Source organism: Paenibacillus soyae (assembly GCF_024623455.1).
Lineage (GTDB): Bacteria > Bacillota > Bacilli > Paenibacillales > Paenibacillaceae > Pristimantibacillus > Pristimantibacillus soyae.
Map to the genome: position 1 here is coordinate 1 of NZ_JANIPJ010000032.1, position 57,671 is coordinate 57,671.

General features: G+C 49.3%; 35 protein-coding genes and 5 tRNA genes (1 of these 40 running past the window's edge). 6 read left to right on the forward strand and 34 right to left on the reverse strand.

Annotated elements, in window-relative coordinates; all coding sequences use genetic code 11:
* Positions 1-740: 740 nt before the first annotated feature.
* From NQZ67_RS27860 to NQZ67_RS27875, 4 genes are all read left to right on the forward strand, one after another.
* Positions 741-1,409, forward strand: coding sequence for a hypothetical protein (locus NQZ67_RS27860; RefSeq protein WP_257452449.1), 669 nt, complete (start codon positions 741-743; stop codon positions 1,407-1,409).
* A 501-nt stretch (positions 1,410-1,910) separates the two neighbouring features.
* Entirely contained in the window at positions 1,911-2,432 is a 522-nt protein-coding gene (locus tag NQZ67_RS27865) for a hypothetical protein (protein ID WP_257452451.1), read from the forward strand.
* Positions 2,429-3,823 (forward strand): hypothetical protein, encoded by a 1,395-nt coding sequence (locus tag NQZ67_RS27870; RefSeq protein WP_257452453.1) that lies wholly within the window; start codon positions 2,429-2,431, stop codon positions 3,821-3,823. Before NQZ67_RS27865 ends, NQZ67_RS27870 begins: the two co-directional genes overlap by 4 nt.
* A gap of 46 nt (positions 3,824-3,869) precedes the next feature.
* On the forward strand, positions 3,870-4,283 hold the full coding sequence (locus tag NQZ67_RS27875) for a hypothetical protein (protein ID WP_257452455.1): 414 nt from the start codon (positions 3,870-3,872) through the stop codon (positions 4,281-4,283).
* 104 nt (positions 4,284-4,387) lie between these two features.
* Here the strand turns inward: NQZ67_RS27875 and NQZ67_RS27880 are convergent, their stop codons facing one another.
* The 12 genes from NQZ67_RS27880 to NQZ67_RS27935 form a co-directional block, all read right to left on the reverse strand.
* Positions 4,388-7,141 (reverse strand): DEAD/DEAH box helicase, encoded by a 2,754-nt coding sequence (locus NQZ67_RS27880; protein ID WP_257452457.1) that lies wholly within the window; start codon positions 7,139-7,141, stop codon positions 4,388-4,390.
* 7 nt (positions 7,142-7,148) lie between these two features.
* Entirely contained in the window at positions 7,149-8,405 is a 1,257-nt protein-coding gene (locus tag NQZ67_RS27885) for a hypothetical protein (RefSeq protein WP_257452459.1), read from the reverse strand.
* On the reverse strand, positions 8,395-9,174 hold the full coding sequence (locus tag NQZ67_RS27890; RefSeq protein WP_257452461.1) for an OmpA family protein: 780 nt from the start codon (positions 9,172-9,174) through the stop codon (positions 8,395-8,397). Before NQZ67_RS27890 ends, NQZ67_RS27885 begins: the two co-directional genes overlap by 11 nt.
* A gap of 17 nt (positions 9,175-9,191) precedes the next feature.
* Positions 9,192-11,063 (reverse strand): hypothetical protein, encoded by a 1,872-nt coding sequence (locus tag NQZ67_RS27895; protein WP_257452463.1) that lies wholly within the window; start codon positions 11,061-11,063, stop codon positions 9,192-9,194.
* Positions 11,064-11,235: 172 nt separating this feature from the next.
* Positions 11,236-14,373 carry a type I restriction endonuclease subunit R gene (locus NQZ67_RS27900; protein WP_257452465.1) on the reverse strand — a complete coding sequence of 1,046 codons (3,138 nt, stop codon included), beginning with the start codon at positions 14,371-14,373 and terminating at the stop codon, positions 11,236-11,238.
* 18 nt (positions 14,374-14,391) lie between these two features.
* Positions 14,392-15,603, reverse strand: coding sequence for a restriction endonuclease subunit S (locus tag NQZ67_RS27905; protein ID WP_257452467.1), 1,212 nt, complete (start codon positions 15,601-15,603; stop codon positions 14,392-14,394).
* The gene (locus tag NQZ67_RS27910; protein WP_257452468.1) at positions 15,593-17,116 is read right to left on the reverse strand and encodes a class I SAM-dependent DNA methyltransferase; all 1,524 of its coding nucleotides are present in this window, start codon (positions 17,114-17,116) and stop codon (positions 15,593-15,595) included. The genes NQZ67_RS27905 and NQZ67_RS27910 overlap by 11 nt, the downstream gene beginning before the upstream one ends.
* Before the next feature lie 14 nt (positions 17,117-17,130).
* Entirely contained in the window at positions 17,131-18,558 is a 1,428-nt protein-coding gene (locus tag NQZ67_RS27915) for a restriction endonuclease subunit S (protein ID WP_257452471.1), read from the reverse strand.
* Between the two features lie 207 nt (positions 18,559-18,765).
* The gene (locus tag NQZ67_RS27920) at positions 18,766-22,020 is read right to left on the reverse strand and encodes a DEAD/DEAH box helicase (RefSeq protein ID WP_257452473.1); all 3,255 of its coding nucleotides are present in this window, start codon (positions 22,018-22,020) and stop codon (positions 18,766-18,768) included.
* Between the two features lie 4 nt (positions 22,021-22,024).
* A complete protein-coding gene (locus NQZ67_RS27925; protein ID WP_257452475.1) occupies positions 22,025-23,161 on the reverse strand; it encodes a sigma-70 family RNA polymerase sigma factor in 1,137 nt (378 codons plus the stop codon).
* 163 nt (positions 23,162-23,324) lie between these two features.
* Positions 23,325-27,629, reverse strand: coding sequence for a DUF4145 domain-containing protein (locus NQZ67_RS27930; RefSeq protein ID WP_257452478.1), 4,305 nt, complete (start codon positions 27,627-27,629; stop codon positions 23,325-23,327).
* Between the two features lie 212 nt (positions 27,630-27,841).
* Positions 27,842-29,524, reverse strand: a complete 1,683-nt coding sequence (locus NQZ67_RS27935; RefSeq protein WP_257452480.1) for a DUF262 domain-containing protein — start codon at positions 29,522-29,524, stop codon at positions 27,842-27,844.
* A gap of 705 nt (positions 29,525-30,229) precedes the next feature.
* On the opposite strand from NQZ67_RS27935, the gene NQZ67_RS27940 reads away from it, so the two are divergent.
* Positions 30,230-30,952, forward strand: a complete 723-nt coding sequence (locus tag NQZ67_RS27940; RefSeq protein WP_257452483.1) for a hypothetical protein — start codon at positions 30,230-30,232, stop codon at positions 30,950-30,952.
* A 141-nt stretch (positions 30,953-31,093) separates the two neighbouring features.
* On the opposite strand, the gene glmS is transcribed toward NQZ67_RS27940, so the two are convergent.
* The 14 genes from glmS to NQZ67_RS28010 form a co-directional block, all read right to left on the reverse strand.
* On the reverse strand, positions 31,094-32,926 hold the full coding sequence (gene glmS, locus NQZ67_RS27945; protein WP_257452485.1) for a glutamine--fructose-6-phosphate transaminase (isomerizing): 1,833 nt from the start codon (positions 32,924-32,926) through the stop codon (positions 31,094-31,096).
* 753 nt (positions 32,927-33,679) lie between these two features.
* Positions 33,680-35,023: a phosphoglucosamine mutase gene (gene glmM / locus NQZ67_RS27950; protein ID WP_257452487.1), complete on the reverse strand. Its 1,344-nt coding sequence runs from the start codon at positions 35,021-35,023 to the stop codon at positions 33,680-33,682.
* Positions 35,024-35,084: 61 nt separating this feature from the next.
* Positions 35,085-36,551, reverse strand: a complete 1,467-nt coding sequence (locus NQZ67_RS27955) for a CdaR family protein (RefSeq protein ID WP_257452489.1) — start codon at positions 36,549-36,551, stop codon at positions 35,085-35,087.
* A 1-nt stretch (position 36,552) separates the two neighbouring features.
* Positions 36,553-37,380 (reverse strand): diadenylate cyclase CdaA, encoded by an 828-nt coding sequence (gene cdaA, locus NQZ67_RS27960; protein WP_257452491.1) that lies wholly within the window; start codon positions 37,378-37,380, stop codon positions 36,553-36,555.
* A 174-nt stretch (positions 37,381-37,554) separates the two neighbouring features.
* Positions 37,555-38,196: a zf-HC2 domain-containing protein gene (locus NQZ67_RS27965; protein WP_257452492.1), complete on the reverse strand. Its 642-nt coding sequence runs from the start codon at positions 38,194-38,196 to the stop codon at positions 37,555-37,557.
* A 226-nt stretch (positions 38,197-38,422) separates the two neighbouring features.
* On the reverse strand, positions 38,423-38,989 hold the full coding sequence (gene sigW / locus NQZ67_RS27970) for an RNA polymerase sigma factor SigW (RefSeq protein ID WP_257452493.1): 567 nt from the start codon (positions 38,987-38,989) through the stop codon (positions 38,423-38,425).
* Positions 38,990-39,411: 422 nt separating this feature from the next.
* The gene (locus NQZ67_RS27975) at positions 39,412-40,461 is read right to left on the reverse strand and encodes a S1C family serine protease (protein WP_257452494.1); all 1,050 of its coding nucleotides are present in this window, start codon (positions 40,459-40,461) and stop codon (positions 39,412-39,414) included.
* A 163-nt stretch (positions 40,462-40,624) separates the two neighbouring features.
* The gene (ppc, locus tag NQZ67_RS27980; RefSeq protein WP_257452495.1) at positions 40,625-43,435 is read right to left on the reverse strand and encodes a phosphoenolpyruvate carboxylase; all 2,811 of its coding nucleotides are present in this window, start codon (positions 43,433-43,435) and stop codon (positions 40,625-40,627) included.
* Positions 43,436-43,706: 271 nt separating this feature from the next.
* Positions 43,707-43,780, reverse strand: a tRNA-Gly gene (locus tag NQZ67_RS27985).
* A 13-nt stretch (positions 43,781-43,793) separates the two neighbouring features.
* Positions 43,794-43,870, reverse strand: a tRNA-Pro gene (locus NQZ67_RS27990).
* Positions 43,871-43,899: 29 nt separating this feature from the next.
* Positions 43,900-43,976, reverse strand: a tRNA-Arg gene (locus NQZ67_RS27995).
* A gap of 8 nt (positions 43,977-43,984) precedes the next feature.
* Positions 43,985-44,059: transfer RNA gene (locus NQZ67_RS28000), tRNA-Gly, on the reverse strand.
* A gap of 548 nt (positions 44,060-44,607) precedes the next feature.
* Entirely contained in the window at positions 44,608-45,471 is an 864-nt protein-coding gene (locus NQZ67_RS28005; protein ID WP_257452502.1) for an ABC transporter ATP-binding protein, read from the reverse strand.
* 261 nt (positions 45,472-45,732) lie between these two features.
* Complete coding sequence (locus NQZ67_RS28010) at positions 45,733-48,228, reverse strand: phosphodiester glycosidase family protein (protein WP_257452512.1); 2,496 nt, start codon at positions 48,226-48,228, stop codon at positions 45,733-45,735.
* Between the two features lie 155 nt (positions 48,229-48,383).
* Here NQZ67_RS28010 and NQZ67_RS28015 point away from each other — a divergent pair, with 155 nt between their 5' ends.
* Entirely contained in the window at positions 48,384-48,779 is a 396-nt protein-coding gene (locus tag NQZ67_RS28015) for a DUF2203 domain-containing protein (protein ID WP_257452504.1), read from the forward strand.
* A gap of 68 nt (positions 48,780-48,847) precedes the next feature.
* Here the strand turns inward: NQZ67_RS28015 and NQZ67_RS28020 are convergent.
* From NQZ67_RS28020 to chvE, 8 genes are all read right to left on the reverse strand, one after another.
* Positions 48,848-48,930 (reverse strand) — tRNA-Leu (locus NQZ67_RS28020).
* 116 nt (positions 48,931-49,046) lie between these two features.
* On the reverse strand, positions 49,047-50,387 hold the full coding sequence (locus tag NQZ67_RS28025; protein ID WP_257452506.1) for a hemolysin family protein: 1,341 nt from the start codon (positions 50,385-50,387) through the stop codon (positions 49,047-49,049).
* Between the two features lie 144 nt (positions 50,388-50,531).
* Positions 50,532-51,728: a response regulator gene (locus tag NQZ67_RS28030; RefSeq protein WP_257452507.1), complete on the reverse strand. Its 1,197-nt coding sequence runs from the start codon at positions 51,726-51,728 to the stop codon at positions 50,532-50,534.
* Positions 51,725-53,584 carry a cache domain-containing sensor histidine kinase gene (locus NQZ67_RS28035; RefSeq protein ID WP_257452508.1) on the reverse strand — a complete coding sequence of 620 codons (1,860 nt, stop codon included), beginning with the start codon at positions 53,582-53,584 and terminating at the stop codon, positions 51,725-51,727. Before NQZ67_RS28035 ends, NQZ67_RS28030 begins: the two co-directional genes overlap by 4 nt.
* A gap of 36 nt (positions 53,585-53,620) precedes the next feature.
* Complete coding sequence (locus NQZ67_RS28040) at positions 53,621-54,631, reverse strand: substrate-binding domain-containing protein (protein WP_257452509.1); 1,011 nt, start codon at positions 54,629-54,631, stop codon at positions 53,621-53,623.
* A 103-nt stretch (positions 54,632-54,734) separates the two neighbouring features.
* Positions 54,735-55,898 (reverse strand): multiple monosaccharide ABC transporter permease, encoded by a 1,164-nt coding sequence (gene mmsB, locus NQZ67_RS28045; RefSeq protein WP_257452510.1) that lies wholly within the window; start codon positions 55,896-55,898, stop codon positions 54,735-54,737.
* Entirely contained in the window at positions 55,895-57,439 is a 1,545-nt protein-coding gene (mmsA, locus tag NQZ67_RS28050; RefSeq protein ID WP_257452514.1) for a multiple monosaccharide ABC transporter ATP-binding protein, read from the reverse strand. The genes mmsB and mmsA overlap by 4 nt, the downstream gene beginning before the upstream one ends.
* 101 nt (positions 57,440-57,540) lie before the next feature.
* On the reverse strand, positions 57,541-57,671 hold the 3' portion of the coding sequence (gene chvE / locus NQZ67_RS28055) for a multiple monosaccharide ABC transporter substrate-binding protein (RefSeq protein ID WP_306813109.1). The gene runs 973 nt beyond the window's last position; only the last 131 of its 1,104 coding nucleotides appear in the window; its start codon lies off the right edge, out of view — the gene reads right to left on this strand; the stop codon is at positions 57,541-57,543.

The following is a 57,671-nucleotide window of genomic DNA, read 5'->3' on the forward strand; positions in this document are numbered from 1 at the left end:
TTTCCTAATCATCCGCACTCACCTGCTTTTCGTTATGACTCAATTATACAGAAAAAAAGGTACAGCCTCTTCAATTTAATTGAATGACTGTACCTTTTTCTATGAGATGGACTTTTTCAGTGGCCTCGCATTTAAGTGGCTTCTTTTTATTGCTTTTTTGAAAAAGGTATCAATTTTCTTTTAGAAAGCATTACATCTTTGTATATAATTGGAAGCAATTGGAAACCAAAAGTGCGATTCCAATTTGGATTACAGAGACGACCATTGAATCGGAGTTCCTCACCCTACGGCGATGAATATCATTCTCTATAAATTATCGTTTCTATTCAGTAAAAACCGAATGGCAATTATTATTCTAGTAATTTTGTCCATTTTAGGCCATACCGTCCCTTATACCTATAGAGGGAGATTAAGCAGTTCATGAAAGGAGCTGAGCAGATGTACGACACATCATAGCGTAAATAATAAATTGATGCACTTCGATTAAGAAAAACTTTTTTCAAACAATTTTGTCCATTTTGGACCCTTTCGTCCCTTATACCTATAGAGGGGGATCAAGCTACCCTAAGAAAGGAGTTGAGCACATGTATGACACATCATAGCGGGAATAAAAAATCGACGCACATGGTCCAGATGCACGTCGATTAACTCAAGCCCTTCAAGACATTGGGTTACTGCTAGTATAGCATGTAACCCTTGCAACAACCTATCTTAAAAAATTTAAAAAGGGGTTTTATTCTATGTTTAATTCTTTTATTAGCAGACAAGATACAGTCGTAACTATTAATGGTACTTCCCGTGTAAGCGGAGGCGAAACTGGTGACATCGTCAACATCGATACTGTCACTACTCTGACCCAACCGCCAGGACAAGCCCTTACACTGGTTCTTCCGGCCATTACAAACGATCCGCAGCGTGCTTATATCCGAACGCTGGACGAGCTGGACAATAAAGCCGTATTCCAATCGCCAATCTCCACCGCTCTCCTCGATGCTGACATGGATGATGCGCAGCGTACAGCTCTTGAGGCTGCCATCGCTGCCAATGAAGCACAATGGGAGCAGATCCAAGTGATGGCATCCAGCATCCAAGTTACGAAAATCGACCTTGGCGCGAACGACCAGGAGTTGAAGTTTTTCCTTCATAAGACGCTGCAGCCAGACGAAAGCGGCATCTACACGATTAGTTTCATTGCACCATTCAGCAACCTTACACCAGCGAATGGCTTTGAAATGTCGCTTGTAATTATCTTGCCGCATGGCGCTCGACCTGTCGGGGATCCGGAAGTCTCGAATCCAACAGGTGGACCACTTCCAGAACTTCGTAGCAGTGGTGATCGGGTCGGCCGTCACATCTTCGAATACTATATGCGCCAGGATCCAATCTTCACCGTGCGCTATACGTACTAATAGCACGGTAAAGGAGAAGTGATATACACAACATTAATTTCCTACCAGCTCATATCTAGCACCTACTGAAATTGTGTTACAGGGGACATATCCATGTCCCCCCTTTTCCTCATTTTCTCTGAGAGTCACTCCACGGTGTATCAAATTGAAGATTATTGTCCTCATGGTTTACACACAAAAAGGCTATTATGTTGGTGTGAATGAAAAGCGTACATTTCGAAATAGCTATGATTACCCGTTTGGCTCCCTCGCTGTTTACATAGTTTGATTTTACTATATAGAGGGTTTTCCCTCCGCAACCCCCTTACTTTTTAGCTACTCAACATTAGTAGAGAGAACAGGCCCATTTGCCTACAAATAAGACTTCTATAATTTCTTTTTAAAGTCTCGCCTCCATTCCGAGAACAAAAATGGTACAATGTTCCTATGTTTTCAGAATGCGAGATAAAAGAGTTTACTTTTGATCGCAACCACCTTACCAATGAAAGAGGCGGAACAAAAATGGCGAAACTACTGTATAAAAATGCGGAAGCATTAATTCCAGTGCAAAAGATCGTGTTAGAAGCCGGCGCGGCGGTTAACGATAAAGCACGGACGATTAGAACGAGTGACATTCCCGATGTACTAGGCGCCGTGGCAGGCATTGGCGTTGGCGGAGCAGCGGGCCTAGGCTTATTGTCGATTTTGGGCGTATCTGGATTAAGCGCAGCAGGGATCACCTCCGGACTTGCGGCCGCCGGTGCGATTGTCGGGGGCGGTATGGTAGCAGGAATTGGAGTGTTGGCGGCACCTGCTGTTATATTAGGGGTAGGCGGATACGCCCTGCTTGCCTCGGGCAAGAAAAAAAAGCTCGCTCAAGCCAAAGAAGCTCTCCTCCAAGAAGCTATCAGGAAACATGATGCAATCATCCGTCAACTAAAGAATGAGCTTAATGCCAGTGAAGAGCGAATTACGTATTTGAACACTCTGAACTTGCTATTGCAAGGAGCAATTAAAGATCTAAAGGCAGACCTTGCGCTATGAGCGCGGATTACAATAGAATCATCACAAGTAAGGATCAGCAACATCTTAATGTGTTGAGAAACCAGGCACAGACTCTAAAAAACATACAATCTGATCTCGATAGTGTTCGTCACAAGACGGAACAGTCGATCAGCGATTCCGAAGCTCTATTGCAAAGTCTTGGTATTGCAATTCCTACAACCGCAAACAGACAACCTCATAAAAAGCCTCCAGTTGCAACTAATCTACAGGTCCGAGATTGGGAGGATATTCTCTCTGATGCTGAGCTTGGTACTAGTGACAACGCAGTATTTCTGGATATTCTAAATGTGGAGGAAATTCAAACGGTTGAACGCAAAATTAGTGGGCTACGTGCAGAATTTCTAAACGTCCATCGATTAGACAAGCTCGACTGGGCTATATGTGGTGTAGCGGGGATACTTGCGGCTATCATCGACGTTTTCCTTGTCAAAATGCCGAAGCACCCGGGCTTTCTAGGAGGAAAGGGTAGCCAGGGAGGTGCATTGTCTAATTTCGTCAGGGAGAAAATCCAGGCCGGCTTGACCCCCGATCAGATCAAACAATTAGAGAGAGACAATTGGGCTCCATTCGATGCTTCGCATTCCGGTAGTTTGGGTGAGAAGGTTGCAGGACTGGGTGCGCGTACCCATCGGTATCAATCGTTAGGCCATGACCCCATTTTGGGCTTTATAGTCGGCACGATGGATATTCTGAAAGGACAGTTCACTGCTGTGGACAAGTATGGAAAAATAATTGTACAAAACATTGATACCACGGGTAAGGATACGGTAGGCATGAATATATTTGAAGCACTAGCCCGGGTCTTCGGGCACATGAAATCAGATGTCGCCACCTCAGCCGGACTTCCGGTACCATTAATGCCCCTCTTTCAGTTCATGCAATTTGGGCGGATTGGAGAGCAGGAATACACCATAGGCGAAATGTCGCGCATCATGTATCGCCAAGGCTATAATTTCACACACTTTCTGTCCATGTCCATTCCTGTCATTATGATCGAGGTGATCGTCAGGCTTTGCTATTTTGCCAAAAGGATGTATGAGGGTCACGGCTTCCTAGAATCCATTCCGTTCAGTACCAATCCGAGCAAAAATCCGAAATTACAGACGATGCTATTCTCTGCACATCTCATCGCAACTTCTGTCAACGCGGGCAAAGTAGCGGTAACAAAAAATCCACTGGCTATCAATTACCCGCAATGGACAGCATTTTTTAAATACGGCTTCCAGCACATAAAGTGGGTAGCTTATGAGAAGGAGCAGGAAATGTTGAAACATGTTCAGAAGGACATCGACCAAAGCTGGGAGCAAATCAACGCCATGCTGGAAACCTCATGGGGATTGATCTCGAATAAGCCCATCATCACGTTATAGCGTACTTAAACTTGAGATGCCTAAATGAATTATTTGGAGATGAATTATGCAGACTCCCTGTCGAAAATGTAGCGGTACTGGGTATTTACCTCAATATAACCACATTGATGGGGGTAAATGCTTCCCATGTAGTGGAACCGGATATATCTCTAGTCAGTCTGCTGAGATAATCCCATCTTCTTATAGTGAAGATCAGTTTCATAAAACCATTATAATGAAAGAGAAACAAGAAGAGCTGGCCCTCTTAAGATCTTTAATGAAAGAAACCTTCAAGAAGCTTGATGATGTTTTTCATCAATTAAATACCTTGCAAAGCAACCATTCTGAATTTGGAAGTACTAATGAATACACTGAGTATATTATAAAAAGTAAAGCTCTTGAGAATAAAAAAAGAGAATATCAAAAACAAATTAACGAAATTCAAAATCAGGTTGAGGCCATTCAAAGGAATTTTGACTAATTGCTTTAGAGTGTGAATTCAAATAAGTATAGCCCTGATTTTCCACGATTGTGAAAACAGGGCTACAGATTCCATCTAACTCGCTTCAATTCTATTGTTTTATACTAATTAAATAACTGAGCCATCACTTCATTCTCCACATCCAGTTTCCGGCTAGATACTACGATAGAAGAGGCCAACTCTTGCTTCTCACTCAAGATCCGATGAACAATCTGCTCTACCGTACCCGACCTCAATACATTTTCTGTATCCGTAACAATAGGATAATACACCTGTACAGGCCTCTCCTGCCCTATTCGATAAACACGATCCGTGGCTTGATTCTCTACAGCGGGATTCCACCATCTCGTGTAATGAATAACATGATTGGCTGAAGTAATCGTAAGACCCGTGCCGGCTGCCTTCGGCGATAATATCATGACATCGAATCCTGGGCGATTATTAAACTGATTAACTACACTCTGGCGTCTTTCCGTCATTCCATTAATAATGGCAGGATTTATGTCAAAGTGATCACGTATAGCCTCTCGAAGCAACTCTTGCATCTGCCTTAGTTCTGTAAATACTAGGACTTTCTCTCCTCGTCTTTGAACTTCGCGAATTAATTCAATCGTCTTGGCTAGTTTGGGGACTGACTCGACAGGAAGTCTTTTGCATTGATCGAGTACCAGCCCCGGATGGGAGCATAATTCTCGTAAGATCTGAATGGCTTGTAAACCGGACAACTTCTTTCCCTTCACCTGTGAAATAACCTCAGAATACAATTGCCTCTGCTCAATACCAAGCGGTATCGGATAATTTTCGGCAACCTTATCAGGAAGTTGCCCTTTAAGCTCCTCTGACTTTGTCCGCCTCTTATACACCATTGAGATACGTGCTAGTAACTGTTGCTCAACTTCCGATTCTCTGTTATCCGATTCAAGCTTATCAATAAATTCCTTCTTGAACTCACTTAGGCTACCTAGTAGACCTGGTTGTACATAATCCAGAATGGACCAGAGCTCGCTTAATCCATTCTCAACAGGTGTCCCTGTCATGGCCAATCTGAATCTAGATTTCATCGCTTTAATAACTTTACTAGCTGCTGTAGAAGGATTTTTTATGGCTTGTGCTTCATCGCATATGACAGCCTGCCACTCGACTTGTCCAAAAGCTAACTGATCGCGTACAAGCGTTTGATAGGTGGTAAGGATTATTCCCGTTTTCTTAAGAATCTCTGGATCCTTTATTCGCGAGCTTCCCCCATGAACGTAGATCTGTCTTGCAAGAGGCAGTGCAAACTTCTCAATCTCTCCAACCCAATTTTCTAACAAAGTTTTGGGTACTACGATAAGAGTGGGCGTCAACCTTCCTCTCTCGAACAAATAAGTGAGCAGCGATACCACTTGAATCGTTTTTCCAAGACCCATATCATCAGCAAGCAGCCCACCCAAATTTCGATAATGGAGTGACTTCATCCAAACAAAACCATCCTGCTGGAATGGCTTCAAGGTGGCGGTGAACATACTTGGCGGTGTTTTATCCATGACTCCGGCATCAACCAGTTCTTGTTGTGCGTGTAAGATAGGCTGATTAAATTCGAGCTGTCCTATATTCTCAAAAATCTCGAGAACATAAGGCAACTTCGTCACATCTATTCGATTATCGGCGCCAAGCGATTGCTTCAATTGGGTAGCGGCTTCTGTGAATGCCCCCAAATTAGGAGGAAGTTTGACCCAGTTTCCATCAATTTCAAAATATTCTTGGTCAGAGGAAGAGGAGTCACCGCCAAATAAGGCCTGAAAATTGTCCGTCGTGAATGACTCCTGTACTTCACCTTCATAGTCAACAACCGAAATACCTGACTCCAGCTCGAACCAACCTCGCCCCTTATCTGTTGCATGTACATAAGGTTGCGCCTTATACACTCTTATACCAAGCGATTTCACACGCTCTCCAAATAGGGATAAATCTAATCCCTCTACTTCAGGCAGGAAGGCTTCAGGATTTTCAGCGAATCTCGGAATATCTTGCCCGCGTATGGGATCACGCTCACGTATACTCGTTGCTTTCTGTAGAACATCAGAAGAAACGAATACTTTCCCGTTGGTTGGATCGCTAGCGTAGCTATAATTCCCCTCGCTCATTTTATGAAGCAGTTCATGGGGAATTTCATCCTTAGATAAGTATTGGGGGCTCAAATCAATTTGCTGTCCATCATACTGAATATCAATATTGAGCTCATCCACGAATTTATATTCTTGCTTTTCCAAATAGCTGTCCATCGCGATATTTTGTCGTCGAGCAGCCGACCGCACTTCCGCGACGTATTGAAATACTCTTTCTTTATCCATGCTGTTTGGCGCGTTATCAATTAATTGCTGCAACTGATATTGCTCCGGGGACATTAATAGCCAACTACGATCGGGTAGTCGTAGCCAAGGCCCAATCCTTTGTGCTGTCCGCTCAAGGTGTGTCCAACTTCCATGCTTTTTCTCTAATACAAACCTAAAGTGAGGGGTACCAATGGCCCCCTCGTGAGCTAGAAACAGTTCCAATTGTGCTGGTCTAGGAATATCAAGCATATCGAGGAGTTCAACTGGCATTTCAGCGAGTGTTTCATACGGTAGCAGGTAACCTTCTGCCGTCTCAACTAATCCCTCTTCGTACCACATGGCTTCTATGAGCTCTAGCGTCTCAAGCCCTGGTTGCTGTCTTAACTCTGCAACTGTCATATTAACAGGAAGCGTAATTTGACCTTTTTCTTGCCCCCGGTATAGTCGAATGGCCAGTCCACTCTCATGCTTTTCGAACTTCCACTCCACAGGGTGGTAAAGCGGTTGCTGTGATTTGCCGGAAATGCGATTCCACCAGCTCATATTTTACTCACTCCGCATAATCATAGTATCCGTCCATGTATTCTTGCATGTGCCTTGTAAACTTGGCTGTCCAAGTATCAAAGAAACCGTGATGACCTAGCTTATGAATATATAACGGTTCACCGTTCTTGGTATAGTTCATATTCTTCAATAGGCTTTCTTTAGCAGTTACACTTCTCGAGCTAAACTCAGTGCCTGTTGTTTTGCTCAGTATAAATTTGTTGAATCCAGCTTTGTGGTAAAAATATGCTGCACCGATATTACCGAACTCTACGACCACGATGTTTTCAAAATAAATAAAGGCGACCTTAGGGTCATTCCTCCCCTTTAATTGAATAACATCTTTGATGTAGTGCAGGTACCTCTTCCAATATTCAAATCTCTGGCCGACATCGCCCTCAAAAAATTTCTTCAGCTCAATTTCTAAGAGCCATCTTTGCACTTGCTGCATCGCTTGCTCACTGAGAAACTCCCAATCTGCGATTCTCTCACGAGGATCGTGAAGTCGAACGATCGCTTGTTCGAGCAGGTTCGAATGGAACTGATTATGATTGCGGGCTTCCAGATACACTTTCATCACTTGTTGATAGTCATGTATAGGATAGCGATCGAGCAGTTGACAAATAAAGCCTTCACCATCGCGCCGAATCATTTCGTCACTATGCATACCTTCAAGAAGCATGTTGTATAAGACATGATTTTCTAACGGGGAATCCGCTTTTATCTTCACAGCTTTAAGTACATGTTCCACTTTCACGGTCACTCCGCGTAACAATTCAACTAACCCCTTGTTAATTCCTGATCTATTTATCAATGCAGCCTTCATACCGTCAATCAACTTGCTGTTACTTAAGTCTAGAAATCCGAACTGATCTACGGCAAAACATCTTCTCAGCAAGTCCTGGACAAACACATTCTGAAACTCGTGCTGAAAGATTCCCCAGACGTAATTTCCAATCGTAGAGCTATAACGATGGCAAATCAAGAGATTGATTTTTTTCTGTGTTTCATTAGACTCTGTCTGGTGAGGGAACTGATATAATAGCACCATAATATCGGTTTTCTTAAGCTGCGTTGCTAATGATTCAATTTCTGTCTCTGGCGTCCCTCTAATTAGCTCCAGTAATTTGGGCAGGCGCATTCCGCTTATTTGAGAAGCTGTTAGTAAATCGATATCTTCATAGCGTTTCTGTACGCTCTTCCTTGTTTCCACCAGCTTCTTCGGAGTAAAAGTAAAATTGAAGATATAAGTGTTATTGTCCATCTTCCACCATCAATCCTTCTAGCTTCTCCAACAGCTGTTCATCCTTTAACCGGAACTTGAACTCAACACGCCTTGATTTATCCAAATCAATTTTCCCATTTTGATCAAGGATAGGTACACTGAAAGATCGTCCGTTAGCCGTGATTACGGCCTTCAGCTGCTCTTGAAATTGAAATTTCGGAAAGGCGGGATCGAACACTTGTTGGACAACCGATAACGCCCGGTCCTGGGATAGCTTAAGGTTATAAAGATAACCTCCGTCAGTATCCGTATGACCTTCTACAATGATTTGCGAAATCTCGTCCCGGAACTGTTCAGACAATAATATGTTTATATACTCAGGAATGAACTGGATAAGATACGCGTTGCCATTCGATGATACGGTGCTGCTATCCTTGTCGAAGAATACCCCGCCAGAGAACCGAATGGCTCCCGTCTGCGGGTCTATTTCCAAATCCAAATTGGAGTCCTTGAACGCCGCAACCAACTCTTGAATAATCTTTGACTTCACACCAACCACATCTTCGATCAGCTGATTTTTCTCATTGATTGCTTCTTCCTTCTGCTTAATGGCCTCCGCTGTTTTCTCCATCGCTTCCGACTGTTGCTCATAAGCCTGCTGCGTATCGTACATAGTTACCATAATGACTAGAGCAAATATGATAAGTAATGCCGACATGAGATCTGTGTAAGATATCCAAGAGCTCTCTTTCTCTTCTTCGTGTACAGCAGAAGAATGACGCTTCCAACTACGAAACCCTCTCGCCACCGCTTATCTTCCCTTCCTTACATATTGGACGCGGCACGTTTTGCCTGTTTGTTAATTTCAGTAACCGATTGCTTTAGTTCCTGAATAATCTCTGGTAATTCGACAAGTCCATCACGCATTGCATCCACGCCCTTGGCCAACAGATTAACAGACTTCGTCAACTCTTCATCGAACTGTTCGAATGTACGCATAATGCCCCGATGCATATCATCCGTGAACTGATTCATCGAGGTTCCCAGTTGCTTGTTCATCTTCGTCATAATATCGCTGTTTTCTTCCCATACCGAAGTCATCACTTGGACTCGTTCATCCATAGCCTCGACTTGTCCTACCATATCTTCTTGGATTTGTTCAACTAGCTCATCGACACGTTCGCGTTCTTTCATCGTCAGCTCGAGCAACTCTCCAACTCTTGCTTGCAGTTCTGTAAACAACGAAGCATTATTCTCGAATCGTACAACGAGCTTCTCCAGCTCAACGCCAGATTGTTTGGCAAGTACCGCTTGGTCAGCAAGCGCTGCGGCAACCATCTGTTGACTATCCGCCATTCCGGTCATGCTGCCAAGATTCTGCTCCAGATGTCGTTGAATATCGGCTTGTAGCTGAGACTGTGCTACAATCGTTTCCACATTCAACTGCAGTCTTCCGATATGATCCTCAAAGTGATTGTGGAATACATTCCTCTCTTCGATCATGCGATCCAGGAGACCCGTCACCGCAACTTGCAGCTCACTGTTCTTGGCAGTAGTATCATTCAACTGAGCCACGGTACCTTCCAACACCTGCTGATAATCCGTAATATTCTCCGTGTAGTTATGGATTTCACCAGTTAGAACCGTTGTCTTCTCCACCATTTCCGATTGATGAATGGCTGACTGCTGCATAGATTCAACGAGAGCACTCATCTGCTCATGAACACGCTGCTGCCACTCAACCGTCGATTGAAGGGCATCGCCTAGGTTTTTCATATGTTCGCCTGTGATTTCATTTAACGAGCTCATTACCTCGGCCGTCAGCTGCTTAACCCCATCCATTTGATTAGCACTGGCATTCGTAACGAGCTCACCCATCAGAGTTTGGGTCTGTTCAAGCGGAGGCAATATGGACTGGTTTAAAGCTTCTGTGAACCCTGTCATCATTTGCGGAATTAAATGCTCCGACATGAACACCTGAAAGTCCTGCATGTGCTTTTCCTGATTTTGAAGCATCCGGAATAATACCGTGCTTTCTTCTTGAGTCGGGAATGCTTCATCCATACTTTGACGAATGACATGAAAGCTATCTTGTAGAGAAGGCAGAAATTTTTTCTTGTCTATGTACTGCCAAATACCCGATAATGCAATACCCGACATCGACGATAAAAACTTGACGGTCATACCACTAAGTAGTATCCCGATTCCACTCTTCATTGCAGCTGAATCCCCATTCGGATCTAGGCCCGACACACCGGTAGCGATACCTAGAAACGTTCCGAATATACCAATAGCCAGGAAGAGTCCCGGAACTAGCTCTGCAAGCTTCCGGCTGCCATACTTCTGAACAAAGCTTTCTTCATGGAAGTAATCATACACGTCCGGAGTAACGCTTACCCCGCTGCGCTGGTAGTCCATAAACTTCTTATAGAACATTCTCCAGCTGGGCTCGATACATTGGGTGACAAACTCGCTGGATTGCTGCTTCTTAACCCAATCATCCATCTGATTAAATCGTTCGACAAGATCATCGACCTGCTTGAGCTCTTCCAGTTTAGCGGCTGTAACAGCTGCTTCTTGTTTCGCTTTTGCATACTTCGGATATATTCTAAAGTATTGATAGGTCCCGAAAGCTATCATTCCTGCTATGTATGCCGCAAAAAAGTACCCCGATGTAAATATCGACATGAATCCCATTCCATTCATTCCTCCATGTTGAAGTTTTTCCCTAATGAGACTTTCGACGCAGAAGGAAGTAAATCCTTTTTACTAGCTGGCCTACCGTCGACAAATCAGTCGTTAATTTCTTGCATTTCAAGCAAAAAAAAGGCGCTGTACGAATGGATCCGTACGTTGCGCCTGTTATGAATCAATATTTAAAATCTGTCGTCTCCGCAGATGCCATCAATTCAGCCTGCTGCAAGATAAGATCAATCGCCAACTTCTCCAAGTCCGGCGGATAACCGTATTTCTTGAGCAGTCGTTTCACCGTTATTCTCATCTGTGCCCGCACATTCTCGCGAAGTGTCCAGTCTACTTTAATGTTGGCCTTAATCCCTTGAGTTAGTTCATGGGCAATCTGCTTCAACATCACATCGCCCATTAACTCCTTTGCGGATTCATTCGAAGAAAGTGCATCATAGAAGGCAAGCTCTTCTTTAATCAGCCCAAGATCTTCCCCTCTCTTGACGGCAGCATTCATCTCTTTGGCCATCTGGATCAGCTCTTCAATAACCTGCGTCGTTTCGATCGTGCGGTTATTATACTTGCGCACGGCTTCTTCGAGCATCTCCGAAAACTTCCTGGACTGAACAATACTTGTTCTGGACACGGCCTTCACTTTGCCTTGCAACAGACGGCGAAGCAGCTCGACCGCGAGATTTTTCTGTTTCAATCCGCGAACATGCTCCAAGAATTCATCTGATAGGATTGCGATATTCGGCTTCTGCAGCCCCACTGCTTCCAGTATATCGACGACCTCGTCAGATATGATCGACCTGGAGATTAATTGATTCAACTGCACATCCAGTTCGCTTGTTGTTTTCTTCTTGTTCTGCTCGGTTATGAGCTTCACGATACCCGATTTAACCGCTTTGAAGAAACTGATCTCCACGTTGACCTGTTCTGCCGCGACGGTAGTTGCGCATAAGGAAAACGATCTCGCTACTTCCGTTGTCCAGTTAAGGAAGTTTCGTTTCCCTTCTTCTCCAAGCCCCAATACATAGTCGACTGTTTCCACAATCGCTTGCATCCGCTCGGAGGCCCGCTCAGACTTGAACTTGAGGTAATCGTGACCATGCAGCAGTTCGCGAATGAGCTGAAGTTTCTCCAACATGAAATCGACTGCTTGATCTGTATCGATGCCGGCCGTTCTCCGGTCATTCTCCGTGTACTGTTGAAGAGCGGATTTCAGCATATCCGCAATCCCGATATAATCGACGATAAGTCCACCAGGTTTGTCGCGGAACACTCGATTGACGCGAGCAATGGCCTGCATCAGGTTGTGACCTTTCATCGGTTTATCGATGTACATCGTATTCATGCTTGGCACATCGAAGCCAGTCAGCCACATATCACGTACAATGACGATCTGCAGAGGATCGTTTAGGTCTTTCATCCGTTTCGCCAGATGTTCCCTGCGCCGTTTGTTCCCAATATAAGATTGCCATTCGGCCGGATCGCTGGAACTGCCTGTCATAACGATCTTGATCTTGCCTTCATTATCGTCGTCGCTATGCCAATCTGGACGCAGAGCAATAATTTCTTTGTACATATCGATCGCGATACGACGCGACATCACGACGAGCATGGCTTTGCCGAATCCCGCCTCCCCACGCTGCTCGAAGTGCTCGACAAAATCTTTAGCGACTTTCTTAATCCGCTTCTCCGAACCAGCCAGCGCCTCAAGTCGCGCCCAACGCGACTTCAACCGTTCGCGTTGCGTGTACTCCTGGTACTCCGTAATCTCTTCGTATTCGCTGTCAATGATCGGACGTTCCGCATTCGAAAGCTCCAGACGGGCGATTCGACTTTCATAATAGATTTTCACAGTCGTACCATCTTCAACGGCCCGCGTCATATCATATATATCGATATAGTCGCCGAAGACGGCAGGCGTGTTTTTGTCTGTCATTTCGACTGGCGTACCTGTGAAACCAATATATGAAGCGTTCGGCAAGCCGTCGCGCATATATTTGGCATAACCGTATTTGACAGACGCTTCCTCTTCGCTCGTCACCATCTCCGCCTGGAAACCATACTGACTGCGATGTGCCTCATCGGCAATGACAATGACATTGCGGCGATCCGTCAAGATGGGATACTTATCTTCCAGATCATCCGGCGTGAACTTATGCACCGTCGTGAAAATAATGCCGCCCGACTCAACAGACAGCAGCTCGCGAAGATGAGTGCGATTATCCGCCTGCTGTGGCGTCTGCCGGAGCAGGTCCTTCGATTTGCTGAATGTGCTGAACAATTGATCATCCAGATCATTTCGATCCGTCACCACAACAATGGTCGGATTGTCGAGCGCTTGAACCAACTTTCCGGTGTAGAATACCATGGACAAGCTTTTACCCGAGCCCTGCGTATGCCAGATGACCCCGATTCTGCGGTCGCCTTCATCCATCGTCGCCCGCTCCGTGCTTGCGATCGCTTTGTTCGTCGCATGAAACTGGTGATAGCCGGCCAATATTTTGTACAGGTGCTCACCATCGGTCTGATACAAGACAAAGGAGTGAATCAAATCGAGCAGGCGGCTCTTCTCGAACATTCCTTTAATCAACACTTCGAGCTGAGGGATAGAGGTAGGGGCTACATCGCTGCCATCGATAGTGCGCCACATCATGAAGCGGTCTTCGTCCGCTGTCAATGTCCCAACCCGCGCATTCACGCCGTCACTAATAATCATGAACGAGTTGTACGTGAACAATGACGAAATTGCGTTTTTGTACGTTTGTACCTGGTTGTACGCTTCACTGATGCCGACTTCTTCATTCGAAGCGCTCTTAAGCTCCAGTACGGCAAGCGGCAACCCATTCACGAACACGACAATATCCGGTCGCTTCTCGTTGAGTCCTTCCACTACCGTGTATTGATTGACAACAAGGAAGTCATTGTTCGAAGCCCTGTCCGGATCCCGGTCGAACAGCCAGACCTTCTCCGTCGGATATTCGCCATTCACCGCTTTGTACTGGACATCAATGCCGTCCGTAATCATCTTCTGAAACGCCTTGTTGTTGATCAGAAGACTTGGGCTGCGCGGCACTTCGATGATTCGAATCGCTTCCTCAATCGCTTCGCGCGGAATTTGCGGATTAATACGAATGAGCGAATCCCGCAGCCGTTCAACCAGAATGACCTCATCATAGAACTGCCTTTCGGGATATTCACCTTCCGGTGATATTTCCGGTCCGTAGGCCTTGCTGTAGTTCAACTCCTCGAACCATTCAAGTGCTGCTTGTTCCAAGTCGCTCTCGGCATAGGACGTGATATACTGGGCCATCTGTGCACCTCCTTCGGATTAAGGTTGCTCCACCGGGACTCGAATTTCTCCGGACATGAGTTTGGGGAGAAGGATGTCTCTGATTTGAGCTAATGTTCTATTATTTAAAAATGAGCGTGACATATTTTCGCTAAAGATATCATAAATAGCAGAGAACTTTTCCATCACCTTGTCCTCTGGTATTAAAATTTTAATTTGTTTAATTGCCTCTCTTCCCAATTCCGTCTGCCCCGTGCTACCGGTTGATGAATGTTCAAATACCGACTGCATCCTCTTTAATAAACAGCCCATATACCCAATGACTTTTTCATTATTAGGACGTATTATTGTCACATGTGAATCAACTGTATAGTCTACGAGGTCATCAATTACTTGAGCAACTCTCCCAAGCGTCCCCACTCCTGTTGAATTAACTAGAATATCCCCAAATTGAAGTTGTTTATCTGCGGGTACTTTACCTGAATGGCCTCTTGATAAGGAAATATTCAAAAAACCATTTCTAATACATTTTTGATTTATTACTCGCTTCTCTGAACTATCGTCATATTTGGGTGCAATCCCTCTAGTAACAACACTAGAACAATTTCCAATATTATCAGCTTTCCAACCTATCGGAATCAACCCCAACTCACTTTCCTCAAACACGCCACCGCTGGACTTATAGGGTTCCCCATTTTCATTAGGAAACTCGAAATCTACAAACCAGCGTTTAAATAGTGCTTGGGCCATTTCTTCAAGGTTTTTATTGATAGCGTTGTTGAGTTCGATTTTGTCATCAAGGCTTTTTAACAATTTAGATATAGCTCTTTGCTCTGATAGAGCAGGTAGTGTAATTTTTATCGAATTTAAACTAGCCTTTGAAAGCTTTGGTTGAACTGAGCCTGTAATATAGCCGCCGATGTCTTCATTATTAATAAGGTAATAAAGGAAGTACAGATCCGACATACTATTGTTCTGCAAAATGTGCGCATGATTATTCACCCAAAACTTACCTTTCGCTATATTGGCCACATTTTGTTTTCTTGACTTAAGATTCTCTCCATCTTCGGCAATAAGTAAATACTCACCGTCGAAAAGGTAATTATCAACATAGTCTATTATCCCCTGCGCTCCATAGTACGGATATATCTTATCTAATTTTTCTCTATCTCTCGATGACAATGGTATACGTTTATTATTAAGGTTTACCGAAACATCCTCGAGTTTCGTAATCTTCCACTCAGAACTCAAACCCAATCCCCCCAAGCCGCTTGCGGATTTCATCTTCTAGTTGTCGAGACTTAGCGAATTGCTCTGCCAATTCCGATGTCAGACTAGCCATCTTCTCCTCGAACGGCTCTCCGTCTTCCTCAATATCTTCGATGCCGACATAACGTCCCGGCGTCAAAATGTACTCATGCTCTTGCACTTCAGCCAACGTAGCCGATTTGCAGAAGCCTTTCATATCTTCGTATGTCCCCGCTTCTTCTTGACCGCGCCACGCGTGGTAGGTGTCTGCGATTTTCTTCAGATCATTTACATTAAGCTCCCGATGCGTACGGTCAGCCATATAGCCCATCTTCCGCGCGTCAATAAAAAGAATCTCTCCTCGGCGGTCACGCATCCCTTTCGATGCCTTATTCTTCGCCAAGAACCATAAGCACACTGGAATTTGCGTCGAGTAGAACAGCTGCCCAGGCAAGGTGACGATACAGTCGACCAGATCAGCATTAACCAGTTTACTGCGGATTTCCCACTCGGCTGTCGTGCTGGTCGACATCGAACCATTCGCCAGGACAAAACCCGCCACGCCGCTTGGTGCCAGCTTGTTCACGATGTGTTGAATCCATGCGTAGTTTGCATTCCCTGCAGGCGGGATGCCATATGTCCACCGAGCGTCTTCCGTCAGACGATCGCCGCCCCAGTCGCTAATATTGAACGGAGGATTCGCCAGTATATAGTCGGCCTTCAAGCTCTTGTGCATATCGTTGTGGAACGTATCCGCGTTATGATCGCCCAGATTTCCGTCAATTCCACGAATAGCAAGGTTCATCTTGCAGAGCTTCCAAGTAGTCGGGTTCGATTCCTGCCCATAGACAGCGATATCCCCAATTCGCCCCTGATGCTCTTCTACAAACTTCTCGCTTTGAACAAACATGCCCCCGGAGCCACAGCATGGGTCATAGACGCGGCCCTTGAACGGTTGGATCATCTCAACGAGCAAGCGAACAACACTGTTCGGCGTATAGAACTCTCCGCCGTTCTTCCCCTCTGCACTGGCGAACTTACTCAGAAAATATTCATAAACGCGGCCCAGCACATCCTTGGCGCGACTTTCCTTGTCCCCAACTCTGAAAGAAAACAAGTCAATTACTTCGCCAAGTCGTGTCTTGTCCAGTGTCGGTCTTGCATAGTCTTTCGGCAGCACACCCTTAAGTGATGCATTCTCCTTCTCAATGGCAATCATGGCATTGTCGATCAACTGCCCGATTTCAGGTTTCTTCGCACTATTCTTAATGTGGTTCCAACGCGCCTCTTGCGGTACCCAAAATATATTATCGGCCGTATATTCATCCCGGTCTTCTGGATCTGCATACGGCTCTAGCTTCAGCTTCTCGTATTTCTCCTCAAAAGCATCCGATACATATTTCAAGAACAACAAGCCCAGTACCACATGTTTGTATTCCGCTGCATCCATGCTGCCGCGCAGCTTGTCGGCCATGCTCCATAACTTCTCTTCGTAACCAATGTTCGCTGTTGACATTTGCAAACTCCTCTTCAGAATAATGCGTTATAAATATCGTTTTTAGCCTGTTCCCATCTTGCATTCGCTTCTATCATAACAGCTTTGTAGCGTTGCTTCTCCCCCAAATACTGGTTGACAAGCAGCTGCTGCTTTTCTTCCGAAACCGTTGGGATTTCGATCTCTCCAACATCTGAGGGATTTAGGTTCATAACCGTTGTTCCACGCTGGAAGCTTTGAATAAACGCCATGCCTGTCGGACTCTCCAGGAAAATCCTCACGAATTGAGCCAACAATTTCGACTTGAATCGAAGCACGATAATGTTGGCTGAGGCAATAACCATTTCTTCGCTGTCAGGGAAGATGGCGAGCTTAATCACGGTCCCTCTGCATGTCATGACCAAGTCGCCGGGAAGCACTTCATAACGTTTTACCTTCCGCTCTTCCTCATCGATGAGTTCCAGCCCTTCCAACCTAACTTCACCATCCTCCAGGTTGGAAATATTCAGCACTCTAATCTTGCCTGACTTTAATTCCTGCTTCGAGATCGCCTTCCCCCGGAATATATCTGCCATGCTGCGAAGCTTCTCCTTCGGCATGGCCGCCTGCTGGAATGAGCGCAGCTTCTCTTGTTCTTCGTCGAGCAGCAGATCGATCCTCCAGTTATCCCATAGCTGGAATTGATCCGGAGGAATCACTTCTTCCCGGTCAATCTCCAGCCTCTGCTTCTTGATGACCAATCTTCCTATCCGAACCTCTCGTGGACTTTCCTTGCCGAATTCCACTTGATATGTTCTAACCGAGGTATAGGGACGAAACAATCCGTCTGGAAGCGTATAAATCGATTGCACAGGTGCATCCGAGTTCATCTCTTGTCTCCAGTCCGCAATCGTTCCTGCTTGGAACATCATGCGTGGCGGGAACGTAACGCTTATTCTACCTCTCTCCTGCAGAATAGGGAGCAAGAAACTGACAGCCGCCCCCTCTGATTCACGAATCGAGATTTCATCTTCATCCTGAAGTTTCAGACCAAAGGTTGGAATGGACAGAATCGCGTCAAATCTTTGTTCCAATTGCAACGGTTGGTAGATGGTTCCCTGAATCACGAACATTCGAGGATTTTGTTCAAAGTATATGTTCAATAACCGACAGAGCATGTAGTTCTCCGACAGCAACGTGATGTTTAGGTCTCGCATGTAGCATTTGGTCTCGTATAAACCTTGCAAAAACTTCTCCGTCTCCGTAATGAGAATGGAGCTGTACTGGTTTTCATCGCACATTTCGACAAAACGTTCCATAATGCCAGGATGGGCCATAAGCGTACCGGTTATCCGATCCTGTTGTAGCGTGCGGAATGCATACTCCAATAGGTCCAATTCTTTGCCCGCATCGTAAAGCCTGCGGAACAGATCCCGGTCCCCCGGGAAATGCCCCAATTCCCGTTCGCCAACTTGCTCTTTCATCCATAAGAATAGCTCCTCTGCGCTTGCCTCCTGTTCCCACTGGATAGTCATATGCCGCTCAATCGATTGCCTGGTGCGATTCACCCGTATCGCCTCCCGCAACAGTTGATCCCTGGAATGGATCTCGTGAAGCAAGCATAAATTCCAAAACTGTTCGATCACTTATTCACCTTCTTTCTAACTCCACATGCTTCATCAAGGATGAACCTAGGACCTGGTATTCCCGGTTTTCGCCAATACTTCATCCGGGATGCGTCCCAAGAAATAATCTTCGATATACTCCCAGAATCGGTCGTTCTCCACTTCATTCTCGAACAAATGAGTTAACATCGCCACGGATAGGTAATGCCTTTCTTTTACGTTTTCGAGTATATAATTGGTATACTTCGCCGGATTTTGAATGCTGCGTTCAATCTGCATTCGGGAGTTAATGCGAATAAATATTTCGGGATTATCTCCGCCATTCACGCGATAGATCATGTTCCCCAGAGCTTCTAGTATACCAAGAAGAATGAAGGTTTTCTCTACTTTCTCCGGGTTCACCTTCGGCAGAAACAACGAAACGTAGCTTGGATCCGTGTTTGCCTGCTGCCCTTGACTGAGAATTTGCCTCCACTCAATCTTGACCCAATCTAAGAACCCCGAATACCCACTGTTCTGAATCGAATATTGATCTTTCGATTCGTTGTACTTCATGAATCGCTGATAGAAGTTAGAATGTTTCTGCATAATCCGATCATACTGATTCGCGCTATGGATTAGGATAGAAGCCAGGTTCTCGCAATAATACTTATCCCCCTTCATCCTCTTCTTCAACTCTGCCGCAAGCTCCGGGATGGAGAAGAAGCTCCTCTCCTTAGCGTATCCACCGAATATTTCCGCAATCTGTTCTAATTGATGATTCAACTCATTGGTGAACTGATCGCGATGTAACGATTTAAGTGCAAGCTCCAGTTGCAGGACAGGTAGCAGATGACTTAGGAACGGCAAACCCAGCTCATCGTCTTTCGAATGGAATTTATATTTAAATTGAGGGAAAGATAAACGCTGAAACCGTGTTTCCCACAAGCTCTTCATATCGCAGGAATAGATATTGCCATACGCCGTACGATGTCCATTAGCAATCTTCTTGAAGTATTGGCCGAATCGCTCCAGAATCTGTTGCTCCTGATCATGTTGAATCATAAAATACTCATTCGCAAACACGCTTCTCGGACGGGCAATAATCGGCGAGTATCCCATTTTCGCCTTAAAATCTTTCTCGAGAATGAGTAACGCTGTCTTCAGTTTGTTGTCGACTTCCTCACTCGCTTCCGAACCTTGCTGGAATATATAACGGAATTCCTCAGCATTGACCAGTAGATGACGCACGTTGCTGCTGTGCTTATTTTCATTAATAAGTTGTACAATCTTCGCCATCACTTGAACTAACTGCTGCTTGCGGATTGTCGAGATGCCATGCAGTCGATTGACATGAACGAAGTCCTTGGGCAAGAAATCAAAATAAGCATACCCTCGCTCCAGCGCCCTTGCAGCGCGGCCAATCTCCTGGACATAGTCACACACATTCCCAGTCGGGGCGAAGTGATAAACGTTCATAATATCAGGCAGATCGATGCCCATCCCGAACGCTTTAGTTGCAAGCATAACCAATGATTCGCCATCCTTGAACCTTTTGTAGTTTGCGTGCTTAAGATCTTTCGAGAGAGGACCGTAATAAGCAGTAAGATGCTGACGCAATCGCTCGCTTGCATAGATTTTGGTAAATTCGTTAAACTGATTAATTAATCCGACGGTTGGGAAATACACAAGCGTTTTTTCGCCTTTGGCCAGGTACTGTTCCAATCTGAACACAAGCACCCTGAATTTGTCCTCCAGATATTCCTTGAATCTCTCCTTCGACTGATTGGATTTCTTAATGCGAACCTCCAAGTCATCCCGCTTCACATAACCAAAGTAGCTAATGGGATTAATCAGATTCAAGCTGTCTCTGGTTTCGGCGTACATATCCTCTACTCCGCCATAGATTGCTGTTGCAGTAAAGGTCGCCACTGGGAACTGCATATCTTTCTTACGCAGGCGCTGGAGGTAACTCCCCAAATACCAATAGTCCGAACGAAATGCTTTGCCCCACGTCGTAACAATATGCGCTTCATCGATAACGAACAGTCCTACCTCACGATCGCCGATTAATTGCGCAATATCGGATCGGCTCAGGAGTGTCTCCGGTGAAATATAGAGAATGGAAACTTCTCTTGACTGAATTCGTTCAATGATGCCCATCTTCTCAACCGGTGTAATCTCCGAATTAATGGTTGCGGACATATGCACATTTCGATCCATCAGCCCCTGCACCTGATCCGTCATCAATCCGATTAACGGAGAGATAACTATGGTCATTAGACCATACTTCTCAGCGAGGTAAATAGCCGGCACTTGGAACATAACCGATTTCCCCGCTCCAGTGGGCGAAGTCACGAAGATGTCACGATAGCTGTGTCCCTGATGTGCTAATGTTGCCTGCTGCACAATGCTGTCTATCACCTGGCTTTGCGGAATATGGACCGTTTCCTTCTTAAATTCAGGATCGTGAATATCCTTATACATTCGCAAATCCCGAAAACTGGAATAGTTCCAGTACTTCTCGAGTACGCGCAAATATTCTGTCTCATGTAATTGCGGTACAAGCGCTGTCGTCTTGGTAACCAGTACGAATGTAAAATCTGGGAGAAGGCTTTGCAAAAGTTGAATTCGCTCGCGGTAGCGATGAATAGACAAACCTAGATCTCCTGTGTAAGAGATCCGAATTTCTTGTCGCCCGGTTGCTGTATTCGATAATAATCGCACGGCCAGTCCAACCAGTACATCGTTTTCTTCTACCAGTTCTAGATCAGCTGTCTCATCACTCGCCAACTTTCGCTCTGGAAGTACACGATCTGGAATTGGATAATAATCCATCGCCGGTTCGGAGTCCGCGTATACAACAAACCAGTTATTATCGATCTTCTTTAATGCGCCGTAATATTTCTGGAAAACTTCAAATTCTGGATCCTGCTCCGGCTCTTCGGTTGAATTCTCGTCCTCGAAGTAGGTGGCAAACAATCTCTCCGAAGCAGATATACTATACAAACAAGGGAACGTACGGTGATAAACATTGTTTTCATAGATCACTATGGAGAAGTACAGCGACAGCACTTCTTTCCCAATGACGAGATATTCTTCATAGGTGCACCAAGCAGCCTGATCGATTTGCTGGAGCGCTTGGAACATCTCCGGCAGAATGGACGCTTTGGCTTGATCAAGGTCATGAATCGCCATTGTAACCGAATGAGGGATAAGCTTACGTAATGGCATCGATTCAAAAAAAGTGGACGAAAACCCTTTGAATACGAAAAGCACCTTTTGGTTGGATTCCTGCTTCAATCGCTCGAGATCTTGTTCGATTCTATTATAATTATTCATCCTGTTAACCTCCCATTGGTTCTGGCCAGTAATAGTCCTCACGGCTTGCTCCTTTTCTCATTTTACTTGCTAATTTCCTCAAAGCACTCGCTTCAATCTGTCTAATCCTTTCTCGCGTTACCCCGAACTGCTCCCCAACCTTCTCGAGTGTCTTCGGTCTGTGATCACGGAATCCGAATCGTTCCCGGATAACCTCTTGCTCCCGTGGTTTGAGATGAGTGTTTATCATATCTTGAAGCAGCTTCTTCAAGTCATGCTGCTCTGCTAAGAGGGCAGGATCAAAATAAATCTTGCTGTACTCGCTTAACAATCGATGCGTCTCCAGACTGATGAACTGATTTAGTTCCGAATCTTGGCCATCCTCCGATACATCCTGTTCGGTGGAAGTCAGACCTAGTACCTGATGTTCAACGATCTTGGCTCGCTCGTACTGAGATGCAGTAATGCCAAGCTTCGCGATAACGGCCTGCCTGTCAGGGATGCTATCCTCTACTTCGTAAGCCTGTTCCTCCCGCCGGATCTTCTGGATGAGTTCAAACATATGTACCGGTACTCGTATCAATGTTCCCGTATCCACGATAGCGCGTATGATACGCTGCCTTATCCACCAAACGGCATAGGTCGAGAATTGAACATCCTTGTTCACATCAAACTTCCTAATCGCGTCCATTAACCCAATCGTTCCTTCTGATACAAGGTCATCGTAGGTATGTTGGTGATTGGCATATCTTATATACTTGGAAGCCAGCTTTTGAACAAGCTTCATATTATCGACAACCAGTTGTTCGAATTCTTGGTTATTCCGAGACTCATGGTACTCTTTCAATAAGAACGTGTTCCTTGAATAATCACCCTGACTGGATGAGCCCTCCATCATTTTCGGTTCGGAGACTGGCTTCCATTCCATATTCAAGATGTCATCTATAGTTGGTTCTTCATCTACTTGCTTGGGTTGGCCTGAGTCACTATGTAGAATATTCTGGTATCCCATAATCTCGAGAAACATCTCAATGTCATCGCTCTCCAGTTGCTCATCGGATAAGGTTTGCAGAAGGGTCTTCGCCTCGGCAAAAGAAATCGTCTGTTTATCAGGAAATGTATGTTCAAACACTTGCTGTACTTCGCGAATACTCTTGCCCATCTGAAGTCCTCCTTCTTAACGCCTCATACGAATAATACCACACTATATTTTGATATTACAATATCTAATTATAAATCATTTGAAATCAAAAACAAAAAATGACTTCCCCGAAAGGAAGTCATTTCGTTTAAATCGTATCTTCACTGACTTTTTACACTTTCCTTTACTGCTTTAACTGGATCCGTTCACCACTAATAAAGAACGGAGCTTGAGCACGCTCAAGAAGATTCAGCGTTTCAATCAAAAATCTGCCATCGCTAGAATAACGTAGCTCTGCGAGTCGTTGCTGGAAGTCTTTCGTTAATGAATTGCCATTAAACTCCGTTTCCAGTACATAAGCAATCCAATCCGTCTCATTCTGTACTCGCTCATTCTGAATAGATACTATGATTTCATCGTAAGAGCCAAGTTGACGGAATTTTCCGCTCTTCCTCACATAGTCAACAACCAAGTCTAAAGTCCATGGTAGAGCGTTCTTCAATATAGGTAATTGGTCAGTTAGAAGCACTTCATCTGCTTTAACGTAGCCATACTTATCTTCCTGCTTTGCCGTAATTAATCTTTCAATAAGATTAACGACATCGGATTCCTGATCTTCTGTCCATCCTAAATGTCCTCGATGGATATACTCGCCGAACTGTCCGTAAGAATAATAATATATCAATTTACTTCGGGATAGGACACTATCAAGCGTCGTCTCTGTCGCTCCTACTTCCTCCGTTACCCATTGAAAGACAAGTTCACGAGGTACTTCCGCCTCCTGTTCCAGTATGAATTGTTCGATGATGGACTGAAGCGTAACCTCCTCAATGGGCTGGTCTGCTGAGGAAATCAACGGGTATCTAACAAATCGGAACTTAGATTGTTCCTGCCCTTGCAACAGATCGTATAACAAATAGGTTGTCCGGATTCCAAGTCTTTGACAATCGGCTTCACACTCCTCAAATAACTTGCTAATATGAATGACGCCCCATTGCTGCAACATTACCGAGAGCTTATCATTAATTATCTCGAGATCGCTTCCAAGCAGAGGATAAAACTCTCTTAGGCCAATTACCCCCAAATCTTCATTCACAAAATCTGCATCCGTCGTAATGGAGAAGGTCAAGGTAAATTCCTTCCACCCCCTCTTGATGACAAATTCATCGCGCAGACTCTCCAAAGTTTGCGCTGCTTGCTGCTCGCGAATAAACATCTTAATTAATTCGCCATTCGTCAGTTGGAAAGCATCGTCCTTATGCCAAATATGCGGAAACTTCAGAGGAGCCAGTTGATCGGATCCTTCCTTCCGAAGCATAGTGTATAATGCATACTCGTTAGGTATGTCGGATTCCATCAACTCGGAACTGAATAATTGATAGAGTCTTCCAACCGATATAGGGCTGCGCTGTTCCAATAGCTGCAATGCTTTATTTGATATTTTCTCGATTAATTCCGGCCGAGACGATACGAACGAAGAGTGAATATAAAGCCCTCTCCCCCATAAATAAGCTCGATCGGCAAACTCATCCCTTCCAACTACAGAAGTGAAATCGCGATCTTTCTCAAAAGTATCCGGTTTTATGCGATTAGCTTTTTCGAGTAATTCTCCGGCACGTTTGTAGATTTCTATCCCATTCGGATATTGTCGGAATACCATTTCGACTAAATCATGCTTCTTAGCATTTTTCAAATAATAGTAGCCATCTACAGTCATGTTGAACAAATCGTTCGTTACATCCACTTTAAAATCCGATGGCACAGCAAGTTCGGAAGCTATATGATCAAGTTCGCCTCGAATTTCCTCTTGGGTGACAAGTTTCCCTTTGAGCACAGATAGCAAATGCTGCTTCATCTCTTCCACAACATTTTGAAGCCTCTCTTGCTCCCATATAGTCCACCAACCATGTTCCTCGACATAAGTTAGCCCGGAATATTCAAGAGCCTCTACGGCCAATTCATGAAAGAAGACATCACTTACATTTAACTTAAAGAAGCAGAAATCATTTTGTAATGCACAAGCTTCCTTGAGGGCCCTAGACACATCGATAAGATCCGGTTGCAGCGAGCCGTTCACATTGCGAATTATTTGCCTAACTCTTTCTCTTGTCAAATTATAAACATTCCCAGTTTGCTCTAGCGTTATCTTCTGCCCTTCCCTGCTCTCGCTCCACCGAAAATACATTAAGGCCATATTACGGTTACTTGATATAGCTTCATCCGTCCACATTCTCCCCCACTTTTCGAACAACTGATTAAATGAATAATCAATGCGTTCTCGAGGAGTCATGGAGACCCATTTCTGTTGAATTGCAAGTTTACTTCTATAATGCTCTAAACGAATTTGCAACTGAACAACAAACTTATCGATTGCCGTAACTCCAACACCTGAGAAACGTTTCAGCTCAACAAGGTAAGCCGGAAGATCCCCTAGCTTCGTTATCCCATCTCCATGGAGCGCTTCAATCAGTTTAGCACACTTAGAGTAGAACTCTGGTTCTAGCGGCATATCCAGATCTGATTCATCAAGAGGCAACATTAAATTATTCCATCTTATCTCACCGCAATCGCTAACTTTGATCTGCAAATCCTCTTCCGTGACGGATGCGAATGGCTCGCTACCGATTAAGGGCGTTACATTCCCCTCCGCAATAGGTTTAAGCTGCACAAAAAACTTTTCAATTGCACGTTCGCCGACACCTTTAATTAATTGCGCCAGTATCGAAAGATCACTCGGCAAGTCCGCCACTACGTAATCCTTCTTCAGCATAATTAGACCATTCATTAGGGCATTACATCCGCTAATCGGCAATCGAGATATTAACATACCAGCAATGGGTTCCGCACAAACAACCTCTGCGTCTTTGAATCGAATGACTTTAGGCAAATCACTCTGGATAGGATTTTCATGCCTCTGATCATCGGGGGTCGAATGTGCGGACACTTTATGTTGTTCAATGATGCTCATGACATCGTCATATCTGGATCGAAGCAGCCATTCCAATGAACGCAACGGAATGCCATTTAGCTGACTAGCTCGTCTTATGCCATATCGTTCTAGCAAGCGGACGACATCGATTGGAAGCATGTCCTTCAACTCCGCATCGCTTAACCCGGACAACTCTTCTCTTGCTACATGTGGCTCCAGCTTAATGAATCTGCTGAGCTCCCCCTCAAATCGGAATCCGAAAAACCATAATTGAACAAGCACATCGTGTAGCAGTTTAGGTTGGCTGCGATACAACTCTTGAAGCTTCTCTTCACGCCAATCCTGGAAAACATTAACTCCTAATTTACTAGCAATATCGCTTAGCCGACTAGGAGCATAAGCCTCCATAGAAACAGCTCGCAAAGCTTCAGGGGGAATTACATTATCCGTTGGTTCTTCTGAATTTACGACCGTTGACGCGCTTGTAACCTCAACAGCCAAATTCGTTTCTTTAGGAGATATGATCTCCACTTCTTCAACCGTGACGGCAATTTCATTTTCGGCATCCTGGATAATAGGTGTTGTTTGACCATTAGTGGGGAAATTAGGTCCTATCATTCTAAGTTCTGACGAATCTTTCCCCGTTAAGAACCAGGCTGGCTTACGCTTTGTTGACTGGCTACCATTACGGGCAAAACGGAAATAAAAACCTAACGACTTTAGGCTAAACAAAAAATCTTTATGCTCCCATCCCCCCATTACCCAGAGGGCTCCATTGTTTCCCCTTTTATCTAGCACTTCAAATGATTTAGCCATTAAAAAGTCTGCAATCTCCATACCTGCTTGATCTGTAATTGATGGTGAAGGCTCCTCATCGTCCCGATAAACTTCTGGCTCTTGTTGTCCTTCTGATTGGACTTCAACTTTCGTTTCAGAGTTTATAGGCTTCTCAGCACCTTTTGACCATTTTTCGAGATTACCAGCTATTCGAATGAAACTTTCCTGTAGATCGCGAAACTTCTCGTCCAATGTAGGAAGGAGCTTGCTCTCTAATTGTTCATTCAATAGCTTCTGAAATTGTTCACTAATGACGATATCATTAGTGCTTCCTTTTGATTCAGATTTTTCTTTATTGTCCGACTCCATTGTGAATGTTGGCATTGCATATGCAGGTATCTCAATACTGAGCGGTCCGTAAACTTCAGCAAACCAACTCGCTAATTCGAACATTTGACGATGAGCAGTTAGAGCCAGATCGATAGGAACTTCTTTGGGATCATGTGCTGCCGCATTACCGTTCATTCGTAGCCACTCGAAGCTGCTGCGAATTTCATTCGAAATAACTTCTTGTTGGGACAGCTTTTGTAATCGTTCTACTTGCTTTATCGAATAGACTGGCTCGATTCTTTCTTCTTTCGATACATAGGTCGCCAGTTCTTCTCCAAATAGGCGTGCACCAACAAGTGTAGAGCGCGGATTGCTCCATAATGTCTGCTCAGCATTCTTAGTCAAAGTTGCCAATCTATCATGGATCTGCTCTAAGAAATGAAATGATGACATACTAGCAATTCGTCCCTTCGTATCAAGATCAAAATCGCATACCTGCGAGTTTATCGACTCTTCTAGAAAGCGTATAGCTCTATAAATAATTAGGCTCTACTTATTATAAACGGAATTGAGAGATTATTCGACATATGTCTCCAATATCATAAAAAAACCACCTATTCTCAGCAGAATAGGTGGCGTTGCTATTGTATAAGTCGTAATATCTCCTATTGTAAATCCCAAACATGAATTAGCTTATCTAGTAAGCTTTTTTGTCGTTTTTGCAGTATATCATATGACCATTCTTTTTCTTGCAACACCTGAGTCGTAATTGCAAATGGACTGATACCTTTTTTAACAAAGTATTCTTGCTTTTTCCGATCAAAATCCAAATTTCCTGCCTGGGAGTTCTTAGCACGTGAAAGCAACGCCAAATTACCAATTCGATGAACTGTCGCTTCACGTAAAGTCTGGTCTGGGTACCAACTCATCCATTGGCTATTTAACTTTGGATTCTGTGGTAATACATGCTCAACTGATAACACTTTATAATTATAACTGGCGTTCCCACCTGATAGCTCCTCGTCTAAACGTAACATGACTGGTAGACGAATTTTGGTAATCGGATAGAATGGGCCATCAAGGGTAGCAATGATATCCTTCTTCTCATTGTCAGTTAAATCTAAGGGAGAATTTGAGCTATATAGACCCGTTAAGTTGCTTTCAATAAGTTCAAGTAACTGACCGTATCGTTCTAATCGTTCGTTAACATTTGCCCGCAGTATAAGCAGCCCCATAGCTAACCTTTCAAGTTTACTCAAAAACTTCAAAAGTTCTGCAGGATTGTTATGGTACATGGACATATATAATATTGCCGGTGGCATCCAGTCTGAATTGTCCACTCGCTGCAATAATTTAAACATTCGATTAATTTCTTCTGCAAACGTACTACTTTCATAACCTAGTGATGTTATATCCTTCATTGCATTCGCCATTGGTATCAAAACCTTGTCCATAAATCTCTCTGGATCTTTAGTAGGGTTTACGTACTTCCTGACTTCTTCTAAAACCGATTTTTCAAGTTTTCTTTTTCTAAATATCATTCGGATATGACCAAATAACTCCTTAAACTCTTCACGACCTAGTTCGTCTTCTGCTTCTTCCCATTTTTCTGTATATGTATCTTGTTTCGCTGCAGGTATGTTACCTATTACTTCCGCTTTTAATATGTCTGAATGAGTCAGATCCAAACCACGATCATTTAGTACTGAAAAAATTCGATATGCCGAATCAAAATCGGGGGTTCGTACAACAACTAGGAAACATCGTTTAATAATAAACATCGCTAAACGAATACGTTCTGACTCACCTAGCTCTTCGATTTTTGCAGCAAAGAGCAGCGCATTTTCTCTAATATTTCTCTGACTCGATGTAACACTTGTTTGCAAACCTTTCAGATTATTTATCCCTTTTTCATTCTGAATATTTGTTCTAAAGAAATCAGCATCACGCTCACGTAACGTTAAACGATAGCGGTCTTGAGTACCTTTAAGCATATTTCCTTTCTCATATAGGAAAGCCGTAAAATTGGTCGCAACATCAGATGGCACCATTTCACGTAGCACTGCAAGCAATATTGTCAATGTCGTTAACCTTTGTTGGCCGTCTACTACCTCTGCTTCAGGGTTATCTCCTTTGATAAGGACGATACTTCCAAGGAAGTAAGGATTTAAAGTATCCACACTTCCTGTTGACTGTTGCAAGGTAAGCAATAGATCGTCATATAACAACTCCGCCTGCTCCGTCGTCCAAGAGTACGGTCGTTGGTATTTCGGAATAGTAAACACATAATCGTCACTTAACACTTTTTCAATTGGATATTCTGCGGCATGAATCGTAGCAGTGCTCATAAAAATTACTCCTCCAACTTCGCTGGAATCTGATTTTATTATTTACTAAACTTAGCATTGGCTGAACATGATGACTGTCTAAATTCTAAAAGAGACCACCTTCTGCAGTCCCTTTAGATTATTGCACGGCGTCCTACTCTCTCCAGGATAACTCTAATCCAGGTACATAAACGTAGTTGGGCTTAAGGGTCCCTTTCGGAATGGCCGTCTGGTTCTTCATTGATTGAACGATCCAACCCCAAGTACTTTGTGAATCAGATTGTAAAAGTTTAAATTAATATTTAATTCAATGAGCAACACTATTGATTCTCCAGTTATTAAATATGCCATCTACTCTCCTGCTCTTCTCCATTTCTTCCCACTCACTTCATATCCCCATGGTTTCCATTTTTCATAACCACCCAATACTATAATTCATTCTTTTAATTAGGAATCCTTCATACGTATTATTTTCAACAAAAAAAACGACGAGAATTTCCGTCGGCTCAAAAAGCTACGTGCGTGGAACTAATTTAGATAATTCTTCGGCTACCCTAACAAGTGATAATGTTGAAAATAAGAATGTATGTGTCCACTAGTGTTAGTTTTCCAGTGAAAAAGAACGTCAGAAACTAAATCCTTTCTCCTTTAGGTATTCTATGATACATTAAATTCCATTAGGTTGTTTACTTCTCAAGTTTTTCAAGAAAAGTGAAGGAGGACGTTATGGAAAACTCCATAAGCAAAAATTCAACAATAGCATTTTTAGACATTTTGGGATTTCGTCAAATGATTCAATCCCAATCGCATGAACGAATGATGCGAATTTACGATATGAAGATATCTCGCAATATGGATGCAATCAATAAAATTCGAGAAGTTAATCCCAATCTTAATTATTCAAATATTAATTATCTTAATCTCTCCGATAGTATCATACTTTGGGTAGATGGAAATGATGCACTTTCGATGTTCTTTCTAATAACTTCTGTACGAGACTTAATGGTAAGTTTTTTAAAGAATGGAATGCCATTACGTGGTGGTATCGCTACTGGCCAACTTGCTGTAAGGAATAATAACGCTGGCCATATGAATGTTATTGGATTAGGATTAACTAAGGCTTATGAATTAGAGGAAAATCAACAATGGTCAGGCTGCATCATAAGCAATCAATGTATAGAAATTCTCAAGGAAGATATTGAGTGGTTTAATGCACTTATTGATTTTAAGTTTATTGTTGAATATGAGGTGCCAAAGAAATCCGGTACGGTAGATAAGAACTTCGTTATAAATTGGTGTAATGCGGATGAATTGAAGAACTATCATAAAGGACATTTGAGAGATCGCTTTCAAGATCACGGAAAACCCATAAATAATTGGGCTGCACGTGTAAAATACGACAATACTCTTTCCTTCTTTAAAGCTCATAAACCCAAAAAGAACCTTTAGGGTCCTTTTTAGTCATAGGGTAGTTAGTTGCAATGATTTGACTATCCTTCCCACTAAGTATCTTTTCACTGTTCGTGACATAATTAATTGAATTAATGAAAAAGGTTGCCCTGAATATCAGGACAACCTTTTTCATTATTATTATTCTACAGTAACCGACTTCGCCAAGTTACGAGGCTTATCGACATCGTGACCCAGTGCCAGCGACGCGTAGTACGACAGCAGCTGCAGCGGCACGACGGCAAGCGCAGGCGACAGGATCGGCAGCGTCTTCGGAATGGCGAGGATTTCGTCGACCGATTTGGCTACTTCTTCTTCGGAGCCGTTGTTCGCTACGGCGAGGACGTGGGCGCCGCGCGCCTTCACTTCCTTGATGTTGCTGAGCGTCTTCTCGTAGAGAGCTTCTTGCGTTACCAAAGCGATAACCGGAATGCCCTCTTCGATTAACGCAAGCGTGCCGTGCTTCAGCTCGCCCGCAGCGTAAGCTTCGGAATGAATGTAAGAGATCTCTTTCAGCTTCAACGAACCTTCTTGCGCGACAGCGTAGTCTACGCCGCGGCCGATGAAGAACAAGCTCTTGTGGTGAGACATCGATTCCGCGACTTGCTTCAGAACCGCAGCCTGCTCGAGGATGCTCTCGACTTGCTCAGGCAGCGCGTGCAGGCCTGCAATCAAGGCTTCCACTTCCGCCTGCTCTTGCGTGCCAAGCACGCCTGCCAGATGAAGGCCGAACAGATAGAACGCGATGAGCTGCGACGTGTACGCTTTTGTCGAAGCGACGGCAATCTCAGGACCTGCCCAAGTGACGATAACATCGTCCGCTTCACGGGCAACGGAGCTGCCTACAACGTTCGTGATGGCGAGCACTTTCGCGCCGTTCTTCTGCGCTTCGCGCAGCGCCGCCAGCGTATCCGCTGTTTCGCCGGATTGGCTCACGACGATAACCAGCGTGTCAGGAGTAATGATTGGCGAACGGTAGCGATATTCGGAAGCGACATCCGTCTCGACAGGGATGCGCGCGAGCGACTCGATCACCGATTTGCCGACAAGACCGGCATGGTACGCGGTGCCGCAAGCGACGATATGCACTTTGCGGATCGACTTGATATAGTCTGCCGACATCGACAGCTCTTTCAGATTAACGGATTTACCGTCGTCTGCCATTCTGCCGAGCATCGTGTCGCGGTAAGCCTTAGGCTGCTCATAGATTTCTTTCAACATGAAGTGATCGAATCCGGCTTTCTCCGCTGTAACAATATCCCAATCGACATGGAATATTTCCTTGGAAATAGTTTCTCCCTCAGTCGTCATCAGTTCGACACCATTACGTGTCAAAACGGCCATTTCGCCGTCGTTCAAAATATATACATCCCGCGTATGCTCCAAAATAGCGGGAATATCCGACCCGATGAAGTTCTCGCCTTGGCCGATGCCGATGACGAGCGGGCTTGCAAAACGAACCGCAACGAGCTTCTCCGGCTCGTATTCGGTCAGAACGCCGAGCGCGAACGCGCCGCGCATCCGTTTCACCGCGCGCTGCACGGCTTCGACAATGTTGCCGTCGTATTCGTCGGCGACAAGATGCGAGATAACCTCCGTATCCGTCTCCGACACGAATACGCGGCCTTTCGCGATGAGCTCTTCCTTCAATTCCAAGTAGTTTTCGACAATACCGTTATGCACGACGGAGAACTTCATGGAATTGTCCGTATGCGGATGAGAGTTCACGTCGGACGGCTTGCCATGTGTCGCCCAGCGCGTATGCCCGATGCCGACCGACCCTTCGAGCGGATCGCCCTTCAGCTTATCCTCGAGCACGGCGAGACGGCCCTTCGATTTCTTGATCTCAAGCCCGTTCGTCGTGAACACGGCGATGCCTGCGGAGTCGTATCCGCGGTACTCCAGCTTCTTCAGACCCTCCAGCAAAATATCCTGAGAATCGCGATTACCAATATATCCGACAATACCACACATAATAAAATAGCCTCCGTTACGGTATATTTCCCAGACCGTCAACCGGATGCCGACCATTACCATTTGCGCGGCACAGGCAAGTATGAAGTTGTCACATTATCAAATATCGTATGCGCAGACTCAAAGAGAAGGCCGCTCCGTGGCGCCTTGCACTCTCTGTGCGCTTCGAAACCCTAAGCATGTAACCCTTGGCCCGTGCCGGCCCCTCAGGCGGCATCCTGGACATATGGGAGCAGTTGTATGATTGCTGGCAGCCTGCCGCACGTTTGTCGGATCGGTCGCCCGATCGTTTTCCGTGTCGGCTTTCGGTTGGCCGCATATACCGGAAGGTCCCCGCCGAATGTTTCGAACACCTTCACCTCGTCAGCTTCCCGTATGAACGTCTATAGTCTGCCCTGCTCAAGCGGCTTCATCCGACCGTTCATCACGCAAGCTCTGGCGCTTGTAAATCCTTAAAAAACCTCTGTCCTCGCTTTCCTTCTTGAATCCTATGCTCTACTATATTCATTTCTCTGAATGGGCGCAACCACTTTTGTGAAAATGATTGAAAATTGACGCGTCCTTTCAAAATCCCGCAAACTCGTGCAAAATGCGATCAACAGCTGACAACAGCTGTCATTTTTCTCTTTATAACAAACACTGCTGACGTTGGATGTTTTGCGCATTTCCATCAAAAAAAGAGCAGCTCCGGAGCCGCTAACGCACCCGCGTCTGTCCTCCGGAACCGCTCTTTATTCTTGAACGGGTTAACGATTAACCCAGCTCTTGTTTCACCACGTTAGCGATCTGGTCGACATAAGCCTCGACCTGATCCTTGTCCGGCCCCTCCGCCATGACGCGGATAAGGGACTCGGTGCCGGAAGGACGCACGAGCACGCGGCCATTGTCGCCTAGCTCGGCTTCCACTTGCTTCACGGCCGCTTCGATCGCGGCGTTGCCGCTGTACAGGCTCTTGTCCGCGACGCGAACGTTCACCAGCTTCTGCGGATATTTGCGCATGAGACCCTTCAGCTCGCCCAGCTTCTTGCCCGCTTCCGCAACGGTATCCACCAGCTGCAGCGCGGTCAGAATGCCGTCGCCAGTCGTGATATAGTCGAGGAAGATCACGTGACCGGACTGCTCGCCGCCCAGGTTGAAGCCGCCGCGACGCATTTCTTCCATTACATAACGGTCTCCGACCGCCGTCTGCGCCGTCTTAAGGCCAATCTTCTCGGCGCCCTTGAAGAAGCCGATGTTCGCCATAACCGTCGTGACGACCGTATCATGAGCCAGCTTGCCTTCCCGCTTCAAGCGGTCGCCGATGATGCAGAGGATGAAGTCGCCGTCGACCTCTTCGCCTTTCTCGTCGATCGCGATCAGACGGTCGGCGTCGCCGTCGAAGCTAAGGCCGAGGTCGGCGCCTAGCTCCAGCACCTTCTCGCGCAAGTATTCGGGATGCGTCGATCCGACACCCGCGTTAATGTTGCGGCCGTCAGGCTCCGCTCCAACCGTCGTCACATCCGCTCCCAGCTCGCGGAAGATCGCCGGCGCCAGCTCGTAAGCTGCGCCGTGAGCGCAGTCGAGCACGATTTTCAGACCCGCGAATTGGCCTTTCACCGTTGTTTTCAAAAAAGCTAAGTACTGCTTCTTCGCGTTCTCGTTCGTCGTTACGGAGCCAATGTCTCCGCCTACGGGACGCGGAAGCTCATCGTTCTCGGCATCGATCAGCGCTTCAATCGCAAGCTCCGTCTCGTCCGACAGCTTGAAGCCGTCTCCTCCGAAGAACTTAATGCCGTTATCCTCGACCGGGTTATGGGAAGCGGAGATCATAACGCCAGCGTCAGCCCCAAGCTCCTTCGTCAAATAAGCAACGGCCGGCGTCGATACAACGCCGAGACGCACGACGTCTGCGCCAATCGATGTCAGACCAGCGATAAGAGCCGCCTCCAGCATCGGGCCCGAGATCCGCGTATCCAGGCCGATGACGACCTTCGGCTTGCCTGTCGCCGTCTTCGTTAATTCATAGCCGCCGCAGCGGCCGATCTTGTAAGCGAGCTCCGGCGTCAAGCCTGTATTCGCGACCCCGCGGACGCCGTCTGTTCCGAAATATTTCCCCATTTGTACACTTGCTCCTTTATCCCCATTGTAGTGCGATACCTGTTACGAATAACGTATGAATTTAGGCGGCAGTTGCGACTCCTCCTCGCACATCCTCCGCCAGCTTAGCTTCGTTCAGGCTGCCATCGGCCGTGCTGTTCCCGCTTCCATTACCGGCTCCGACATCAGGCACCCCGTCTTCGCTGCCGCCGTTCCCGCCGCCTTCGTTGCTTTCGCCCGGAGGAGTAGGTGTGGCACCGCCTGCTTCTATATCCTCTTGCTGTTCATCCCCTTCGGACATGACCGAACCACCGGTAATCTCCACGGTGGCGCTTAACGACTGACCGCCTTCCAGAACCAGCTGCACATACGGTGGCAGCTCGAGTTCAAGCGGAATCGTGTGCACGCCTGGCGCGAGTCCATCCACCTTGGCAATGACCGCCACATCTTCCGCGGTGACGTCCTTCAGCACCGATTCGGCCCCGCCGATGACCAGGTCGATCGTTCCGCTGGCCGGGCTTGTCAGCTCGACGGTATTGCCCGAATCCGCGCCGATAACCTTGATCGGCAGATTCGCAAGCGTCTTGGTCGTGGTCCCTTCGACGATAACCGCAAGCTCGATTTCTCCCGGATTAACCGCTTCGATGCCGTCGACCGGCGTCGTCTTCACCTTTATCATGCCAGACTGCTTTACCTTCGACAGATCCAGAACCACGCCGTCGTAGACGGTAATCTCGTCAAGCAGCTGCTGCTCGGCATACACCGTCACCATATCCAGCTCCGGCGTCACGGACACAAGGCTAAGGTCATCCGACAGGCTTCCGGAATAACGGACTTGGACCGGCACCAGCTTGAACGGCCTCGTGACCTTCGTCTCGACATGCAAGGTCGAGGGCTCGACCTTCGCATTCGGAATTTCTTGTCCTTCCGTGTCATAGACGACAACTTTCGCCTTCTTGTTCTCGATGGACTTCTCCGCGCCTTCGACATCCATCGTCACGGCGACCAGGCCGACCTTGTTCATGTCGTCTCTTGGCAGCGTTACTTGCACCGTATTGCCGTTCTCCGACAGAATGGCCGGCGTGCCCGCCACATACCCTTCAGCCGGCTCGCCTTCCGTAATGACCTGCGCTTCGAAGGTCTTGTTCACGATTTCCTCGATCTGTACCGTCACCTTCCTTGGCGACAGCTCGACCTCCTGTATGCCCCTCGGGAGCTTCAACGAAAGCGGAAGCTCTTGAAGGCCCGGCTTGACGCCCGTCAAATCGACTTGGACGACATAATCCGCCGGCGAATTTTTGCGCAGATTCGATATGGGGCCTTCGACGACAATTCTCACCACCGTCGGCTCCATCGCCGTAAGCACGTATTTCTCTTCATCCAATCCGACCGGCTCGATCGTGACCGCTTCCAAAGCTTGCGTATCGACGCTGGAGACCGTTGCTTGAGGAGTCGTCTCCGGGTCGATATGCACCACGGCGAATAGCAGCACGCCTAGCAGAACGGAGATGATTTTGAGCGCGGTCGGATGAGTTAGCCATTTATCCATGTCAATCTCCCCTCCGTTTCCAGAGCGAGGACAGGACGCCCTTCTCCTTGCTGCTTACCTTCGGCGTCAGCTCGTCGAACAGCTTCGAAATTAACGATTCCTCGTTAATATCCCGCACGATCATGCCGTTAATGGACAACGACACTTGCCCCGTCTCTTCGGAGACAACGACCGACAACGCGTCGCTGACCTCGCTCACCCCGATCGCCGCCCGATGCCTCGTACCCAGCTCTTTGCTGATGAACGGATTCTCCGAGAGCGGCAGATAACAGCCGGCTGCCATGATTTGACTGCCCCTAATAATAACTGCTCCGTCATGCAGCGGCGTATTCGGCGTAAAAATATTGATGAGCAGCTCCGACGTAATCCGCGACTCCATCGAAATGCCCGATTCGATCATCTCGCTGACGCCCGTCTTCCGCTCGAACACGATGAGGGCCCCGATCTTCCGCTTGGACATATGCTGAACGGCGCGCATCACATGCTCCAGCTGCTCGCTGAGCGCGTTCCTCTCCAGGCTCGAGCCCCGGGAGAACAGATCGCCCCGTCCCAGCTGCTCCAGCGCCCTCCTCAGCTCCGGCTGGAAGATGATCATGACCGTCACGATCCCCCACGTGAACATCTGGTTCATGAGCCACTTGAGCGTGTAGAGGTTAAACCACGTACTTATCGCCCATGTCGCCACCAGCACGAAGATGCCTTTCAGCAGCTGCACGGCGCGCGTTCCGCGCACGATCAGAATCAGTTTATAAATAATATAGCTGACGATGCCGATATCGATCGAGTCTTTCAGCCAATCCTGCCAGGTTGATTCCGTAAAATAGCTCATAGCGACAACCCCCAACTACAGATCACAATTTATCTCTATAATCGCGTTTCAACTTTATTGTTTTCTATAACTGGGATTGGAAATCCTTTATTCTGAAATTATTTTCAGAAAAATCTCCAAAAACACTGTCGAAAAAAAACGCTCCCCTTTACGAGTAAAGGGAAGCTATTGCGTTCATTGCGGCAGTACGCCTCCGAATACGGAGGTTACCTTAAACCAGAACCAATCCAGCGCCTGGTCGATCTCGCGGCTCTGACCCGCGATATGCCCCGTCGATGCGAGCACCATGGAGCCGTCGATGACGGTAACGTCGCCGTCGACCGAGCCTTGCACCTCGACCTTGCCGTTCTCTACCGTCAAGTTGCCCGTAACCTGCACGCCCTCCGGCACGATCACGGTATTGCCGTCAATGACGACATGCTGCAAGTCCTCCCCCGATACGATCATCTGGGAATCCTCGTCCCACGTCGTGGCGAAGCTGCCGAGGATGACGAGCAGGAAAATGGCCGCGGCGGTAAGTCCGGGATACTTGTACAGGAGGCTTGCGAATCTTCCGCGTTCCTTGCTCTTCGGCTTCGGAAGCTGTGACATGATCCGTTCCTTCAGTTGTCTGGACGACGCTTCGTCCAACCTCGCGGACGGCTTGACCGCCTCCCATGCGGCGAATGCCGCCGCGTCCGCTTTCTCCAGCTCTTCGAACCGGGCGCTGCAGGATGGGCAGGTCTTCATATGCGATTGCAGGGCGATGATCTCCTCGCGCGGCAGCTCGCCGTCCAGGTAATCATGGATTTTGACGATGGCGACTTTGCATTCCATTGCAGCCATTCCTTTCTTCTGATGTTTAAGCTTGCGAAATGTATGGGCACTCTCCGTGCCAAGATTAATAAGTGACGGGTAACGTTGTCTTGCCAGCCGAAAGAAATACGCATGACGTGTCACGCAGGTTTCATTTCGTTTTTACGCGTGAGCTCGTTATTAGGATACGTATGAGGAAAAGGGATGTTTCAAAAAAATATTTGGCGCCGTTCGGCTCGCTCTTCCGTCACAAACGGTGCTCCAGCTTCTTGCGCAGAAACTCGCGGCCGCGGTGAACCCTTGTCTTGATCGTCGTGACCGGCATGCCAAGGATGTCCCCGACCTCCTGCAGCGATAAATCCTGTATGTACCTCAGCATCATGACCGACTTGTACTTCGGCGGCAGCGATTCCATCGCTTGATGAATGATTCGCTGCGTATCGGACAGGATCAACTCCGACTCCGGCGTTTTGTCGTCGCTCGGAATCATGGAGTAGCCGTCAAGTCCTTCGTAATCCTGAGACTCCGCATCCAGCGAATAGGTCGGCTTGCGTTTCCGCAGCCGGTCGATGCACAGGTTCGTCGCGATCCGATAGATCCACGTCGAGAATTTCAACGTTTCGTCGAAGCGGTCCAAGTTTTTGTACACCCGCAAAAACGTATCCTGAACGACATCCTCCGCTTCCTGCCGGTTGCTCAGCATACGGTATGCCATATGATAGAGCTTATCTTGGTACAGATCCACAAGCTCCGCGAATGCCTGCTGATCGCCCTTAAGGGCAAGCCGCGCAAGCCTGTTCTCCAGCACGTTCACCTATCTATTCCTCCAAACGTCTCGATCGTCCGCCCACTTTCGACATTGGCGCATGCCCCGGACGATTCTTCGCCACCAACCTTACATCTATCGACAACGCCCGCGGCGTGTCGGAATTCATCGAATGAATGAGCTTCCTTGCATGTCAGACCATGATATTGCCTTCTAGAAAAATGGTAATCGACCTGCAGGCAAAATGCAAGACGTTTGGTGGCGGAGCACCGATCAGTTTGGTTAGGGAGGAGCGCGCGAGAATAAAGTCTATGCCGGCGGGATGCAGTGCCGGTAAGGGCCGTGGGGGTGCGAAAGAGTGATTTTCACTCTTGCAGGCGCGCTGATCGCGCGGTTCCGCGCCTGCTGCGGATCAAAAAAAGGGCCGCCAGCGGCGCGATGCCGCTGGCCATACCCTTTTTTCTAGCCCATTATAGCGTGTTCGTCTTCAGCCCTTCCAGCACCTCGAGGATCGTCGTGGTCGGAATCGCGAAGCCGATGCCCTGCGCCTCGGAATTGACCGCCGTGTTGATGCCGATGACCTCTCCGTCCTCGTTCAGCAGCGGGCCGCCGGAGTTGCCCGGGTTAATCGATGCGTCCGTCTGGAGCAGGTGCTCGTACGTGTGCTCGCCTTGTTCATCCGCGATGGTAATCGGACGCTCCTTCGCGCTCAGCACGCCCATTGTCAGCGTCTGATCGAAGCCGTACGGATTGCCGATCGCCAGCACCCAGTCGCCAATGCGCGTCTCATCGGAATCCCCCAGCTCAAGCGCCGGGAAGTCCGCGTCGTCCGGGCTCGCCACTTTCAGCACCGCCAGGTCCAGCTCGTAGCTGGAGCCCAGCACTTCTGCGGTAAGCGGCTCGTCATAGCCCTGCACCGTCACTTTGACTTCGGATGCGCCAGAGATGACGTGTTCATTCGTAAGGATGTAGCCTTCCTTATCGAAGAAGAAACCGGTCCCCGAGCCGCTCAATGTCAGCTCTCCCCCGCTTTCGGGAGTCTGCTGCGAGGATTCTCCTCTGCCGCCCCGCGAGCTATTGCCGAAAAACTGTCCAAACCACGGATCGATCTGCGACTGCTGCTGGGCGGCATAGTTCTCGATTTTCACGACCGCCGGACTGGACTCCTCGTAGATGGAGGCGATATCGTCCGCCGTGTCGAAGGACGCCGTCGTCAATCCCGCTCCCGCGCCGCCCGAAGCTGCCCCGCTGTCCACATATGTTTCGGTTGCTGGCGAACCGCCCGTGAACAGGTTGCTCCGATCCGCCGCGAACGTCAGGCCGCCAATAACGACCGCGCCCGCCAAGAAAGCAGCGAACATAGGCATCGCGTTTCTTTTCTTCTTGCTGCGGACAGGACCGCTTGCCGCCACTTCCTTGTAGTACGCTTCGAATTGCGGGGCAATGGTGATCTCCGATTGTCGTTTCTTATCTTCTCCGTTCGTTTCCAGGCTTCTATATTCATTCGTATCGTAACTCATATTCGTCATCCTCCCTCATGAATGGCTGTCGTATTTGATATCTCTATCATGAGGGCTGTACCTTAAACCAATCTTAAGTCGAACTAAAAGAAAACTAAAAAAGCCGCCATCATCCGCGATAACCGCGGATGATGACAGCTTATGAAACGTAAAGCGTCCGATTCTAGCCCGTATTGCGAAGGCCGGCTGCAATTCCGTTGATCGTGAGCAGCACCTCGCGGAGCAGCTCCGGATCGTCTTGATCGTCCGCCCGCAATGCGCGAAGCTCGGTGAGCAGCTGCACCTGCATGTAGCTGAGCGGATCGACGTACGGGTTGCGGAGTCGGATCGACTCCTGAATAACCGGCACGTTGTCGAGAATTTCGTCTTGGCCTGTAATGCTTAAGATAAGCTTCGACGTCAACGCGTATTCTTCTTCGATTTGCGAGAAAATGCGATCGCGGATGCTTTGATCCTTGATCATGTCCGCGTATTCCTTGGCGATGACCAGATCCGCCTTGGCCAGAGCCATCTGCAGATTGTCGATCAGCGTGCGGAAGAACGGGAATTGCTCGTACATCGTCCGGAGCGTGGCCAGCTTCGCCTCATCGTCTTGCAAGTACGATTGGAGGGCCGTGCCTGCCGCGTACCATGCCGGAAGCAGGTAACGGCTCTGCGTCCAAGCGAATACCCATGGAATCGCGCGCAGATCCTCGAAGCGGTCGCTGTTCTTCCGTTTGGAAGGACGGGAACCGATGTTCAGCTCGCCTACCTCAGGCAGCGGCGTCGACTCCTTGAAGTACGTCAGGAAGTCCGGATCGCGGAAAATAAGGTCCTGGTACTTCGTTAGCGCCGTCTCCGAGATGGAACGCGCGATTGCATCCCATTCCGACTCGGCCGCAGGCTCCTGCTGCGGATACTTCGCAAGACGCGCCGCCGTAATGAGCGCCCAAGTTGCCTGCTCCAGGCTGCGGTATGCGATTCCTTGCATGGAGTAACGGGAAGACAGCACTTCGCCTTGCTCCGTAATCTTGATGCCGCCGCCGATGGTATGAGGCGGTTGGGCGAGAATGCTGCGGTTCAGAGGCATCCCTCCGCGACCAAGCGCTCCTCCGCGGCCGTGGAAGAACTTCAGCTTCACGTCGTATTCTTTGCCCGCGGCCGTAATTTCCTTCAGCGCGACGCGCAGCTCCCAGTTCGCCGTCACCACGCCGCCGTCCTTGTTGCTGTCGGAGTAACCGAGCATGATCTCGTGCAGGTTGCCTCTCGATTCGACCGCTTTGCGGTAGATCGGCAGCTCGAACAGCTCCTTCATGATGCCTGGCGCCGCATGCAGGTCGTCGATCGTCTCGAAGAGCGGCACGGACTGCAGCGTGCAGCGTACCGATCCGTCCGCCTCGTGGCGGAACAATCCGACTTCCTTCGCGAATACCATGACCTCCAGCATATCGCTGGCTGCCTGCGTCATGCTGATCAGATAGCTGGTGATGCAGTTCTCGCCGAACTCCTGCTGTGCCCGGTAGATCGTATGGTACACGTCCAAGCATTCGCGAGTCGACTCGGAGTAATCGAGATGGCTCGACGTCAGCGGACGCGGATCGTTAAGTACTTTATGAAGCAGCTCGGTCTTCTCCTCTTCGGAGAGGGACGCGTAGTCGCTTGCGATGTGCATCTTGGCCAGAATCTCGGCCATCGCGTTCTCGTGCTCTTTGCTGTGCTGACGAACGTCCAGCGCCATCAGATGGAAGCCGAACAGCTCCACCTGACGAACCAGCTTGGCCAAGTCCGTGTCCGCCACGTAATCGGCATAGTGGTTGCGCAGGCTGCGATCGATCACAAGCAAATCCTCGCGCAGCTCGTTCGGGTGGTTGTAACGCATCGGCGAACCTTTGAGCGACTCGCTCCGCGTATTCGCGAGCTTCTCCAGCATGAAGCCCAGCTTGATGCGGTAAGGCTCCTTCGCGTTGCGCCACAGCTCGATGTTCTTCAGCTCGACATGCTCGCGGTCCTGCTTAATGGAATCCAGCAGCTCCTCGGACACGTCCACCAAATTCGTGCTGAAGCTGAGAATGTCCATAAGCCCGTTCAGCTTCTCTTCGTACTTGCGAAGCGCCAGCTGGCGATGCAGCTGCAGCGTCTCCCAAGTGACTTTGGCGGTTACGGAAGGGTTGCCGTCGCGGTCGCCGCCGATCCAAGAGCCGAATCGGAGATAATCCGGCACATGCCATTTCTCTTCCGGATAATATTTGGTCAGGCAACGCTCCAGCTCCTCATACACGTTCGGAAGAACCTCGAAGAGCGTCTCGTCAAAGTAGTACAGGCCGTTGCGCACTTCATCGATAACGGTCGGCTTGCGGTCGCGCAGCTCGTCGGTCTGCCAGAGGATCAGCACTTCGTTCATCAGCTTCTCTTTCAGCTTCTCGCGCTCGCGGAATGTCAGCGTCGGGTTGTCGAGCTGCATGACGTCTTCCGCAATCCGTTTGTGAATGTCGAGCACCGCGCGGCGCGTCGCTTCCGTCGGGTGAGCCGTCATGACCAATTCAAGCGAGATGTCGCCCAGAATTTCCTTCACGTCCGCGACGGCGATGCCGCGTTCCTTCAGATCTTGAACAGCGCTCTCGATGGAGCCCCGCTGAACAGATTCGCCCGCGGATACTTCGTAATCGCGCTTCCGTCTAATCCGATGATTCTGTTCCGCAATATTGACCAGCTGGAAATAGATCGCGAACGCCCGAATGACCTGATGGCGAATCTCGGGGCTGAGCGAAGAAATCGTCGATTTGAATTGATCGAACAGCTCAGGGATAAAGTCCGCGCGAAGCGCCTTGCTCTGCTCCCGGATTTGCTCAACGATGTCAAGCAGCTCCCGCCCGCCTTGGTGAACGAGAACTTCGCCAAGAATGTTGCCAAGGAAACGAACATCGCGTCTTAGCAAATTGTTCGCCTGTGTCCGACTAGCCGCCGTTGTTGTTGCAGTTGCAGATTGTTCCGACATACCGTTCCTCCTACAAATCTGTGCAGCAAACCCACGTTGAAAGCATCCGCACTTATTCACGCACATGCCTATTCCAATTCTGTAAGGTTACTCTCAGTTAATGGCGTAATCACTTCTATCATCATACTACAAATTACTACTCCGTTGAAGCCCTAAAGCGCATTCTGTCGCCTTATTCTGACGATTATGCGCTAAATCCCCATTGACCTTAGCATTCGCCAATATGCAAAAAAACCTTCTGCATCGCAGAAGGTTCCGAAGTTTAGATAACTGGAGCGGGTGATGGGAATCGAACCCACGCTATTAGCTTGGAAGGCTAAAGTTCTACCATTGAACTACACCCGCATATAAGAATGAATGGTCGGGACGACACGATTTGAACATGCGACCCCCTGGTCCCAAACCAGGTGCTCTACCAAGCTGAGCTACGTCCCGATATATCGACTTCATTCTTTAAGTAAAAATGGCGCGGCCTAAGAGATTCGAACTCCTGACCTTTTGATTCGTAGTCAAACGCTCTATCCAGCTGAGCTAAGGCCGCAAAAATTATGGAGCGGAAGACGGGAATCGAACCCGCGACCCTCGCCTTGGCAAGGCGATGCTCTACCGCTGAGCCACTTCCGCATATCATGTTTGTCGTCGTTTCATTAAGAACATTATCGCGGCGACAAGTAATAATATATCATCTTGCGAACCGGATTGCAAGTTCTTTCGCGAAAAAAAAATGAAGTTTTTTTGAAGTGCCGCCGCAGAGAAAAACGGAAGCTGTCAGTGGAGAACAATATCACCTATAGGTGCCTTCGCGTTACTCCTCCTCCGTCCGCCATTCCGCATATTTTCCTACCACCTCCGCACAATGACCAGAATTAATTTAACGGACATTGTAACCTTATTTTTAGCTAACTTCCCCTATATCCGTAAATAGCGGCGATTTTACCGTTAGTACAGTACCATATTGCCCACTCGACGTTCTGCCCTCGAAATTAACGGTATAATTGCCGCTATTCCCGAGCAGACGTCTACATCCAAGAAAATAACGCCAAATTGCCCGCTATTCTCAAAAAAGAGGTATCTATGCTTCTTTTGACATGCATAATTTACAATTAAAAAACCGCCCTCCCTCAAGAGGGAAAGCGGTGATTAGCTTCATAAATGGTAAAGCGCCTTAACCGCTATGCGCCCGCGGCGGTCCATTCTTCGCGTCGGTCCTGCTCGTTGCCGTCGTTCCCCATGACCCGGTCGGCCAATGGCTGCGCGGCAAGCGCAAACGGGAGGCAAAGCGGCAGACCCGTACGCGGATCCGGCACGATGTCCGCTTCGATGTTGAACACTTCGCGCATAATCTCCGGCGTAATAACCTCGAGAGGCGTGCCCTCGCCCTTCACCACTCCGGATTTGATCGCGATCATATGATGCGCGTAGCGCGCCGCATGGTTAAGGTCGTGAACGACCATGACGATTGTGCGGTTATTCGCTTCGTTAAGCTTCTTCAGAAGATGAAGCACCTCGAGCTGATGCGCCATGTCCAGGAACGTCGTCGGTTCGTCGAGGAACAGAATGTCCGTCTCCTGCGCAAGCGCCATGGCGATCCAAGCGCGCTGACGCTGGCCGCCGGACAGATGATCGACGGGGCGGTCGGCGAAATCGCCCATGCCTGTCGCTTCCACTGCCCATTTGACAATCTCGCGGTCTTCTTTCTTCATGGAGCCGAAGCCCTTCTGATAAGGAAAACGTCCGTAGGATACGAGCTCAGATACTGTCAGTCCGTCCGGGGCGGTCGGATTCTGAGGCAGGATGGCCAACTGCTTCGCCACTTCCTTGGTCGACTGCTTATGAATGGACTTGCCGTCCAGCAGAACATTGCCTTTGGCTGGGTTCATGATCCGCGCCATCGTCTTCAGGATGGTCGATTTGCCGGATCCGTTCGCTCCTACCAGAGCCGTGATCTTCCCTTGCGGGATGGCAATATTCAAGTTTTGCACAATTAAACGATCTTCATAAGCAATGTCGAGATCCGAAGTCGTTAACCGAATCATGTGACAAGCACGCTCCTTCCGCTGCGCCTCATATCTGCAGACTGCATATCCCTAAAAATTGATAACGATTATCAATGACATAATAATGATAATGGTTCTCACGCCTAATGTCAATGTGTAAATGATGCCTGCATGAACAAAGCGTGAAGATTGGATGAGGAGAGCTCGAAAGGTGAAGAAAAGGACCGCGCAGCGGGTCGCTAAGCGCGGTCCTTTCCTTGTTGGCGGGCATCCGGCCGCGATTGCGGCTAGAGCGGTCCATTACCACTTCAAATGGTTGCCGAACACGAGAGCGTTGCTGATGAGACGTCCCGGCGTCGTGATCAGCTTACCGCCCGCGTACAGGCCGGAGGACGCGCCGCCGTCCAGGTTCATGGCTTGATGGGCGCCCAGCTTCAGCATGATTTCGCCCCATTGGTTCATGGTGGCGGCCGGGACCGTGGCGATGACGACCGTCCCGTCCTTCTTGACCAGAATCCCGCTCCGGGCCGCCGCGTTCGTCAGGATCTTGGCTTCGGTGAAGCCTTCGGCCTTCGCGTTGACGGCCAGCTTGCCGTCCTTCACCAGCCTAGGGCCCGCGCCGACCGCGGTATGGACGCGCGACCAGTCGATGAGCTGTCCGCCCAGGTTTTTGGTCTCCAGCTTGTAGTCGACCTTATCCCCTACCTTAAACCTATCCGCGAGCTTCTCCTCGGCTCCCGTGAAGACCAGCACATATCCGTCGGCCGGAATGGCGGCGTTCTGATTGCTGCTCTTCAGCGTGACGATGCCGCCCCGGACCGTGATGGCGGTACCGTAGGCAAACCCTAGCTTCGCCCCGCGCTTCGGCGTGAACATGACCGCGGAGGAAGCGCCTTTCGTCGGCGTGCGGTTAACGAAATACGCGTACCAGTTGTTCGGGTGGGAGAACGAGCCGTTCGTGCCTCCTACTATTTTGGCGCGGAGGTTGTCCATCAGGACGGTACCGTCCCAAGTGAAACCGATGGTCGTTCCGGTATTGCCGATAAAGTCGAGCTCGCCGTCCGACATCATCATCCCGTAAGGCTCCGGAAGTCCTTCATAGGCCGAAAAATAAGTGCCGTTAACCGCCGCATCCGCGCCGTACGCCTTGGCGATATCCGCCAGCGATTGCGAGGCGCCTACGGAGCGTTTGGCGATGCCCAGCGTGACCGGCATGCCTCGCGGAATCGTAACGGTCTGCACCGTATACGTCGTTCCATTCGAGAGCTTGATTTTCTGGGAGGCGTGCGTCGCTTTAAGCTTCGAAGAAGAGGCCGTGATCTCGACCGGCAGCTTCAGCTGTCCCTTGTAGCCCGGCGTCGTCACGTCCACGATCAGGCTGGCTTTGCCGGCCGCCACCGGGGTGACGACGCTCTCCGGGCTCACGCGTACGACATTCCCATTGTCGGAGCGGTAGCTGACGGCGACGGGAGCGGACAGCGTCAGCTTGTCCGCAAGCAGGAGCCGCGTGCCCAGCGGCAGCTTCAGCGTCCCCGAAGCTGCCGCGTACGTGACCGCGACGGGCCGATACGGCCCCGCCGCGACCAGCACGTCGGCGGACGCGAACGCGATCCGTCCGCCGCCAAGCGCCGCCACGCCGCCCGCTGCGCTGACCGCGGCGTGCTTGTAGGTGTACGCGATCCGGCCTGCGGCGTCGATCGCGATCACCGCGCCGGAGCGCGCGGCGGCCAGCACTTGGCCGCCCTCTGCGCCCTCCGGCGCAAGAGCCAGCGCCGCGGGGCCGAACCCGCCGGCCCCGCTGGCGCTAAGGCGCCACCGTTCCGCCCCGTCCCGGAGGCGGAACGAAACCACGTCATTGCCGCCGAGCTCCGCGGCAATGATCGAGCCGTCGTCCCCGGGGAACACGACCGGGGACGACCAGCCGCCGCCGGCGGGCGCGGCGGACAGCTCGCGCGTGAAGCGGACCGTGCCGTCCGCTTCATAGCCCGCGAGCGCCTTGCCCGCGGCAATCACGAGGCCGCCCGTTCCGTCGGCGGCGGGCATGCCCTTCCGCAGCGCCGCCGGCAGCTCGGCCTGCCACAGCAGCTTGCTCCCGTGCACGGCGTACAACGTGCCGTTGCTGGCGAGGGCGTAGACGCCTTTGCCTGCCGGCGCCATCGCGCGGACGGACACACCCTCGGGCAGCACGTACATCTCTTTGGCGCCTTTGGCATCCAGGGACAATATCGCGTGCTGGTACGAGAAATACGGGCGTCCTTCGCCATCCGCGACGGCGGCCGACGGCATCAGATTTTCCGTCTTCTTCTGGAAGTAATAGATGCCTGCCATTTCGCCATTGCCTTTGCCGTCGTAACGGTATAGCCGGGCGCTTCCGCCCGTGATCCAAATATCGCCTTTCCCGTTCATCACAGGCGCCGTTAGTCCCGTGTACTGATTTTTGGAGAAGACGGCTTTGCCGTTCGGATCAAGTATCGCAATAAGCCCGTTCTCCGTCGTCGCGAACAGCTTGCCGTCCGACAGCGGGAGCGGCTTGTTCAGCTTGCCGCCTGCTTGGTAGCGCCAATATTCCGTTTCGACTGCGGCTATCGCGACGCTCGGCTTCGCCTTAGCTTTCCGTTCACGCAGCAGTTCTTCCACTCTTTCTGTCTTCATCCATTTGCTGAAGAATCCGCGAGAAGCCGCCGATGAGACTTGTTCTTCCCCGTGCGCGCCCCCTCCCGGCAATGCCAGCCCGATGGTCACAGCCGCGATAACCGCAATCGCCCGGTATCCTGCTTTTCTGATGCCCGCCTGCATTCTCAAGAACGCCCCCGCCTTTTTCCCCGGTCCCGCCGGATGTTTGTTGGGAACTATATCGGACCCGCCCCGCCAAAAATGTAGCCTTACGCAATAAATTCGTTGAAGGAGCCGCCATTCATTTAGTACACTGTTGATCAAGGAGTGGATAAACGGTGACAATCAAGAGATTTACCCTGGAGGAAGCGAACGCCCTGCTGCCGCAGCTGAAAGCGGAGCTGGGACGTCTGCAGGAGATGTCCGAGGAGCTGGAGGAACAATATATCGCTTATCGCATGATGAAGGCCTCCTACAAGACAACCAAGGGCGACCCTCTCTTCGAGCTGGAAAGCAAGCTGGATTTCATGCAAGTCGAATTCAACCTGCACATGGATAATTTCTCCCGCCAAGGAGTCCTCGTCAAAATGATTACGCCGGGCCTGCTCGATTTCCCCGCGATCGTGGACGGCGAAGAAGCGCTTCTGTGCTGGAGGGAAGGCGAGGACCGGATCGCTCATTATCACGGCTGGAACGACGGCTACGCGGGCAGGAGGCGCCACCCCGACGCCTGAACGTCTTGAACTATAAAACAACAAAAAACCCCTTCCTTCCGGAAGGGGTTGCATTCATTATTCGTAAGTGGTGCGCGTAGAGGGACTTGAACCCCCACGGTCTCCCGCCAGATCCTAAGTCTGGTGCGTCTGCCAATTCCGCCATACGCGCGCATGAAGTACGTTAGACCTTGATCATACATGATCCCGCCGCGGATTGCAACTGCCGGAACATGGAAGGGCTCAAAAAAGCCCGGCTCCTCTTCGGAGCCAGGCTGTCCACCCTTGTTATCTCACCGCTTCTTCCTCAGCCGCTTCTTCTTTCTTATTCACGTACAGCCGCAAGGACGTCTTCAATATTTGATGATTGTCCATCTCGACGATCGTCCAGCGATGTTCCCCATGGTCGATTGGCTCCGGCTCCTCGTCCAGCGAAATGAATTGGACCTGCAGCCAGCCGCCGATCGTGTCGACGTTGTAGTCGTTCTCGAACCGGATGCCGAACTGCTCCTCGAGATCGCTGAGCAGCACTCGTCCGTTCACGATGTATTCGTTGTCGGATACCTTCATAATATCCGGCTGTTCGTCGGCGTCGAACTCGTCGCGAATCTCGCCGACGATCTCCTCCAGGATATCCTCCATCGTAATAATGCCGGCCGTGCCGCCATACTCGTCCACGACAAGAGAGATATGCACGCTTTTCTTCTGCATCTTCAGCAGCACGTCCTGAAGCGGAGCCGTCTCGTGAATGGCCTCGATCTCGTGCATGAGCTCCCGCAGAGGAGTCTCGCGCCCCAGCGCCATGTCGGTGACAAATTCCTTCGCGTTCAGGAATCCGATAATTTTATCTTTATCGCCATCTTGCGTCACAGGATAGCGGGTGTAACGATTTTCATCGATTATAGTCAAAATTTGCTCGTTCGACATTCTTTCGTCGATTGCGATCACTTGCAGGCGGGGAACCATCACGTCTTTCGCCACGCGCTCGTCGAAATCGAAAATATTTTGCATATAGGCAAGCTCGGTTTGATTGATTTCGCCGCTGTTAAAGCTTTGCGTCATAATAATTTTCAGCTCTTCTTCGGAATGGGCCTGCTCATGTCCGGCCGGCTGTACGCCAAAGATACGTAGAAATACGCGGGCGGATCCGTTAAGCAGCCAAATAAGCGGGAATAACAGCTTGCCGAATAGAACAAGAGGACCGGACAACAGCAGCGTCATGCGTTCCGCGAATTGAATCGCCAGCGTCTTCGGAGCAAGCTCGCCGAATACGACGTGAAGGAATGTCATAAGCGCGAGGGCAAGCGCATACGAGATCGGCGTGGCCCATGCGTCGGATACTCCCCAATCATGGAAGATCGGATGAAGAATCTTCTCGATGGTCGGTTCGCCTAGCGCGCCGAGACCCAGCGCCGTCACCGTAATACCCAATTGGCACGCGGACAAATAATAATCGAGCTCCGTCACGAGCTTCTTCGCGGCGACGGCCCTCTTGTTACCCTCCGTGATCAATTGTTCGATTCGGGACATCCGCACTTTGACGACGGCGAATTCGGCTCCTACGAAGAATGCGGTCAATGCAACAAGCAACACAACCAAAAGCAAATTAATGACGATGGCTAAGTCCAATACGTTCCCTCTAGCGAGGGATTCACCTCCATATTTTATAAAGCAGAATAGTCAAGTAGTACGAGGGGAATACGGGAAACGTTTCGGCTTACACGGGAATCTGTCTATTAATTTGCTTATTATGTCGTTATTGTCATCAGATATTCACAATTGCTGCTTACGATATTGGTTCGGGGGCAAGCCCGTCGCTTTCTTGAACGAGGTGCTGAAGTAGTGCTGCGATTCGTAGCCGGTCTTCTCCGCGATTTCGTTCATCGTCAAGTCCGTTTCGCTGAGCAGCCGGATCGCTTCCTTCAAACGGGTCTGCGTCAGCAAGCTGATGAAGGAAGCCCCGGCTTCCTGCTTGAAGAGCCTGCTCAGGTATACGGGCGATACGTTCAGCTCATTCGCGATGCCTTCCAGCGACAGCGATGGCTCGGCGTACCGTTCTCCGATCAACTCTTTCGTCCGTCGCACGAGAGGCGACAACCGGGTCTCCTTATTAACGGACGATTTCGCCTCCGCATAGAGCGAGGGCACATCTCCTTCCCGATTCTCCAGAAAGCTGGCCACGATCTGAATCTTCAGATAGTCGGCGACAGCCGTTTCGATCTGCCTGAATGCCGACTCGTCCGGCCTGCCCCAGATCAGCACGACGATCAGTCCCACATCATCGCGGAAATGAACGCTGGCGTACTCCCGCAGATGCTCCTCCATAATATTTTCGATGGCGAACAATAACAGCTGCCGGTCCTTCTCGGAGAAAAACGCCTTGCCTTTCGACTGCTCCGGCCATCGGATGACACCCACCATATCCGGAGCCTCGCTTGGCATTCCCAGGAAGGCGAGCTGCTCGGCAATCTCGTCTTCGGACAACTCGCCTTTCATCCACTCCAGACAAAACCGTTCTCTTAGAAGCGCAAAATTTTTGTCGATCTGCTTGGCCGCCATTTGCAGCAATTCCCCGTTCGCCGCCGTCTCCTCCAGCTTCTGAACGATCCGTCTCAGCACCTCGGTCAGCGCTTCCGGATTAACCGGCTTCAGAATATAGTCGTCGACCTCCAGCTTGATCGCTTCGTAGGCATACGCGAATTCGTCGTGCCCGGTCACGATCACGATTTTGCAATGCGGTAATTGCTGACGGAGGTGGCCGATCAAGGTCAGCCCGTTCATGATCGGCATGCTCAGATCGACGAGCAGAACATGCGCCTGCTTCTCTACGGCAAGCTCCAGCGCTTCTTCGCCGTCCTCCGCCTCTCCGACGACCTCCAGACTCAGCGCCTCCCAAGGCACCGAGCTGCGGATGCCTTCCCGGATAATCGCTTCGTCGTCCGCGATTAACGCTCTCCACTTGCGGCTCATTCCTTCTCCCTCCCCTTCCGATAGATAACGGGATGACGGATCGTCACGGTCGTCCCCATCTTATGTCTGCTCCTTATCGTCAGTCCGTGCGGCTCGCCGAAGCTTAGCCGAATGCGCTCTTGCACGTTGCGGAGACCGTAGCTTGCGGTCAAGCCTCTTATGCCCGAAGAATCGGCTTGAACGGGAATGGGGGCGAGAATTTCGGCTCGAGCCACTGCTTCAAGCGACGCCCGTATGGACGCAAGCCTCACCTCTGTCATGCCCGCTCCGTCATCCTCGATGACGATCTCCAGTATGCCTTCCGTTACGGCCGCCGAGATGGCGATCATGCCGGGACCTCGACGTTCCTTAATACCATGGTAGATCGCATTCTCTACGATCGGCTGAAGGATCAGCTTCAGCACGAGCGCGTCGTCACAGCTTGCATCCACGTCGATTGCATAATTAAGCTTGTCCTTGTAGCGGGTTTTTTGAATTTTCAAGTAGCTCCGAATATGCTCGAATTCATCGCTAAGAGGGATCATCTCCTGTCCTTTGCTTAGCCCGATGCGGAACAGCTTGGACAATGCCTCCACCATTTCCGTCGCTTCCCGCGCGCCGTCCTTGCGCGCCAGCCACTGGATCGTATCCAGCGTATTATATAGGAAGTGTGGCTGAATATGGGCTTGCAGGCTGCGCAGCTCCGCTTCCCGCTTCTGCCGCTGCTCTTCCTCAACCTGCGTAAGCAGGCGGCTAATCTGCTGCAGCATGTTGTTGAAGCTGCGGCCCAGCATGCCGACCTCGTCTTCGCGCCCTACGGGTATACGTACCGTCATATTGCCTTCCTCCACTTTGCGCATGGAAGAAGCAAGCTGCGTAATCGGCCGCGAAATCGAATGGGATAAATAGTAGGAGGCGGTCATTCCGAGCATGCTGACGATAAATACGAAAGCGACCAAATACAAATGAATATCCTTAATTTCCTGTACGCTGTCCTTGACGTCGAATACGCCTACCGTCGTCCAATTCGTGAAGGGAGACTTCTGATAGATGAATTGCAGCTCCCGTCCGTCAATCCTTCTGGAGAAGGTTCCGGACGTCTGCAAGGACTGCCACTCCTCCTCAATTCCCCAGAGCTTCGCGTTTCGCGGCTCGTAGATGATCTCTCCTACATCGTTGACGACCATCAAATAACCTGATTTACCAAGCCTGACGTCGCGAACCGTCTCCGCAATTACGCGCAGCTTCAAATCGATGAGCACGACGCCTTTGGTCCGCTGGGTTTCCGGGTCCTGTATCGCCCTTACGACCGAGACAACCTCGCTGTCCTTGTAGTTGGCGTGCGACGCCACATTCCGGTTAGACGGATGGCCGATCATTTTGAAGATGCCTTTCGCTTTGACCGCTTCCAGGTACCAAGCTTCGCTCGTCAAGCTCTGGTCGCTTCGAGCGTACATCTCGTTGCTGAAATAATCCCCGCTTGCCCCGACCACCATAATGCCCGCGATTTCGGGATAGAGCGTCGTGAAGCTTTGCATGAACTTCGAAACCCGATACCTTTCATGATCTTCTTCGATCGCGGAATAGCCATCGCCGAGAAACGTCTGAATTTCGGGATTCATCGAGATGAAATAAGATATATTCTGAATATTGGCGGCATGCGTATTCAATGATTTGTTCACATTGTCGATTAGCTGCATCGTATGCCCGTTCACCTGCTTCTCGATGATTCCGCCTACGATCCATGCCATGAGAAGAGCGATGCATAACGAAGGCACGATGCTGATCAACAGGAAATGAATAATGAGCTTATAACGTATCGACCAATTGTTGAGCTGCAGCCATTTGCGCAATCTTGCGAGTGCCGTCACCGCCATACGTCATCACCATCCGTCTGCCGCATATCCGCAGGTTTATTTCGCATAAAATTGATCGACATTCGACTCCGTGACAACCGTAATGCCGGTATCCACATATGTCGGCAAGGGAGGAACGTCCGAGCTTCGCCAATCGGGCATCGGTTCGGCAAGCTCATTATGCAGATGGAACAGATGCATCAGCGACCAATACCCCATATTCCAGGTTCCCTGCGCGAGCGTGGCCGATATCGTGCCGCTCTTGACCATGTCGAGCGTTCCTTTGTCCGTGTCAAAGCTGATAATGTGGACCTTATCGATCTTCTCCGCCTGCAGAACAGCATTGCCTGCTCCGACGCCGCCGTTCGCTTCGGTTACGAAGATGCCGGTTAGCCCCGGATACCGCTCCATGAGCTCCAGCGACTTCTGCTCGGTGACCAGCTGATCGCCTTTTCCGTCTTCTATGCCGACAAGCCGGAGCTTCGGAAATTCCTTGGCCAACGTGTCCGAGAAGCCCCGGGTGCGCTCCTGATGATTTAGCTGGTTGGGCAGCGATATAATGCCCACCTCGCCTTGGCCGCCCGTCAGCTCGGCCATCTCCCGCGCCGCTGTAACCCCGGCGTTATAATTATTGGTGCCGAGGAAAGAGTAAGCATCGCTATCCGGCGCATCGGAGTCGAACATCACAACGGGAATGCCCGCTTCCACCGCTTTGTTGATCGCCGCGTTCAGTGCTTCGGAGTTGATGGCGCTAACAGCAATTCCCGAAGGGCTGCGGGCGATGACTTGCTCCAACACCATTACTTCCTCTTGTACGTCATACTGCGTCGAGCCGCGGTATTCGACCGACACGCCGAGCGCTTCGGCAGCGTCCTCGAACCCTTTCAGGCTGTTCTTCCAGTAATCGATTCCCGTCAGGAAGTTAACCATGACGTACCTCTCGTCCGTCTTGCCGTGCAGACCGGCGTTTTCGCTTAAGCCCCCGTTGTCTTCCCGGAAGTACACCATATACAAATAGGCCATCAGCGTACCGATCACCACGACGTAAAGCAATAGCATTTTTTTCACCAGTCGGCCCTCCGTTTTACTAGAACTCGCAAAAACGCTTTCATTATACCACGGCAAGGAGACGCGGGGGCACCTATCCTTGTGCGGCCCCCGCGCCTCTCTATTAGGCGGACTTGTTTTTGTTGTACAAATCAAATGCGACGGCGAGAAGAAGAACCAAACCCTTGATGCCTTGCTGATAATCGATGCCAAGACCGATCAGCGACATCCCGTTGTTCATGACGCCCATAACCAAACCGCCGACGATCGCCCCGATGACGGTGCCTACGCCGCCAGAAGCGGAAGCTCCACCGATGAACGCTGCGGCAATGGCGTCGAGCTCGAAGTTCACGCCGGCTTTCGGCGTCGCGGCATTCAAACGTGCCGCGAATACAAGCCCCGCCAACGCGGCCATCACGCCCATGTTGACGAATACCCAGAACGTTACTTTCTTCGTCTTGACGCCGGACAGCTTCGCCGCCTTCTCGTTGCCGCCGAGAGCGTAAATATGGCGGCCCATTACCGTCTTGCGCATCACAAACGTATAGACGGCAACCAGAACGAACAGCATGATCAGAATGTTCGGCAGGCCTTTGTAGGTAGCGAGCACATACGTAAGCAGATTGATGATCGCGACAACCGCGGCGAGCTTCAGGATAAAGAAGGAATACGGCAGCACCTCCAGGCTGTACCTCTTCTCGATTAAACGCGCGCGCCATTCCATGAACAGATAGACAAGCGACAATGCGACGCCGATTAGAATCGTCAAGAGATGCAGCCCGTCGCTGCCCGGCAGATCCGGGATAAAGCCTGTGCTGATCGCGCGGAAGCCTTCAGGGAAAGGCGCGACCGACTTCCCGTCCAGCACCAGCATCGTCAGCCCCCGGAACAGCAGCATGCCCGCGAGCGTCACAATAAAGGATGGAATACGCATGTAGGCGACCCAGAAGCCCTGCCAAGCCCCTACTACCGCCCCGATCAGCAGCGACAGTATCATGGCCACCGGGAAGGACATGCCATATTGGACCATCATAATAGCCGACACGGCGCCGACAAAAGCCGCGATCGAACCGACGGACAGATCGATATGACCGGTTATGATGACCAACAGCATGCCGATAGCCAGAATAAGAATATAACTGTTCTGGAGAATAATATTCGTAATATTAAGCGGCTTCAGAAGATTGCCGTCGGATAGCAATTGAAATAATAGCATGATTAAGATTAAAGCGATGAACATGCCGTATTGCCGGAAATTGTTGCGGACCAACTCCAAAGCGGTCTTCATGCCAGTCTACCCCCTGCTTTGCTTTTCGTCATGTATTTCATGAGCACTTCTTGATTGGCCTCGTCGCGGGTTACCTCTCCCGTAAACCGCCCTTCGCTCATGACATAGATGCGGTCGCACATGCCAAGCAGCTCCGGCAGCTCGGAGGAAATGACCAGAATTCCCTTCCCTTGATCAGCCAGCTGATTCATAATCGTATAAATTTCGTATTTGGCTCCAACGTCGATGCCTCGCGTCGGCTCGTCCAGAATAAGCAGTTCCGGCCCCGTGAACATCCATTTGCTCAGCACGACCTTCTGCTGGTTGCCGCCGCTCAAGTTGCCCGTTTTCTGATGGACGCTAGGCGTCTTGATCCTCAGCTTCTTGCGGAAATCCTCCGCTACCGACAGCTCTTCGTAATCGTTCACGACGAACCACTTCGCGATGCCGCCCAGGTTGGCCAGCGTCGTGTTTCTCTTGATGTCGTCCATCAGAATCAGTCCGTATTCCTTGCGGTCTTCCGTTACATAGGCGATGCCGTTGTCGATCGCTTTGCGGATGTCGGTCAGCTTGACCTCCCGGCCTTCCTTGAGCAATTGGCCGCTTATCCTCTTCCCGTACGATTGTCCGAATATGCTCATGGCCAGCTCGGTTCGGCCGGCTCCCATCAGTCCCGCAATGCCTACGATTTCTCCTCGCTTCACGTTGAAGCTCACGTCATCGATAACCTTCCGGTCCGGCTGGGAAGGATGGTACACCGTCCACTTTCTCGCCTCGAACAGCACCTCCCCGATCTTCGGCTGCCGCTCCGGGTACCGGTTCGTCAGATCGCGCCCCACCATTCCTTTAATAATCCGGTCCTCCGTAATTTGGTCCTCGCGGACATTCAGCGTCTCGATCGATTGACCGTCACGCAGAATCGTGATGGAATCGGCTACCTTCATAATTTCATTGAGCTTATGAGAAATAATAATAGACGTCATGCCTTGCTTCTTGAACGCAAGCATCAGGTTCAACAGATTCTCGCTGTCCTCTTCGTTGAGCGCGGCCGTTGGTTCGTCCAGGATGAGAAGCTTGACCTCCTTGGACAACGCTTTAGCGATCTCCACCAGCTGTTGTTTGCCTACTCCCAACGCTCCGGCAATCGCGTTCGGCGATTCCGTGAGTCCTACGGTCTCCAGCAATTCTCTGGTGCGAACAACCGTATGGTTCCAATCGATGATGCCTCTTCTGGCCTGTTCGTTGCCGAGAAAAATATTTTCCGCGATCGACAGCTGCGGAATCAAAGCAAGCTCCTGATGAATGATGACAATGCCCAGCTGTTCGCTGTTCCGAATATTTTTAAATTCGCAGGTATTCCCTTTGAATAAAATGTCGCCTTCATAAGTTCCGTGCGGATAAACGCCGGAGAGCACCTTCATCAGCGTCGATTTGCCCGCGCCGTTCTCCCCCATCAGGGCATGAATCTCGCCCTCTTTGACCTTCAAATTGACATTCTCCAGCGCTTTGACGCCTGGAAAGGTTTTGGTGATCCCGCGCATTTCCAATATCGTATCCGTCAAAGTCGTCACCACGCCTTCCATAGGGTTAAAATAAACGATTTAGCGACGGCGCCTGAGCAGCCGTCACTAAATCGTCCGTCAGCCTAGCACGGCCGCCGTCGTTATTTCAAATCGTCTTCGCTGTAATAACCGGAATCCACAAGCACTTCCTTATAGTTGTCTTTGTCGACCGATACCGGCTCAAGCAGGTAGGACGGCACGACTTTGACACCGTTGTCGTAAGTTTCCGTAT

Bases quoted from the DNA above. Each gene is read 5' to 3' on its own strand.
- NQZ67_RS27865 (WP_257452451.1), top strand. From the start codon at position 1,911: ATGGCGAAACTACTGTATAAAAATGCGGAAGCATTAATTCCAGTGCAA.
- NQZ67_RS27915 (WP_257452471.1), bottom strand. From the start codon at position 18,558: ATGAAAGAGCAAGTTGGCGAACGGGAATTGGGGCATTTCCCGGGGGAC.
- NQZ67_RS27965 (WP_257452492.1), bottom strand. From the start codon at position 38,196: ATGGAATGCAAAGTCGCCATCGTCAAAATCCATGATTACCTGGACGGC.
- NQZ67_RS28005 (WP_257452502.1), bottom strand. From the start codon at position 45,471: ATGATTCGGTTAACGACTTCGGATCTCGACATTGCTTATGAAGATCGT.
- NQZ67_RS27910 (WP_257452468.1), bottom strand. From the start codon at position 17,116: ATGTCAACAGCGAACATTGGTTACGAAGAGAAGTTATGGAGCATGGCC.
- mmsB (WP_257452510.1), bottom strand. From the start codon at position 55,898: ATGAAGACCGCTTTGGAGTTGGTCCGCAACAATTTCCGGCAATACGGC.
- NQZ67_RS27930 (WP_257452478.1), bottom strand. From the start codon at position 27,629: ATGTCATCATTTCATTTCTTAGAGCAGATCCATGATAGATTGGCAACT.
- NQZ67_RS27885 (WP_257452459.1), bottom strand. From the start codon at position 8,405: ATGGACAATAACACTTATATCTTCAATTTTACTTTTACTCCGAAGAAG.
- NQZ67_RS27860 (WP_257452449.1), top strand. From the start codon at position 741: ATGTTTAATTCTTTTATTAGCAGACAAGATACAGTCGTAACTATTAAT.
- NQZ67_RS28010 (WP_257452512.1), bottom strand. From the start codon at position 48,228: ATGCAGGCGGGCATCAGAAAAGCAGGATACCGGGCGATTGCGGTTATC.
- cdaA (WP_257452491.1), bottom strand. From the start codon at position 37,380: ATGAGCTATTTTACGGAATCAACCTGGCAGGATTGGCTGAAAGACTCG.
- NQZ67_RS27900 (WP_257452465.1), bottom strand. From the start codon at position 14,373: ATGGCCCAGTATATCACGTCCTATGCCGAGAGCGACTTGGAACAAGCA.
- NQZ67_RS27920 (WP_257452473.1), bottom strand. From the start codon at position 22,020: ATGAATAATTATAATAGAATCGAACAAGATCTCGAGCGATTGAAGCAG.
- glmM (WP_257452487.1), bottom strand. From the start codon at position 35,023: ATGGGGAAATATTTCGGAACAGACGGCGTCCGCGGGGTCGCGAATACA.
- NQZ67_RS27875 (WP_257452455.1), top strand. From the start codon at position 3,870: ATGCAGACTCCCTGTCGAAAATGTAGCGGTACTGGGTATTTACCTCAA.
- NQZ67_RS27870 (WP_257452453.1), top strand. From the start codon at position 2,429: ATGAGCGCGGATTACAATAGAATCATCACAAGTAAGGATCAGCAACAT.
- NQZ67_RS27880 (WP_257452457.1), bottom strand. From the start codon at position 7,141: ATGAGCTGGTGGAATCGCATTTCCGGCAAATCACAGCAACCGCTTTAC.
- NQZ67_RS27955 (WP_257452489.1), bottom strand. From the start codon at position 36,551: ATGGATAAATGGCTAACTCATCCGACCGCGCTCAAAATCATCTCCGTT.
- ppc (WP_257452495.1), bottom strand. From the start codon at position 43,435: ATGTCGGAACAATCTGCAACTGCAACAACAACGGCGGCTAGTCGGACA.
- NQZ67_RS27935 (WP_257452480.1), bottom strand. From the start codon at position 29,524: ATGAGCACTGCTACGATTCATGCCGCAGAATATCCAATTGAAAAAGTG.
- NQZ67_RS27940 (WP_257452483.1), top strand. From the start codon at position 30,230: ATGGAAAACTCCATAAGCAAAAATTCAACAATAGCATTTTTAGACATT.
- NQZ67_RS27925 (WP_257452475.1), bottom strand. From the start codon at position 23,161: ATGGGCAAGAGTATTCGCGAAGTACAGCAAGTGTTTGAACATACATTT.
- NQZ67_RS28030 (WP_257452507.1), bottom strand. From the start codon at position 51,728: ATGAGCCGCAAGTGGAGAGCGTTAATCGCGGACGACGAAGCGATTATC.
- NQZ67_RS27895 (WP_257452463.1), bottom strand. From the start codon at position 11,063: ATGGGATTCATGTCGATATTTACATCGGGGTACTTTTTTGCGGCATAC.
- NQZ67_RS28035 (WP_257452508.1), bottom strand. From the start codon at position 53,584: ATGGCGGTGACGGCACTCGCAAGATTGCGCAAATGGCTGCAGCTCAAC.
- glmS (WP_257452485.1), bottom strand. From the start codon at position 32,926: ATGTGTGGTATTGTCGGATATATTGGTAATCGCGATTCTCAGGATATT.
- NQZ67_RS27975 (WP_257452494.1), bottom strand. From the start codon at position 40,461: ATGAGTTACGATACGAATGAATATAGAAGCCTGGAAACGAACGGAGAA.